The sequence below is a fragment of the Endozoicomonas sp. GU-1 genome (assembly GCF_027366395.1).
Taxonomy (GTDB): Bacteria; Pseudomonadota; Gammaproteobacteria; order Pseudomonadales; family Endozoicomonadaceae; genus Endozoicomonas.
In genome coordinates this window covers 173,015-230,685 of sequence record NZ_CP114771.1, presented here as the reverse complement: position 1 = coordinate 230,685, position 57,671 = coordinate 173,015, and the positions used below count along the sequence as shown (strand labels likewise).

Here is a 57,671-nt window from a genome sequence, read left to right as displayed (position 1 = left end):
GGCTTCAATAAACGCTCCCATCACCAGGGTATCGACCAGCCTGAATGGTTCAAACGTTCTGATGGCAGCACTTAACTGCCCCGCATAACGACCGGCTTCCAGGTAAACATAGGGAATATCCCTGCGAGCCATAATGGCCAGAACCTGCTCATAGTGCCGCAACTCTTCACGGGCCAGTCTGGACATTTTGTTCAGCAGGCTTAACTGATCTTCTATTCTGAGTTGCAGCCCACCTTTCTGCTGTTCACAGCGGCCATTACCCCGGACGAACGTCCCGGTGCGATAACGGCTCATGATCGCCATCGCTGATTGAGCGGCCTTCAGTTCATTATTTGCATGATCTGTAAGAATTAGAGGTAAGTTTTCAGGCTTACAAGCTTCTTCAATCCACTTTTGAGGGGTGGGACAGGGTAAGAAATCTAAGATATGGAAAATGTCTACGATCATATGGCCTCCAGTCTGGAAGTTATGATATGTGGTTAATTCGACTGATAACAGTGGTTCGTGTGGTTGGTTACAGGCTGTATCTGGATTAGGGGGTGATGGCGATACGCTGGAGGATAGCTTTTTAATACTTACAACAGAATCAAAAGACAAACCGCCAACAAGGAAGAAGCTTCAAAGCAGGCGAAAATCGCAAGAGAGCAGTATCTCCAGTCAATCCATTCAGCTGGAAACTCCGGTGGATTAACACTGACTTCTAATTCAGTTGGAACAAACCAGAGTTCCAGTAAAAATTCAGATGGTAAAAATCAGAGGTCAGATCTTTAATCTTTGCCTTGCACAAAGAAAGGTCTGCCACCTGAGGAGCCTGCAAGCATCCGTTATGACTACCTTACATCACGTTGTACGTCGTTAATCGTAAGTTTCTGTCTCTCCTTTAATATAGGAAAAGCGTCAAAATAATCGAGAGGTGCTCTCCCTTCCAGAAGTTTTATCATACCTTTTGTACCTGTTTTAGCATCCACGTAATGGTAAAGGGGCAGGCCCATCTCGTCAGCAATGTCCCGTGCGGCATCAATGAACAATAAATTACGCTTATCCGGATAGCCTTTTTCAAGCAATAACGCAGGGCAATCATCCTGATCCAGCACCATGCGAATCACACTTCTGCTGAGAATATTTCCTTTTTGGTTCTTTATGACAATCATGGCATTGCGTCCATCCATCACATAACTCATCAGTCCACTTCTAAAACTCAGGGCGTCAGGTGATAGACAGCTTTTAACTTCAAGCCCACTGATAAAAAGATCCCACGGGTCCTCTGTCAGCTCCAGGGTTTCCCCGTGGGACAAGAGCTTGTTTCGGGTTTCCTCGCTGAAACCACTGAAGTTAGCTCCCCAACCTGCTTCCAATCGGGGATATTTCTTGTAAATGGCCCGCAGGTGTGGATTGTGCAGCGGTGACTGCCTGCTCTGAATAAAGGTATTGTTAACGCTGGTCTCTATAAACTGATGGATAAGGTTTATAACTGCTGCATTCCCCTCTTCTATCATTGATACCATGTACAAAGGCAGGAGATGGTGATGTCGTTGTTTCATCAGCCATTGTGAGAACTCTTTATTGACGCCCACCAAAGCGTCAGCCCCTTTTTCTGCGATCAACGATGGTAATCCTTCCTTCTGACAGCTGAAACCCGTGCTGTCCAGAAATTGATTTAACCTGTCTCCCATGCTGAATACCATATAAAGCCAGCCCAGTTTTTCATAAGTCAGACTTTGGGTAAGCTTTTTCAGAATCGGCATTACCATGGCCTTATTGATAACCTCGCTGGCCATTGCCTGCTCCATAGTAGCCAGCCACAAGTGGAAAACCTTGCCATCTTTCATCTTTCGCCTGCTGGCGCTGGAGGCTTGCAAAGATTTACAGAGTTCCTCAATGTCATCTTCTGAGAGTACATCGGGTACAAATGCCAGCCATTGCAGCGGTGCCATTCGCAAATGCTCCCCGCCCTTGATTCCGGGCTCACCCAATATTTTCTGTATTTTCGGGGTACTCTGAACCAGACGAGCCAGCCCAGCGATCAAATAAGGAATATTTTTTTTATTGCCATGTTCCATGATGGCCCTGACAAAATGAACCAATACTGAAGTAGCCATTATTTCTTTGGATGATTTGCAGGCGGCAATGATCATTAAAAGTCGATGCACTTTCGCTTTGATATCGGGCTTGCCTTCAGGTAGTGATATACCAGCACATTCTTTTTCCAGGTCGTCAACTGCATCGAGCAATACCTGTGAATATTCCGGGGCTATCTTATCAATGTTTGCTCTCAGTACGATTAGATACTTGTCCAGCGGTTTGCTTTCAAGTAAAGCGAACCCTTTGATATCACTGAATTGTTTGAGCTTTTTAAACTGTAAGGCGACAGGTGCCGGTGCTTTCAAACAATTGGCCAGGATACTAATATAGCGGCAATAATCGATGGAGCCGGGTTGTTTCGACAAATAGGCCAGCTCTTTAGCAATATGCCAGATGGTAGCCGGATGGTCATTATTTGGCTCGATGATATAAAGAACAGACTTAATGTACGACATTAACTCAGCAATATCAGCCTGCTGTGAAAAACCGGAACAGGCTGCATAGAGATACAGCAATCTTCTTGCATAGATCTGGAAATTTATATAATCCTCAGCGTCTAAAAAACGGCCGTCCCATCCAACTTTTGGGATAAATTTTTTTTCAATATTGTCAACTTCACACAACAGCTGTCTGGAAAGTTCGTTTTTTTCCGATTTAAGGGGTTGTCTGGCCTCCAAAATCTGTCCCTGAGCATTTTATCAGCTCTTAATGCTGTCAACTGCTCATTAATGACATTGTCCACCTCTGGCAGAGAAGGCGTATCAGGTAGGCGCTGAAACAGGTTCTTTGCCTTCTCAAAACCGATGGATAACGGAATCCTCGCAAGTATCCAGTAGCTATCATGAAGTGGACATTTATTCTGTTGTTTCTCCTCTTCTTCAGCTGCCAACAAAATCAGGAGCTTTTGAGCCCCATTTAAAGATGTTGTTCTGTTTAGCCTTATCAGCGTATTCTCAACATCAAGTTTCAGGCACTCAAGGAAAACGGCACATTGCACTTCATTGGTTGGTGACTTTTCTATTGCCTCAAATTGAAATTGACCCACCAGATTCCTGGCAGCCATCTGTATAGCTTCAGCTCTTGAATCAAAGGGTTGTATCTCAAGATTAACCTGCCGTTCAGATAGCGGTTTACTCCCGCTAGTAATGAAGGATCCCTCTGACATTAACTGCTCATTTTTGATAGGTAAAACTTCAGTTTCTGGCATTACTTTACGAAGTTTACCGGGCAGTAAAGGGTCGTCTGTTGCAGTTGTCGGTCTTTTTCGAGCAGTTTTCTCTGAGCAATCGGTGTTGCCATCCTGTCGCTTTACCTGCCTGCCCAAGTAATGAACGGAGTCACCTACCGCTTCTTCTGAAAAGTCAATGGGTGGCTGTATGTTCAAATCACACAACTGTTGACCCAAACCATTTGATTGACAAGATTCCAATTTACCTAGCTCTATTGTGGGCTGTCTTTAAAGTACCGGTCTGATTGAATCAAACCGAATAATACTGTTTCTGACTGTTAATCCAGTCTGTACCAAACTGGGACGATCTTTCCGCTGCGACAATGGCCAATGTATCAACCCTGACATCGCTAATCAGTGTGATGGGAAAAACGATTGCCGTGATTACTCGGATGAGCAGGAATGCACACAGGAAAAATGTACCGAGCTGGGACGACCTTTCCGCTGCGACAACGGCCAATGTATCAACCTTGACATCGATAATCAGTGTGATGGAAAAAACGATTGCCGCGATGGCTCTGATGAGAAGCCGGAGTTCTGTACACAGGTCGAATGCGTGTTACTGGACCGCCCTTTTCGCTGCGACAACGGCCAATGTATCGACATTGGCCGCGATAAGCTATGTGATGGGAGTTGGGAGTGTAACGATGGCTCTGATGAGGATTGTACCCAGAACACATGTCGCAGGTTAGGACGCTTTATCTGTGGCGACGACACATGTATTCCCGCTGTTTGGCAATGTGATGGAACAAAAGATTGTAAAGATAACTCAGATGAGCGGGCGCAGTTATGCAACCGAAACTCTACACAAACCACACCCCTTGTACAAACAACAACGACGGGACCCAACACAACGCTTGCACAAGCAACCATGCCTTCACCCACCATGCCTGTGGCTAATACTACCGATATTGAATTGGAATCCTCAGCCGGATGGTCTGCTTATACAACGGCAACACAAACCCCAATGCCTGGACAAACCCCGACACCGGGACCCAACACAACGCTTGCACAAGCAACCATGCCTTCACCCACCATGCCTGTGGCTAATACTACCGATATTGAATTGGAATCCTCAGCCGGATGGTCTGCTTTTACAACGGCAACACAAACCCCAATGCCTGGACAAACCCCGACACCGGGACCCAACACAACGCTTGCACAAGCAACCATGCCTTCACCCACCATGCCTGTGGCTAATACTACCGATATTGAATTGGAATCCTCAGCCGGATGGTCTGCTTTTACAACGGCAACACAAACCCCAATGGCTGGACAAACCCCGACACCGGGACCCAACACAACGCTTGCACAAGCAACCATGCCTTCACCCACCATGCCTGTGGCTAATACTACCAATATTGAATTGGAATCCTCAGCCGACTCCTCAAACGAACTCTCAGCCTATGCCTGGTACGCTATACCCGCTGTTTTGACAGTGGGAGCCGCCACATACGGCCTTTGCGCTTATGCCAGTTACAGGGCCATCAAGCAGACAAATCCGGCACTATCAACAGGACAGGCTTTATCACAATCACTCAGGCATCCGCTGTCTTTCCAGCGGACTCAATATCAACCAGCTGCTTTAGCTGACTTACCAACTGGCTCTGGAAGAACGCCGGAAGTACTTGAAATGCATACACTCGTTTAGATAATTGGCTTTTCAGGGTATTAAACGTTTCCTTTTAATGCATAAGCTTGCAGAGCACCATTGCGCTGAACGACAGAAAACAGTTCTTTAAACGGCGTCTTCAACCCAATGGATGGGGTTCGGATCAATAACTTCTCTCATTCGAGTATCGGAAGGGACTTTACCGTCTTTTACATGATGGAGTTTTTCAAGATTCCCATAAGATCTCTTTTATAAATACAAATACTCATGGAATAACATTCACATACTCCTAACTGCACAGCATTTTATTGACTCAAGTCATAAAAACATCAGTTCCTCTCATGCATGATGGAACTATAACAAACAGAATAATCAGCAAGAGAGGAAAAAACATGCGTGGAATTACCAAGGTTCTGGCCGTTGTTGATACCAGAAAGGAAGAGCAGCTTGCCCTTGAACGGGCCAGCCAGATCTGCCGGGTAACAGGTGCTGCCCTGCATATTCTTGCGCCAAACCCCAGGGCCGATGGTGAATCAATGGTTCGCCTGGAAGCACTGGCTGAGCCACTGATGGCTGAGGGTCAGGAAGTTTATCTGCATGAAACATGGAATGGCTCTGTTATTGAAACCATTATCCATGTGCGTCAGATGGAACGCTGCCACCTGGTAGTTAAAGATGCCAAGTTAATCACCGCCCTCAAGAAAGCCTTTTCTACGCCTGAAGACTGGAGCCTCCTCCGCCGCTGCCGGGTTCCTGTCCTGCTGGTGCAGGATAATAGTGACTGGACCAAAGGCAAAATCCCTCGCGGCCATTAATGCCGACCCGAGAGACCATTATCACAGCATTCTTAACCAGGCGATCCTGCAATACGCGACGGACATCGCCAGTGAGTTTTCATCAGAGCTGCATCTGGCCACCGCCTACCCGACAACGATGCTGGCGATTCAGGATCACGGTGATGGACGGACTGACAAGGACTACTACGAAAAGCATTGTCAGGAATATGCCCGGGAGTTCAATCTCAATGAAGACTATTTCCATATTGAACCCGGTCCAACCGAGACCATGATCCCCGCGCTGCTGCAAGACATTGATGCCAAACTGCTGATTCTTGGCACTCACGCAAGAACCGGCATCAGCGCCCTGGCTATTGGCAATACCGCCGAACAGCTGATCTCCGAGGTCAAAACCGATATTCTGGTACTGCAGCCAAAACATCACATGATCCCACTGGAGCGCGAACTGGGGAAATAAGCCCACACTATAGCTGCCAGCCTCCATCCTGGCAGCCACTTCAAAATAATTCAGTCACGAAACCGGATAAAGCGGCTAAAAACTTCTATATTGTTCTAGGGTCTGCCGGACTTAAGACTGTCCTACTGCGGTTGCGATAAATTGGTCTAAAAATTCCTGCTTTTTCGTCAAATAGCCCCGCTATTCTCCTCAGAAGCAGAAATTTTTATCCTCAATTTCTCGCAATCCTCGCTACGGACGCTTAAGTCCGACAGGCTCCTGGTTTTCTCCCATCATCTGTTTTTCCAGCAAGAGATACACGTCAGGCTGATTGTGTTTCACCACCTGCCCAGGTTTTTCCCTGAGCCAAGCGAAGCCAGAGGCGGATCACCCATCTTCTGGTATTTTCTTTCCACATAACTGGTAATTCCCTGAGACTGGATATGAACAAGAAAGAACTGGTTGAGCAAGTCGCTGAACAAGCTAACCTGTCCCGAAGCAAGGCCGAGCTGGTTATCAATGCCTTTATCAGCAACACACAGGAGACACTGGCAAGCGGCGACATCGTTCAACTTATTGGTTTTGGCACATTTTCGGTAGCAGATCGGGCGGCAAGGAAGGGGCGCAATCCACAAACCGGTGAAGAAATTCATATCCCCGCCTGCAAACTTCCTCAGTTCAAGCCGGGCAATAAGTTCCGGGAAATGATCAAATAGTCTGAAACTGTTCCCCAAAAAGCGAAAAAGCGCCGGTAAGGCGCTTTTGTCTGAGCGTATTTTGTTACTTTATGCCATGGCTCTCATCACATTCAGAATGGCTCTTTTCTTCATCAGGTTCATTCGATGTAATTGACCGATAATCTCCCCATCCACCTCCGAGTCACTGATGACCTCATCAGAGCTGACCAGGTACTGGTTTCCACGCCCGGTGGCCAGCCATTCGAAAGACACCTCAAGAATTTCAGCCATTTTTCGCAGATTCTCGAGACTGGGACTGCTCATACTGGTTTCCCACTGGGCCAGTGCACTTCTGGATACACCAATCAAATCCGCCAGAGCCTGCTGCGAAAATTTCTTGTCTTTACGGGAGCATAAAATCCTTGTTGTCAGGTTCATCCTTGCACACTCACGACAGGTTCAGAAAGATATGCCAGCAATACACACAGATACCCCGACATAATTATTTCACTATGTCATTCGGCCATTTCCTGAAAAGCGTTAGATTCAGCTGATGAAGGGAAAATACAGGAAGGAAAGCAGGCCACGGTCAGACCGTGGCCCGAAAAACATTACAGAGACAGCATCAGACCAGCGATGGTTGCACTCATAAGATTAGACAGAGTACCAGCAGCCACTGCCTTGATACCCATGCGGGCAATATCCTGACGACGGTGTGGTGCCATAACACCCAGACCACCCAGGAGAATAGCAATAGAAGACAGGTTGGCAAAACCACACAGTGCAAAAGTGATGATGATCTGCGTACGCTGTGACAGCACTTCAACACCGGCCGCCGCAGCCGCTTCAGGGTTCAGGTAATTAACAAAATCCATGTAAGCAACGAATTCGTTCACCACCAGCTTCTGGCCAATGAAACTGCCCGCTGTCACGATTTCATTCATTGGCACACCAATCAGGAAGGCCAGCGGACTGAACAGATAGCCGAGAATGATTTCAAGGCTCAGGTCAGGGTAGTCAAAGAAGCCACCAATCCAGCCCATGATACCGTTAACCATGGCGATCAGGGCAATGAACGCGAGCAGCATGGCACCAACGTTAGCGGCCAGCTTCATACCGGAAGAAGCACCAGAAGCGGCGGCGTCTATTACGTTGGCAGGCTTTTCATTGTCACCTTCGTCATCAACCAGCTCAGAATCATCTGGAGTATCGGTTTCCGGCTTGATCATCTTGGCCATCAACAGACCACCAGGTGCCGCCATGAAGCTTGCGGCGATCAGGTACTTAAGCTCAACACCCATGCCTGCATAACCGGCCAGAACAGAGCCAGCAACAGAAGCCAGACCACCCACCATGATGGCAAACAGCTCAGAATTAGTCATACGACCAATATAGGGTCTTACCACAAGAGGAGCTTCTGTCTGGCCAACGAAAATATTTGCCGTTGCCGACAGAGACTCTGTACGACTGGTACCCAGTACTTTCTGTAACGCACCACCCAGGAAGGTAACCACCTTCTGCATAACACCCAGATAGTAAAGAACAGCAACCAGGGAGGAGAAGAAAATGATAATCGGCAGTACGTTGATGGCAAAAATAAAGCCGACCTTGAAGTTACCCAGGTCACCAAACAGGAAGCCGATACCCTGATTGGCGTAGCTGATCACATTACTGACCGCGTTGGAGACACCACCAAGAATTTCCTGACCCAGGGGAACATAAAGAACCAACGCTCCCAGTCCGGCCTGAATGGCAAAGGCACCACCCACAGTTCGCAGGTTGATCGCTTTTCGGTTATCGGACAGTAAAAAGGCAAGTGCCAGAAGGCTGGCAATGCCCACCAGACTCATAAGTATTTGCATGGGAAAAGGTGACCTCAGATGGATGATCGGTGCCGACCGGTGACCCGGCCAGAACTTCAGATAAATCCGGGGGATTGTATAACCTGATTTACAAAAACAGAACCATTATCTGACACAACTGTTCAAAATTAGAACAGCTTCTGAGCGTAACATTGAGTCATATCAACAGAAGAAAAATAAACTGAACGATAATCGGCATCTATCTATTGAAGAATAAAATTGATCATAACCACAGACATCAGGCCCGGCTTGCACCAGGTTCTGAGCCATGGGACCACCCATATTGCCAAGGCCGATAAATGCAATCTTTGTCATTAATATCATCCTTATTCAAAATCGCCGGATCAGTCGTAATGCCACTCAGGTTTGCGCTTCTCAAGAAACGCACTGACGCCTTCCTGCTGATTCCTGCCATTGAACAACGTCAGGAACTGCTCCCTTTCCTCTGGCAAGGCATCTCTGGAAAATCCGGAACGCCCCATCTGGATCAGCTTTTTACAGGCCCTCAAGGCATCCGGACTCTGGTTTCCGGCATTGGCCGCAAGCGCTTTCGCCCGTTCAAGACTCTCACCACTGTCCACCATTTCCTCTACCAGTCCAATGGCCAATGCTTTTTCTGCGGTCACTTTCTCGCCGCAGAGAATCATGCGCTTGGCCCAGGCTTCGCCCACCAGCAGGGTAAGGTTCTGAGTTCCGCCGGCACAGGGTAATAACCCCACCGACGCTTCAGGCAGGGCCATAATGGCACCCTGTTCAGCGATGCGCAGGTCACAGGCCAGCGCCACTTCCAGCCCGCCCCCCATGGCATAACCGTTGATGGCTGCAATGCTGAGCCCCGAAAAGTTACTGAGGGCTTCAAAAGCCCTGCCAAAGCTTTGTGCAAATGGGCGAGCTTCCTCCGGGGTCAGGTTATCAAAGCGCTTTAAATCAGCGCCTGCACTGAAGAACTTCTCTGAAGCTGACGTGATCACCAGGGCAATCACATCAGGCTCACGGTTCAACTGGTGAATAATCTGCTCCAGCTCATCCAGGCTTTCTGGCGTCCAGGTATTGGCCGGTGGATTGTCCAGGGTGAGAATGGCGGTACGTTCTTCACAGGTGAGACGTAACTTTTCAGACATAATCACTGTAACTCCATACCGGTATCAGAAATGCTCTTGGAAAGTAAACGACGGGCGACAATCAAGCGCATAATTTCATTGGTTCCCTCCAGAATCTGGTGGACCCGGGTATCCCGCACATGTCGCTCCAGAGGGTACTCCCTGATATAACCATAACCGCCATGAATCTGCAGGGCCTCGTTACAGACCCTAAACCCGATATCCGTAGCAAAACGTTTAGCCATGGCACAGTATGCGGTTGCTTCCGGATCCTGATGATCCAGTTTGAAGGCTGCCAGTCGAACCATCTGCCGGGCAGCCACCAACTCGGTATTCATATCTGCCAGCTTGAATTGCAAGGCCTGGAAACCGGCCAGTTCACGACCAAACTGCTTGCGCTCTTTCATATAGGCCCGAGCCGTGTTCAGTGCCTGCTGCGCTGTACCTATAGAGCAGGTGGCGATATTGATTCGACCACCATCCAGACCTTTCATCGCAAAAGAGAAGCCCTGACCTTCCTTGCCCAGCAGGTGGTCTGCGGGTATACGAACATTGTCAAATGAAATCAGCCGGGTAGGCTGGGCATTCCAGCCCATCTTTTCCTCCTTCTTGCCGTACTGGATACCTGCCAGATTGGCGGGCACGGCAAAGGCCGAAATGCCTTTCGGACCGTCTTCGCCGGTTCTTGCCATCACCAGCAGCAGATCGGTACTGCCAGCCCCGGAAATAAACATTTTCGAGCCATTGAGCACATACTCATCGCCATCCCGCCCGGCGCTGGTTGTCAACGATGCCGCATCACTGCCCGCTCCGGGCTCGGTAAGGCAATAGGACGACAACTTGCTGCCACTGACCAGCCCTTCCCCCCAATCTGACTTTACCCGATCCGTGGCAAACTCACTGATCATCCAGGTAACCATATTATGAATGGTGATATAGGCGGTGGTAGCCGTACATCCCATGGCCAACTGTTCAAAAATAAGATGGGAATCCAGCCTGGACAGGCCCAGCCCTCCCATGGACTCATGGGTATACAGGGCACAGAACCCGAGATCACCCGCTGCCCTGATCACATCAACCGGGAAATGACAATCAAGATCCCACTGCGCTGCATGGGGGGCCAATTCGGCATCGGCAAATTGTCGGGCCAGATCACGAAAGGCAATCTGCTGTTCAGAAAGGTGATAATCCATATAAAAATGCCGCCTCTTGTTTTTTGTTATTTGTGAGGCCTGGGGCATGCGGCATTTTTATTAGTGGTTAGTGCATGCTCGCCAGGTTGGTGCACATGAAAGGTATCGATAAGTTTTATAACATCTCAACTGCAATAGCGGTAGCTTCTCCTCCACCAATGCAGAGTGAAGCAATACCTTTGGTGCCGCTGGTCTTTTTCAGGGCATGCAACAGTGTTACCAGAATGCGGGCACCGCTGGCACCCAGGGGATGGCCAAGAGCACAGGCACCGCCATGAATATTGACCTTATCATGATCCAGGTGCAGTTCACGAATGGCCATCATGGCCACTACGGCAAACGCCTCATTCACTTCAAACAGGTCCACCTCGCTGGCCTGCCAGTTAATTTTTTCCAGTAGCTTGCGGATGCAGTCTACTGGAGCAATGGTAAATTCTTCAGGCTTCTGAGCATGGCTTTGGTAGCCAATAATTCTTGCCAGAGGTTGTAAGCCCTGTGCTGCTGCATCACTTTCACGCATTAACACGAGCGCCGCTGCACCATCGGAAATAGAGCTGGAGTTTGCCGCTGTCACCGTGCCGTCTTTGCTAAAGGCCGGACGTAACTGACGGATTTTCTCCGGCCTGGCTTTGCCCGGCTGCTCATCAATATCAACCAGCCCTTTACGGGTTTCAACCGGCACAATTTCTTCCGCAAACGCACCAGAACTGATCGCTTTGCTGGCCCGTTCCAGAGATGCAAGGGCATAGTCGTCCATAGCCTCGCGGCCCAGGCCAAAGCGATCAGCGGTTGCCTGGGCAAAGACCCCCATGGCCACGCCCTGGTAAGCATCCTCCAGACCATCGGTGAACAGATGATCCTTGACCTGGCCATGACCCAGTCGCATCCCTCCCCTGGCTTTATCCAGCAGGTAAGGGGCATTGGTCATACTTTCCATACCGCCGGCCACTACCAGATCGGCTTCACCGGTTTTCAGCTGGGTTGCTCCCAGCATCACCGTTTTCATACCGGAACCGCAGATTTTGTTCACTGTTGTGGCTGGGACATGGTCTGGGATACCGGCATGCAGTGCCGACTGACGGGCAGGCCCCTGGCCGGTACCCGCTGGCAATACACAGCCCATCAGTACTTCTGATACATCCTCTGGAGCAACGCCTGCCCGCTCCAATGCTGACTGGATCGCAACAGTACCCAGGTCAACCGCTGTCATAGACGACAGGTTACCCTGAAATCCACCCATTGGGGTACGGGCAGCGGAAACAATAACAATGTTTTCCTGTGACAGGTTAAGTGCAGAAGACATAGTGAAACTCGCTTTTTCTGTCATTTATTCTTTCTGATTTGCAGGACAGCAGTCACTGTTTTTACTGTCTCTTTGCATCATAGCTTTATTGATAGCAGAAAACGACATCAAGGCAAAACCGAAATAGGCAATCCTATACCCGCTATTGATAGTCAGAGACAATGATGACTCCAGCAAACAGATGGCATGAAATAACTGCTTAAACGCACAACTCATTAAAAAAATAAGATAGTCATTTACCCTTACACTCACGTAGAATACCGAAACTTCTGCACTCTAATACAGGGGGCAGACTGTAGAAGTCTTGTTGATATACAGAGTCAATCTCTGACTGACGGAATTACCGGATGAAAAGCAGTATCCGACTGAGAGCACTGGAAAAGAAAGACCTGCGGTTTGTGCACTCTCTGAATAATAACCGCAGTATTATGTCCTACTGGTTTGAAGAGCCCTATGAGTCTTTCGATGAACTGGAAGATCTCTATGGCAAGCATATCCATGACAATACCGAACGCCGTTTTGTTGCTGAGCTTACGGCCACTGAAAATAACGAAGCTGAATCCATCGGCCTGGTAGAGCTGATCGAAATGGACTACGTGCACCGCAAGGCAGAATTCCAGATCATTATCGCGCCAGGGCATCAGGGGAAAGGCCATGCCCGTGTCTTGATCAAATCGGCCCTGGACTACGCCTTTACCATACTCAACCTGAACAAAGTGTATCTGGTAGTGGCCGTCAACAATGAGAAAGCCATTCACCTTTATCAACAAACTGGCTTTATTGAAGAAGGTCGAATGATTCAGGAATACTTCACCAATGGCCAATACTGTGACGTATTAAGAATGTACATTCTGCAGAGGGACTATCTGGACAAAACACGACCCCTGACCCTCTGATAGATGCGGCTGGTTTTTAACAACGCACACGCCGGAACTTTCCGGCGTAGTTTGAAGCAGTGAAACCCTTGACAGGCATCCCCATTTAACTTTGATATCCCGGGTATTCTCAAGCAGCGGCATCCCTGCCTTTCTGATCGACCTGTCAGATATCAATTACCTCAAAAGGCACCTGGGGATTCACATCAGCATCATAATCCACACCCTCAACACCGAAACCAAACAGCTTCAGAAACTCCTCTTTATAGAGGGTGTAATCGGTCAGCTCCGCCAGATTGTCATTGGTCAGCTGTGGCCAGATCTCCTGGCAGTGCTTCTGAATATCTTCTCTCAGCTCCAGGTCATCAAGGCGAAGACGGTTGCTGTCATCCACTGCCGGAGCCGCACCATCACCACGGTAAAGGCGCTCACGGAACATACGGTTGATTTGTTCGATGCACCCTTCGTGTACGCCCTCTTCCCGCATTTTCTTGAAAACCATGGAGATATAGAGCGGCATAACAGGAATCGCCGAACTGGCCTGAGTGACCACACTTTTCAGTACCGCGATATTGGCTGAACCGTGGATTGATTTCATCGAATCGTTGATGGCATGGGCTGTACGGTCCAGGTCTTTCTTGGCTTCACCCAGGGCACCATCCCAATAGATCGGCCAGGTCAGTTCCGTACCAATATAGCTGTAGGCCACTGTCTTGCACCCTTCTGCCAGAACGCCTGCGGCAGACAGCGCGTTCATCCACAGTGCCCAGTCCTGCCCCCCCATGACCGTAACCGTTGCTGCCACCTCTGCGTCAGTGGCCGGTTCCACCGTCGCTTCAAACAATGCATCCTTGTTGGTATCCACTGCGGTAGCGCGATATGGCTCACCCATCGGCTTCAGTACCGAGCGAATCACCTCGCCAGTATCCGGCAGTTTTCGCACGGGTGATGCCAGCGAGTAAACCACCATATCCACCTGGCCAAGATCCTGCCTGATCAACTCAATGGTCTTTTCTTTTGCTGCGTGGCTGAAGGCATCGCCATTCAGACTTTTGGCATAGAGGCCAGCTTCGTGGGCCAGCTGATCGAAGGCCGCAGAATTGTGCCAGCCCGCGGTTCCCGGCTTGCTTTCAGTAGCCGGCTTTTCAAAGAACACACCAATGGTGGCCGCACCGGAACCAAAAGCTGCGGTGATACGGGAAGCCAGTCCATAACCACTGGAAGCACCGATCACCAGCACTTTTTTGGGGCCATTGGCTACGGGACCCAGTGACCGGGTGTAAGCAATCTGCTCCTTCACATTGGCTTCACAACCTACCGGGTGAGTGGTTGTGCAGATAAATCCACGAATCCTTGGTTTAATGATCATCGTTGTCCCCAACAAGTGAAATCCGGTTCGAAAACCAGGGGCCAGTCATGAGCCCGTCTGTATGAATAACCCGGTAGCTTATCCAAAAGCCACACCACGGGAAAGAGATGGCGCGTATAAGTCGGTAGCGTTATGGATCGGTTTGTTAGGATTTGTAAAGAGCAGGCGAGGTGAGCGGTTATTGATAATGCCGATACAGCAGGATCTTCAGTAAAAAGGAATAACGTCCTGTGTGGCGTCTGGAAATAATACTAAAGTACCTTTTACTGCCTTTATGAAATATACAGGTTAACAGCCGATAGGTGGATTGTCAGTCATAGGTTATGGAGACTCCTGTGATACCTCCAGGTTACCCTTCAGAGAATCAGCCCCCGGTCGAGGTTAAAAAAGACTTTGCCAAGGCACCTCCGGTTGCGCCGCAAACACTCAGCTCTATAATCTCCGAACCTGGCACCTGCTTTACCAGCCTTGAACATCGCACTATCGGTCAAGTGGTCACTGATAACTGCCTGACAAAGCCAGCGACAAGGCCCGAACCGTTAACCTCTGCAGGTGTCTCTGACGCACCCGATACAGCGGTAAGCAGGCACATTAATCAAACCGTTGTCACATTAAGACTCAGTAATGCATTTAAGGGTGCCTGCCTCAAGCCCCTGCCACCATGGGTAGAGGTCGATCCTGATACATTGAATGATACCGCCTGGCTCGATCAATTCCTGAGCAAAGAGGATCAACAATGGGTTGATGTCGTATTAATTCAAGAAGGTAAGGCTTGTCCCCGGGTTAAGGGGCAAACGCCCGGGCTTAATCCCCTGCTGCCAATCGTAGCGGTGGTGAAACCCAGCCAGGCTTATAAAACAATCATTGCAGAGCAGACAAGGCACCCGGTTTCGAAACGCTGCCATTACCAATGGCTTGATCGGTCCGAACTGCAATCCCCAGAGCAGCAGGTGCTCAGTGTCTATCAGGGAAAAAGACCTGCTGCAGTTCTTGAATATCCATCGACCCTGGACCCCGGGATTGGTTCGGCAGAGTTATTTCCCGGTCTGGATACCAGGGTACTGGCCAACCCATTTGGTCAGGGTGTAACCATTATTGCACAACGCAGAGACGACCCACAGAGCAAATATTATGCGAACCGCCTGGAGGCCCTGGTCAAAAAAGAGTGGCACCAGGCAGAGGCTGATATAGCCAGAGGGGTTCCCAAAGATCTTGCCCTGCTTCATAGCCACATCAGAAACCTGCACAAGCGTGGCGAACTGGAACTGGTAAAACCTGATTGCATCAGGCGGGAGATCATCCATGCCCGTGAACAACTGTCAGCCTATAACCAGTCAGTCAACCCTGGTCAGTTAACACCAAAGCAGCTGGCCGTAAGGAAACAGGCTATTCAGGAACGGGTCACGGAACGCTTCAATCAACCCGCTGCTACCCAGCAACAACTGCTCTGTTTATCTGACCATAAGCAAGTATCCAGACCATTATCTGAAAAGATGAATACAGGTGCCGGAGAGCTTCTGGCTCACGAGATGATCAGTAACTATGAGCAGCTGTTAACCCGGGAAATACCCACTGAACAGACAGCGGCAGAACAGCAAGCGAAGCAGATTCTAACCAGTAATAGAGCAATCCAGAATGAAATAAGCAAAGTAATCGATCAGCACCATCATCACCCGGACCAGGTAAACCTGATGATTTTAAGGCATAAAATCACCGATCTCAGAAATGATCAACTGCTGCTGTTTCAGGTATTAGACTCACCGGCATTAACATCTATTGCCGGGAAAATCAGCTGGCAGGCAGCAATGGAGTTCAAGCGGGTTGGCTATGATCTGAACGATGAACTCACCCTTCCCGGCCGATGGACTGACCGACTTCTGGATCCTGACAATCCTCCCCGGGAGCTGGGTAGTGGCAGGGAAAATACGGTGTACCTGTTATCCTATAAAACCGGAAATGACACAGTAAAGCGGGTGTTCAAACCTGAACAGGCCGTTGACATCTCAAGCTGGAGAAAAATCATCTCTCCACAGTTGTACCACGACAGGTATCATCCCAATCTTACGGCCAGAAATCTGGCCACCGGCGAGATTGCCCGCCTGCTGGGCATGAACGTGATGCCCGATATGTCATTTTGCGAACATAACCACCAGATTGGACTGGAGATGGAACTGGCTTCAGGAGTATCAGCCAGGACCAGTGTACGTGCCAGTGCTGCTCCTAAACAAAAGAAAAAGCTGGCCCATCAGGAACTGCTGGATAAGCAGGGCAACCGGGAAATCAGGAGCAAAATATTCAGCGGCCTGGCTGACCTTGAGCTGTTGGATGCCATTTGTGCCCAACCAGACCGACATGATGGAAATTACTTCATAGACTACGAAACTGGCCGGGTCATCGGCATTGATAACGATACCTGTCTTTACCCGTTCAGAGACATCATTGCGCCATCCGCTGACAGTAAAAACGCCAGATACCGTAAAGGTTGCCGCGTCGGTTTTCCCCGGCTGATGACCCGCAAGTCTTATGATCGTTTACAGAAGCTTGATGCAGAAGTCTTGTGTGACTCACTACCAGCCTGCTTCGATCTGAACGTTAAAAACGCTCTGAAGCAACGAATATTCCTGATTCAGGAACACAGTCAGGCATTATTCTTTGCAGGGCGGATAGTCGATGACTGGGAATCGTGGCGTGACCCAACCACAAACGAATCCGCTATCGGGTTTCTCACTCTGCCAATGCATGACATTGTCAACAAAGAGCACAAGGCCCTTAAGGAAGAAGTGAGTCGTATCCAGCCTCTTCTCAGTAAATATCAGTCAAATGAACCACTGTCTGATCGGGAAAGGAATCTTGTCAGAGGTTATTTATGGAGAACTAAACTGCTGAGTAATGATGAAGTGAATCAGAGGCATGCTATCAGCCGAAGCTATTTTTACACGGCCATATATTATTGAACTGGCAGCATGATGTGAACAGCGCCATTGAACATGCCCTGGCCATTCTATAGTTGAAAACCAACTGTATTATTTCCCCCGGGTATCCGATAATTCGACGGAATAAATAGCCAGAAGATCAATAAATTTGACAGAATCCCAAGTCAATCTGGCCTATAGTAAATGCCTTAAACCGTTGCCATAGAAATAACAAGTGATATCCCAGAGGTAGTCATCACAGTGCAGTTACCAACTTCCGGAATTGGCTGCTGGCAGGGAGCAGGGCTGCTCACCACGACCCTGCTGGGCACCAGCGTATTTATTCTTCCCCAGTTAACCATTGAACTGGCAGGCTACGGAGCCCTGTGGGCCTGGGCCCTGCTTACCCTGACCATTATTCCGGTGGCATTGGTGTTTGCCAGTCTGGCCAGCCGGTTCCCCCATGCAGCCGGACCGGCCTATTTCGTGGAAAAGGCCTTTGGCTCTGTCGCCGGAAGAACCATCGGCATCATTTTTCTTTGCGCTGTTCCCCTGGGTGCACCTGCTGCCATCATTATGACCTACCAGTTTATTGATGCCCTGTTTATGGTGCCGGGCTCAATAACCATTGCTGTTCAATTAGCGTGCCTGGTCTTGCTTTATGCTCTGAATTTTCGCGGCATACATATTTCTGCCACCCTTCAGCTGATACTGACTTTTTCTATCATGGCGGTACTGATTCTGATGATGGTGGCCCGGGGGTTAGTTGATGTACCCGCCTCCCCGGAGAAAACTGTCGTTAGCAGCAGCATGATTCTTAAAGCCGCCGGGCTTGCTTTCTGGAGTTTTCTGGGCATGGAAGCCATGTCCCATCTGGCAGGTGACTTTCGAAACCCCGAAAAAGACCTGAAACCGGCCATCATGATCGGCGTTACCATGGTTGGCTGTATTTATCTGGCCTGCACATGGTTGATTCTGTCCATACCGGTGACGGCTCCCCTGGCCATGGCGGGTGTTTTTGATCAACTGTTGGGCGGATTGGGTTCCCCAATCATCGGGACTCTCGGGCTGGCAGGTGGTATTGCCACCGTCAATGTCTACATCGCCAGTCTGATTCGTCTGACCCTGAGTTTCAGCCAGGAAGGAGTGTTGCCAGCCTGGTTCAGTAAACAGAATCGTTACGGTGTTTCCGAACGCGCCCTGGCAACCGTACTACTCATCATTGCAGCGATTCTGATCTTTACTCACTGTACCGATCAGGATCTGGAAGATCTGGTTTCCTGGGTCAATGGGGTTTTCGTTATTATTTACCTGGCCTCCATGCTGGCAGCTTTCCGACTGCTGCCTGCTAAATACCACTGGATGAACCTGCTTGGCTGCCTGTTCTGCTTTATGCTTGCCTGGGGCCTCGGGTGGAAAATGGCGTATGCCGCTGGCATGCTGGCGATTGCCTCACCATTGCTATGGTGGCAAAGGCAAAAGCAAAAGTCGGCTTGTATGGATACTGGTATTATCGATCATCACTACAGTGTGGATAAATGCAAATAAGCAGCTAGGCTCTGAGGACGATAATGAGAACTCATTTAGCTCAGGAGTCCATGAAATGAATTTTCCTCCTGCTTTTTCACCCTCAGCACAATACTCACCCACCGCTGCATCCGCAAGCGCACAACCATTAACGGACTCGTCGTACTCCAGGTTTTTTCACTCTCTTGAAGAGATGAGCGATCTGGGGTCGGATGTTAAACGTTTTATGGAGATAGCGAAAAAAAATATTCGTGATCGAAATATTGCGGCTTCACCGTATCTGGTTTCTAAAACAGAAAAGGTAGCCAACGAATTGCTGGGACTACTACAATCCGGTGACATAAGTGATAAACCTGATAACCCGGCAGATCACAGTTCACTGGAGAAATTCCATTTGTTCTCTAAAACCACAACCATTGACATGACGCTGAAGCAGTTGGGCGTCCCCTGTACCAGCAGTCATGAACTGAAACAACAAGGGTACGATAACGCGACTCAAAGGCTCAATGAACAGATCGCCAAAGATACAAACGGAGTGATTACCAACCTGCTCAACCCTGGCACGCTGAAAGACCCAAAAACAGCTTTCTTGTTAGTAAGCTGGTTGTTTCAAAATGTATCGTGGAAACAACCTTTCATGGCAATACCCCAGAGATATCAAACAGAAATGACCTGGAACGGTCAGAAGCAGCCGGAGATCGTCTGGATGAAAAGCGGCAAGGGAACAACCTTAGTTACTTATAAAAATATTTCAGACTTTGAGTTTATTGCCTTGCCCGTTAAGGAATCCGGGTTGAAAGCTGTTTTCATAATGCCGCCCAAAGCGGCGCAACAAGAACACAGTGACGAAGTCAGCCATATCCTGACCACAGGCTTGAACTCATTATTTGACGATGAAATTGATAAAGGGAACGTCTCACTGTGTTTACCCAAATATCAATTCGATTATGTCTATGAGACAGATTACCCTGAGTTGCTCGGTTCAGGAAAACACAGGACAAACCTTAGCATCAATGAGGCAGGTGCCCATGTTGCGGCTTCATTCCAAATTCGTGGCGGTGGAAGACCTAATCTGCTGTACATCAATCGCCCCTTTTATTTTGCCATGATTAAGGATCAGGGTGATCAACGAAGGTTATTGGGTGCCGCCTATATTAAAGAACCATGGGGATAGTGAGTGATGGTTAACCAGTCAATCCCAAAGGGTTATTAATTCATCTAATAACCGTTGTAATCTCGATTTAATCAGGAAAATCAGCCCTCGCTGGATCACAAAATCCGCAGTACTTTGTTGTTTATTCTCAAGTATATCCATAATGGTCGCCCCACGTCCGAGAAATACGGATTTTCCGCCCCACTCCTTCCCCGTGTAGTTTTGCAGATGCAGCACATTCTCTCTGGCTCCAGTCAGGCCGCTGGCGGTCATAAAGTGAGGACTGGCAGCAGCATCACCAGCAGCAGTAATGATCACTTGATGGGAGTCTGATCTTCTCTCCACCACATTTTTCCTGACCCGATGTTGCTGTAAAGAGAATACAGTCGCAAATGAGTCATTAATCTTTTCCTCCGTAACGCCCAGCGATTGATCAATACCATAGCTATGCGCCACTGTTTGAAACCATGCCCTGGAAAGTGCTTTGCGTACCTTGGCTGCACGCTGATCACGCCACGCTTTCCGGTCGGCTTTTGATCGTTTATTGCCGTTTTGATCCAACTCTGGTACCGGTAATACCGCTAACTTTTTCTGAACCTTCTGGCAGAATTGGTTAAATGCTTCAGGTATCTCCATCCCGATGTAGACAAGGTTTTTATTTTCAAAACACCGGGTCTGCAGCGCTCTTCCAAGGGTTGACGCCTTCAAGTGGCGAACACCACTTGACTGCTGACGGGTTTGTCGGCTGAGAAGTTGTCGTTCATCTGCACTCAGCCCCTCAATCCTTTCCATCTGAAATGTCATCTGCTCCTGGAAAAACTGCTGAAACTGTTGATCAAGTACCACCATCCCACGAAAATCTGGAAAGGTATCCAGCCGATCATTTTGCAGGGGCTGGTCTTTCGGTCCTTCCCAGGAACAAACACCATAGCTTCGGGTAGCCGATACGGCTCTGTTCCCCATATACTTTTTACGGATCTGACTATTTTTACCCCCCGCGCAAATCACTAAATCAACGGGACGGGTTAACGTTGCTTCAGGTTTCTGATAACCAGCAGGCGGCTCTTTCTTGCCGTTGGCAAAGGGAGAGGGATCATTCTCAGGGTGGTATGTAGCCTTTACTGTATAGCCTTGTTCATTAGCCTCTACTCTCGTCATTTCATAAGCAGCTAACCGCTCCAACCTGGTTTTTTGTGGGTCATCACGCTGGGAAATATGTTCGTAATTGCGTGACATCAGTTCAGCAAGTCGATGATTCAGAGCCTCTTCCAACCGGTGAGTGGCAATTTCTCCAGCCATTTCGCCAAAACCATCCGTACGAATAACGCCTTTTCCATCCTGACCGAACATGTCGTAGTAATGTTCTCCAAGATAAAACTTCAGCATATCCAACCATTTAGGGTCCAGTCGAACCACTTGCACCCGGTTATATTCAGTGCTCCGTTTCTCAAACACTGAAACATTGGCTCCTTCCTGAAACTGAGTAAAAGCCAGCATCAGTCCTGTTGGCCCAGCCCCTTCAATGGCAACGTTCGGATGACTGTTTGCTTCATTGTTCTGCGCTATTATCCAGTCCAGCTGGGCTAAATCCACTTGCGGTCCTCTTAACTGAGCCAAATCCAGCAGCTTTTTGAACATCTGCTCATTGTGTTCGGAATCAGTGCCCCATACAGCGGTCGTTTCAATACCTTGTAATAACAGATTTAACTCCCAGCGCCGCCCTTGATTCAGCTGAATCTTCAACAATGCCGCACGACCTTGTGCTATCAAGCCCCGATAGACTTTGCAACGAGCGTCAAGTTCTTTAAATTCCTGGCTTTGATTCTGGTTTTCTGCAGACAAAGTACTCCGTAAGGATTCATACTGCTGAAAATCTTTTTCAACCCGGGCCAGATCAAGCGTTCTCAATTCACTGGGTAATCGACTTATTTTGCGTGCTACAGCAGAAACATCTGTTTTCAGATCTTCCTCAATCCTGAATAATCCCGTGGTTCCAGATAATAGCCCTCGGTAACTCTCTTTAAGCAATGTCAGATCGTCAGCGGAAATCAACTCCCGGGGATGACCTTGAATACTCATTTCATTATCAATAATCAGGTTCAGCGCATTCTGCAAAGCGCGATCACGCCGGGAGTAGGGATAAGAAAGTATATGTCCTACACGTGCGGTTAATTGTTGATACCCTGCAGGAGACAGGTTCTTCCGAATGTTATGTAAAACGGACAAAGTGATGGTTTTTGTCAGTTCGGTAAAACCTTCAGATTGTCGGGTATCACGAAAGTGCTTTTCCAGCTTGCAGATGGCTTCGTGAGCTTTATGTCCCTCAGGTAACAATTCCGGTGACAGAATTATAAGTTGATAGTAGGCTATCAGCACTTCCCTGCTATCTTCCAAAGTCACCCCGGGCAAGCGAGACAGGAGCCCGGAGAGTTCTGCTTTAAGAAATCCAGCGGCTTCACGAATAATTTTACGTTCTTTTGTGCTGCTGAGTATTGTGTCCTTACTACTGAGTATCGTTTTACGCTCAGATTTTTTAAGAAAAGGCAAAACGCCATTTCCTACGTCCTTTATAATGCGTTCTTTTAAGCTATGAGGAGCTTGTTCAGTTTGAAGCAATTCCCATAACTGACCACGAAATAAAGCAGCCGCTTCCTGCTCTTGTCTTCGCTGTTTCCGGCCTTCTGTCGTGAACAGGTTTAACAAACGTTGAAGAAAAGAAGTAGTAGACTGAACTACCTCTACCCTTCGATGCCAAACTGCACCCCGATGAAGATCGCCGGGGTGCTTCAATTTCCGGGTAACTTTCAGTTCTGCCCGTTGACGATTCTGATGAATTGTTTCGAGCTCTGTCAGCGTGTTTTTGATATGAGCATAGGGTTCATTATTGGATAACCCGGCAGGTCTGCCTGAATCCATTCCATTTCTCCTTTTATGTCAATTTATTCCCGATTAAATCAGGAAATTCAGTCCCTGCCGGATCACAAAGTCCGCCGTATCCAGTTGTGCATCCTCAAGCCTGTCTTGCCTTTGTTCCAGCCCATATTCGTTATATATTCTTGGTCCGTTCCACACATCCCTTGTGTAGTTTTGCAGATGCAGCACATTCTCCCTGGCTCCAGTCAGGCCGCTGCCGGTCATAAAATGGGGAGTGGCAGCAGCATCACCAGCAGCAGTGATCACCACTTGACGGGAGCCTGATTTTTTCTTGATCACATTTCGCCAAACCCGGCGTTGCTGTAAATAGAATACCGCCACCGATGGGTCATCAATCATTTCCTCCGTAACACCCAGCGACTGGTCAATACCATAGCTGTGTGCCACTGTTTGAAACCAAGCCTTGGAAAGCGCTTTCTGCACCTTGGCTACGCGCTGATTACGCCAAGCTTTCTGGTCGGCTGCTGATCGTTTATCGCCATTTTGATCCAGATCTGGCACCGGTAATGCTGCTAACTTTTGCTTAACCTTATGGCAGAATTGAGTAAATGCTTCAGGCAACTCCATCCCGATATAAACCAGGTTGTTATTGTCAAAACACCGGGTCTTCATCACTCTTCCATGGATGGATGACTGCAGGCTGCGAACACCCCTGGACTGCCCATGGGTTTGCTGGCCAAGCAATCTTCGCTCATCTGAACTCAGCCCCTCAATCCTTTCCACCTGAGATATCATCTGCTCCTGGAAAAACTGCTGAAACTGTTGATCAAGTACCACCATCCCGCGAAAATCCGGAAAAGTATCCAGCCGATCATTTGGCAGGGGCTGGTCCTTTGGTCCTTCCCAGGAACAGACACCATAGCTTCGGGCAGACGTTACGGCCCTGTCCCGCATATATTTATTACGCAGCTGACTATGTTTACCCCCGGCGCAAATCACTAAATCCACAGGACGGGTTACCGTTGCTTCAGGTTTCTGATAACCGACAGGTGGCTTTTTCTTGCCGTTGGCAAAGGGAGAGGGATCATTCCCGGGGTGATATTTAGCCTGTACTGTATAGCCTTGTTCACCGGCCTCTACCTTGGTCATTTCATAGGCAGCTAACCGCTCCAATCGGTTTTTCTTCGAGTCATCACGCTGAGAAGTATGATCGTAATTGCGTGCCATCAGTTCAGCCAGTCTATCATTCAGAGCCTCTTCCAACCGGTGAGTGACAATTTCGCCTGCCTTTTCTCCCAAACCATCCGTACGAACCATACCCTTTCCAGCCTGTCCATTCTCACCGAACAGGTCGTAGTAATGTTCTCCAAGATAAAACTTCAGCATATCCATCCATTTAGGGTCCAGTCGAACCACTTGCAACCGGTTATATGCAGTGCTCCGTTTCTCAAACACTGAGACATTGGCCCCCTCCTGAAACTGGGTGAAAGCCAGCATCAGCCCTGTTGGCCCAGCGCCTTCAATGGCAACATTCGGATGTCTGTTGGCTTTCTTGTTCTGCGCTATGATCCAGTCCAGCTGGGCCAAATCCACTTGTGGCCCTCTTAACTGAGCCAAATCCAGCAGCTTTTTGAACATCTGCTGATTGTGTTCAGCATCAGTACCATAGATATTGGCCTTTCCTATACCTTCTAATAACAGATTTAACTCCCAGCGCCGTCCTTGATTCAGCTGAACATGCAACAATGCCGCCCGACCCTCTGCTATAAGGGCCCGATGTGTTTTGCAACGGGCTTCGAGTGCTTTAAATTCCTGGTCTTGATCCTGATTTGCTGCGGACAAAGTGCGCCTTAAGGACTCATACTGCTGAAAGTCTTGTGTAACCCGGTCCAGATCAAGCGTTCTCAATTCACTGGGTAATCGACTTATTCTGGCCGCTACAGCACAGCCGTCGGCCAACAGATTTTCCTCTAGCCGGTGTACTCGTGAGTAACGAAAAAATAGCCCCTGATAGCTATCTTTAAGCAAGGCCAGATCCCTGGCAGAAACCAACTCCCGGGGATGGCCCTGCACAGACGAACTGCCCAGGCCATTATTAAAAATCAGGTTAAGTGCATTCCGCAAAGCTCGCTGACGCGGGGAGTATGGATAGGTAAATACATTACCGATTCGTTTCGTTAATTGTTGATACTCTTCAAGCGACAGCTTCTCTCGAATGTCATGTAAAACGGACAGGGCGATGGTATCTTTCAGGTCAGTAAAACCAACCGCTTGCCGTGTATTACGAAAGTGCTTTCCCAGCTTGCTGACAGCTTCGTGCGCTTTATGCTCATCCGGTAACAATTCCGGTGACAGAATAATGAGTTGATAATAGGCTTTCAGCACTTCTCTGCTATCTTCCAAAGTCACTTGGGGTAGGCGAGACAGCAATCCGGCGAGTTCTTTTTTCAGAAATCCAGCGGCTTCACGGATAATTTTACGTTCTTTCGGGTTACTTAGAATTGTATCCTTACTACTGATGATCGTTTTACACTCTGATTCTTTAAGAAAAGGCAGAACGTCATTTTCCACGGCCTGTATGACCTGTTTTTTCAGACTGTAAGGCGCTTTTTCAGTTTGCAGTAACGCCCATAACTGACCACGGAATAAAGCAGCCGCTTCACGATGTTGTCTACGCTGCTTACGACCTTCTGTCGTGAAAAGCCTTAAAAAACGTTGAAGCAAAGAGGTATTGGATTGAACCACCTTAACTTTTCGATGCCATACTGCACCCTGATGAGCATCGCCAGCGTGTTTCAATTCAAGGGAAATGTTCAGTTCTGCCAGTTGATGATTCTGATGAATTGCTTCAAGCTCTGCCAGCGTGTTTTTGATATAAACATAGGGTTCATTATTTACTGACCCTGAGGGTCTGCTGGTATCCATTCCATTTCTCCTTGTAGGTTAAAAACTGTCAGACAGGTCCTGTTCAGATCATTGGCTAGTTAACAATGTGCTTTCATATAAATCACTAACCGATTAGTCAGTTACGATAACGGTCTGTCCCTGACAAAAGAGTGAAGCATTCAAAAAGAGGAAAAAAGAGACCTGATATCTTCGTAACTCCTCATAAATTCCTGGAAAACGGTAGTTCCATAAAACTGTAAGCCTTACATATCATGATTTATGTGCGATAGTTCTTCTTTTACCAGTACTTTTTGAGCACATACCAATGATCTTCAGGAGTCAGTACCTCCCAAAGGTCACGTAAAATGGATTGGTTGATAGCAGTTTTCAGGTCAGTAAAATCATCAGCTTGCCGAATATTACGAAAGTGCTTTTCCAGCTTGCGGATAGCTTTGTGAGCTTTATGCCCCTTCGGTAACAACTCCGGTGACAGAATAGTGAGTTGATAATAAGCTTTCAGCACTTCCCTGCTATCATACAGAGACACTTGAGGTAGGCGAGACAACAATCCGGGGAGTTCTTTTTCAAGAAATTCAGCGGCTTCACGAATAATGTCATGTTCTTTCGTGCTTCTGAGTGTTGTATCCTTTTCGCGGATTATCGTTTTAATCTCAGCTTTTTTTAAAAAAGGTAGTGAGCCCGATTCCGCACTATTAATAATCCTTTTCTTCAAATTAACAGAGGTTTTATCATTTTGGAGCAATACACACACTTGACGGCAGAATAAAGCAGCCGCTTCACGATTTTGTTTGCGCTGCTTCCGCCCCTCTGCCGTGAAGTAGCTTAAAATACGTTTAAGAACAGAGGTATTAGACTGGACGACCTCTACCTTGCGATGCCAGACAGCGCCCTGATTAATGTCTTCAGCGGGATTCAATTTCTCGGAAACTGTCAGTTCTGCACGTTGATGATCCTGATGAATATTTTCGAGTTTTGAAAGCGTGTTCTCGATATAAACATAATTGATAAACCCTAACGATATACTAGAATCCATTCCATTTCTCCTACTGTGTTTATGTTCAAAGTTTGTCAGGCAAGGTTTAATCTAATCCTTGATCAGTTAACAATTTACTACCCTGTAAATCACTAACTGGTGAGTAAGTAACGATAACGCCTTGATAATAAGAGAGTTCAAGCCAAGGCCCCTGATATCAGAGGAGAGCGAAAGGAAGCCGACATAACCCCATTCTGTTACACCGGCACGGCTTGAAGCGAAAATCTTTGAATTAGTCCAGGGATAAATCCAAACCTCGCCGGGCAACCCCAGGATAGTCATCTTCGGGTAAAAACGCAGAGAGAGCCACCAGCATTTCACCCAGCGCCTCTTCTGACTCAGCCACCAGATTGATGTGCCCCATTTTACGACCGGGCCGCTGGCTTTTGCCGTACCAGTGGCTGGTGACATTGGCCACTGACAACACTTCAGCGGGAATATCAGGCTGACCCAGAACGTTAATCATGGCACTGGGGCCAATGGCTTCAGTGGTGCCAAGGGGTAAACCGGCAATGGCCCTGAGATGGTTTTCAAATTGACTGCACAGAGTTCCCTGCTGGGTCCAATGGCCGGAGTTATGCACCCGGGGGGCTATTTCATTCACCATCAGCTGGCCATCCACATCAAAAAACTCAATGGCCAGGACCCCGACATAGTCCATTTCAGCAGCCAGCTTGCTAAAGGCGTCCACCGCCTGTTGATGAATCCCGGTAGAGATGGATTTCGCAATAGATAGCGTCAGAACCCCATTGGTATGCTCATTCTCAGTGACCGGATAAATAGCCATATTGCCCTGTTTGTCCCGGGCACCGATGACCGACACCTCGCGCTGAAAGGAAATCATTTTTTCGGCAATAATCGAGTGAGGTGAATGTTCACTGCCAGCAGCCAGGAATTCTGACATTTCCGACCAGATCTGCTCAATATCACTGTCTGACCTGACCCGCCACTGCCCTTTACCGTCATAGCCGGCCTGACAAGTTTTAATGACCAGTGGCAGCCCCAGCTTCTTGATGGCTGCATCAAAGTGAGAACGATCGGTGATCAGCTGGTAAGGCGCACAGGGCACACCGGTTTTATCCAGTAACGCTTTCTCCATGCTGCGGTCACCACCGACTTTAATGGCCTGTTTACCAGGATAAAACTTTCCGGAGGCAGCACACAGAGTCAGTACATCGTCAGGAATATGCTCAAACTCAGCGGTGATGGCGTCACATTCAGCAATAGCCTCTGAAAGGGTTTGATCGCTGACCTGAAGCGTCAGAGGGTGCATCAGCTTTGTGGAGCCGACATCATAGGAGAGGATATTGATATTCAGCGGTGCGCCCGCAAGACTCATCATGCGTGCAAGCTGGCCCGCGCCTAACACTAGAATATTCATACTGCTTTTTATCACTCGGCAGGATCAGGATTCGCTAATACAGTTTCGGTTTGCAGCTTCCTGAAATCATCAATTCTGGCCTGCAACTCTGGCTGCTGACAACCAAGAATCTGTGCTGCCAACAGGCCGGCATTGGCCGCCCCGGCATCGCCAATGGCCAGAGTACCGACTGCAACACCTTTAGGCATTTGACATATAGACAATAAAGAATCAATACCGTTCAATGCCCTGGATTTAACAGGAACCCCCAGCACCGGCAGGCTGGTATAGGCGGCAGCCATTCCCGGCAGGTGTGCAGCCCCCCCGGCACCGGCAATAATCACTTTGATTCCCCGGGCAGCAGCCTGAGAGGCATAATCTGCCAGTAGTTGTGGAGTGCGATGGGCAGAAACAACTTTTGTTTCGTAGTCGATGCCGAAATTTTCCAACATTTCAGCTGCATGCTGCATCGTGGGCCAGTCGGACCTGGACCCCATTATAATAGCAACGGTCATAACCACTCCTTTATTCTGAGCGGCAATAATAGCACATATAACCCGTTTGCCTTCAGGGAAAACAGACCAAGTCGTGGCCAGCAGGCTTGCCTAAGAATGGCTCAGCAATTTACAGACAAGGCATCCTGCCAGCCATCCGTCACTTTGCATGCTGAAAGCAGCCATCCAATTCAATATAATTCTATAAATATCAATAGATTAGCTTATTCACATAGAAAAATAATACTAAAGTATAATTTTACCTTTACTCATTACTCCATATATTGACGAAAAATTGGTCTAGAAAAAAATTGGTCTAGAAAGGAGTACGGACTATGTTTAGTTTTTTTAATGGAACAGGGCAAACATTTCCGACGCGGTCTCAATTAGAAAATCGTGAGACCGGACTCGGGGAAACAAATAAACAATCCAAAAAATTTAAGAGTAGCGCTGCAACATTTGCTCAAACCGCTAGTGAACTTAACAATAAAATCACTGGAAAAACTGAAAAAACTGAAAAAACTGAAAAAACTGAAAAAGCTAGAAAAGCAGGAAAACCTAAAGACACAAAAAAAACCAAAAGCGGTAAAGCATTTTACCGAAAGACTGAACAAGTACACGCTGAAAAAGCACCTATACCAGGCAATGGTGATATTGGTGGAAAAGATCTTTCCATGCGTAAAATTGTCTGTTTAAAGTGTAAACATTACTTCACTATATTTCTTTGCACTACGAGATTAAAGCTTCACTTTTATCATGGTCAGGAGGCACGAGCAGCTCTTAAAAAAACCAAAGATGAATCAAAATCAGAGTTGGCTATCCTTACCAACGAAGAAGCCATGAGGACAAATACCTCAAAGATGAAGGAAGAGCTAGCGGATAGGCAATACTTACAGGCAGCTAAGAGAGCCAAGGCTGCTAGTGAAGCTGCTCTTAAAGCAGGTAAAAGTCGAATTGAATGGTGGTGGGCACAGGTTTAAACTGATGCTTATCAGACTGAAAAAGTTATACTCTTTTCAGGAAAACGCACGACCACTGTCGTAAAGAAGGCATAAAATGCTGCTTCAAACCTGGGGCAGCATTATATCTTCTTTTACTATCCATCGATCAATCCCATGGCCCCCTCAAAAGAGCCATTATTGACATAGAACCCACCTTCACTGATGGACCACCTTGATCAGATGCAGCCGATCGCGTTAACGCAAAGTCTCCCCCAATGTCTGCTGTACTCACTATTGGCGAAGTCAGGCTGACCTGCGGCCGAAGGCAGTTCAGTCCCCTGGTAAAGTCCATTCCTGATAAGCCGATGTAAACTGTTCAGCGCAAACAGGCCGGATAGTCTAAATATGAATAGTTCCCGAGAAATATAATAGCTTGTTTCACGCCAATGAAACCGCTTTGAGAAACCCGATATATTATTTATAGTCTCAGCAGTCAGCCTTACAGGCAATACAGCAACATGCGAAGTCGATTACTAAACCAGGTAAATATCAGAAGTCTGCCATGAAAATGCCTTTTCAGCCTGGAGACCAGGTGACCACTCATTTTTATCCGGTCCAGAAAAACCGCCGCAGAACCGTCATCCGCTGCTATCGTTCTATTGACTGTCCATCTGGCTGGCTGGTTGATACAAAAGACGACAGTGGAAAACTGTTGAAAGCACTGGATGCGAAGTGGTATCAGCTAATCGAAATGGAAGAGGCACCTGAGCCAGAGACCACCCGGTAGCAAAAAGAATTGTTTAGTAGTGAACGAGGAAGCAGGGATACAGCATGAAAAAGAAATGGTAGTCGGTACTGGACTTGAACCAGCGACCCCCACCATGTCAAGGTGGTGCTCTACCAACTGAGCTAACCGACTGAAGTGGTGCGTATATTATCAATGCAGCTAAAAAATGCAACACTTCAATCAGCTTAATTCTAACAGGGTAAATACCTACTCTCAGTGTTTTAAAACCTGCTCTCTGAGCAAGACAATTTCATCCCTGACAGCAGCAGCCTGTTCAAACTCCAGGTTACGGGAGTGCTCCATCATTTTTGCTTCCAGCTTCTTGATAGTCGCGGCCATGACGTCCGGAGTCATGGGAACCTGATACTCAGTTGCCGGCTCTGCCACTGCCTTCTGGGCTTTACTGCCTTTCTTCCGTCCGGGCACAACAGCCCCTTCAAGAATATCAGCTACAGATTTGACCACACCTTTTGGCGTAATATTGTGTTTCTTGTTGTAGGCCATCTGCTTTTTGCGACGCCGCCCGGTCTCGCTGATTGCCCGCTCCATGGAGCCAGTAATCCGGTCACCATAGAGAATGGCCCGGCCATGAATGTTGCGGGCGGCACGGCCAATGGTCTGAATCAATGAACGGTCAGAACGCAGAAAGCCTTCCTTATCGGCGTCCAGAATAGCGACCAGAGAGACCTCGGGCATATCAAGGCCTTCCCGCAGCAGGTTGATCCCCACCAGCACATCAAAGGCACCAATACGCAAGTCACGGATAATCTCCACCCGTTCCACCGTATCAATATCTGAATGCAGATAGCGTACCCGGACACCCTGCTCATGCAAAAACTCGGTTAAGTCCTCAGCCATTCGTTTGGTAAGCACCGTGACCAGCACCCGCTCCTCTTTGGCAACGGTTTTATGAATTTCCATCAGCAGATCATCCACCTGGGAAGAAGCCGGTCGGACCTCAATTTCCGGATCCACCAGACCGGTAGGCCTGACCACCTGATCAACCACCTGCCCCTGGTTCTCTTCCTCATACTTACCCGGTGTCGCAGAGACAAAAATAGTCTGCGGCCGTCGTCCTTCCCACTCTTCAAATTTCATTGGGCGGTTATCCAGGGCAGAAGGCAGGCGGAAACCGTACTCCACCAGTGTCTCTTTTCGAGAGCGATCCCCTTTATACATGGCACCGATCTGCGGCACAGTCACATGGGATTCATCAATCACCAGCAATGCATTGTCCGGAATATAATCAAACAGGGTTGGCGGTGCCTCACCGGGTTTATTACCGGAGAGATAGCGGGAATAGTTCTCAATGCCGGTGCAGTAACCCAGCTCAATCATCATTTCCAGATCAAACTGCGTGCGCTGTTCAAGTCGCTGAGCTTCCACCAGCTTGTTGTTATCGCGCAAGACATTGAGCCTATCCACTAGCTCTACCTTAATGGCTTCCACTGCATCCAGGATGGTCTGTCTGGGGGTCACATAGTGAGTTTTTGGATAAATGGTCGCCCTGGGCAATTTTCTCAGAACCTCGCCAGTCAACGGATCAAACTCGCTGATGGCTTCCAGCTCATCGTCAAACAGCTCCAAACGGACCGCCTCTTTTTCCGATTCAGCGGGAAAAATATCAATAACATCACCACGAACACGGTAAGTGGCCCGGCGAAAATCCGCATCGTTGCGCGTGTACTGCAATTCCGCCAGGCGACGCAGAATGGTTCGCTGATCCACCCTGTCACCACGGTCCAGATGCATCATCATTTTCAGATAGGACTGTGGATCACCCAGACCATAAATGGCGGAGACAGTTGCCACAATAATCGCATCCTGTCGTTCCATCAGGGCCTTGGTGGCAGAGAGACGCATTTGTTCAATATGCTCATTAACCGATGCATCTTTCTCGATATAGGTATCTGACGTGGGTACGTAGGCTTCTGGCTGGTAATAGTCATAGTAGGAGACAAAATACTCCACGGCATTGTCTGGAAAGAACTCCTTGAACTCACCGTAGAGTTGTGCGGCCAGTGTCTTGTTGTGGGCCATGATGATCGTCGGCCGCTGTATTTTTTCGATCACATTGGCCACCGTGAAGGTCTTGCCGGAGCCTGTTACCCCCAGCAATGTCTGGCAGGCAAGGCCAGCATCAATACCCTTGACCAGCTGTTCAATAGCAACCGGTTGATCACCGGCAGGACCGAAGCGGGAAGAAACTTTAAACGATCGACTCATGCTACCCTTCCATCTGGAGCAGAAAAAATTTGCCAACGGTAACCGACAAACGCATACCAACGGTACATCGTATTGTGTATGATGCCTTCTGTTGGTCGCATGACGGATACTTGCTACTCATCACCGTTATAGTACAGCTATTGGTAGATAGTTTCCGCCACAGGAAGTCTAACCAAACCAGCAGAGAGCTTACACAGACTCCGGGCGAACTTCTCCAGCCAATAGCGGAAGGCAAACAGCATTATAATTCTCAGTGTTACAACCATAAATGAGGAAAACTGTGACTGGTCATCCATCCCAACGCGTGCAAATGGTCAAGCCATCTCCAACTCTGGCAGTCACCGCCAAGGCTGCCGAACTGAGAGCTGCCGGACATGACATTATTGGCCTGGGTGCCGGAGAGCCCGATTTCGACACTCCGGAGCATATTAAGGCCGCAGCGGTCAAAGCCATCGCTGAAGGGAAAACAAAATACACTGCCGTGGATGGAACCACCGAGCTGAAACAGGCCATTATTGATAAATTCAAGCGGGATAATGGCTTTGAATACGGGCAAAGCCAGATTCTGGTTTCCTGTGGCGGCAAACAGAGCTTCTTCAACCTGGCCCTGGCACTGCTGAACAAGGGTGATGAGGTCATTATTCCAGCCCCTTACTGGGTATCTTACCCGGATATGGTGGTCATCGCCGAGGGTGTTCCGGTTATCGTGGAAGCCGGTCTGGAAAACCGCTTCAAAATCACACCCGGGCAACTGGAAGCCGCCATCACTGACAAAACCAGACTGGTGGTACTCAACAGCCCCTCAAACCCGACCGGAACCGCTTATAACCGCAAAGAGCTCGAAGCGCTGGGCAATGTGCTGAAAAAGTACCCGGAGGTAATGATCGCCACCGATGATATGTATGAACATATCCTCTGGACTGAAGAGCCCTTCTGCAACATCCTGATGGTCTGCCCTGAACTCTTTGACCGCACGATTGTTCTGAACGGCGTCTCCAAGGCTTACTCCATGACCGGCTGGAGGATCGGTTACGCTGGCGGGCCAGAGTGGCTGATCAAAAATATGAAAAAAATCCAGTCCCAGAGCACCTCCAACCCCTGCTCTATCGCCCAGGCTGCTGCGGTTGAGGCACTGAATGGGTCACAGGATTGCGTGAAAGAGATGGTCAAGGTGTTTAAGAAGCGCCATGACTACGTTGTTGGCCGATTGAATCAGCTGCCGGGCGTCAGCGCTATTGAGGGTGACGGTACTTTCTACGCTTTTGCTGATTTCAGTGAAGCAATGAAAAAGCTGGGCTTTACCAAGGATACAGATCTGGCAGCTCTCTTCCTGGAAAAAGGTGTTGCCTTGGTTCCCGGCTCTGCCTTTGGTTCTGATGGCTGCATGAGGCTCTCATTTGCCACCAGCGATGAAGCGTTAGAGAAGGCCCTGGACAGGCTTCAGGCAGCGCTGGCCTGACCGACTATTTTTACTGAGTGCCAGCTTCTGGTACTCAGTAACTTGACAGGCACACCAGGCAAGGTATCATTCACCTTATCTTTTGATCCCCGATAGCTCAGTTGGTAGAGCAAATGACTGTTAATCATTGGGTCGCTGGTTCGAGTCCAGCTCGGGGAGCCAAGCACTTCAATAAAAATCATTCCCGCAGATTATGATGTTTTATCAAAGCGGAAATTTATATCACTAGAGTCCTCCAGTTTGCTCCCTGCCCTGGTCAACCCGGTCCCCTCCAAAAACACTATATGAGGCATTGACAGTTTCGAGTCTGGTTCAAAGCAATTACTCAACCAGGATGGCACCTGTTTCATGGGGGTATTTTTTAAATCGATATGTGATTTAACTTTCACCTGAATATCATCATCCAGATTCATAATCTCAGTTGCAGTCATCATCAAATCTCTTCCGACACTGAGATCACGGGGCAGTTTCGCGCTCATTTCTGACAGCTTGAAATCCCCATCCAGTTTGAGCACTTCAGGGAAAACCATCACGCCCGGAAGGCCAGTCAGACAAATGGATTTCTGTACTGTCATATCTATGGGCCATTGCGTAAAACTTTTACAGTTTTCAATAATCACACTATCCACAGAAACACCAGAACCAATAGATTTGAAATCATCACAGTCAATCAGATTCAGAGAGCCGTTAAACTTCATATTTTCCGGGATATGGGTCAGGCCTGTTTTGTTCAAAGTAACCGAAAATTGCACTGACAAGATCTCAGGCAGCGAGTTAAAACCGGGGCAACTCCTGACTGATAAACTACCATTTCGTACTTCAAACTGTTTTCCAAGCGACTCAAAGTTTTTACAATCGGAAATTTTACAATCCCCCATAATCAAAGTCTTATTACCAAAACCAAGCCACTTGGAACAATTTGAGGCAACAAACATTCCATCCACAATCAAGTGATCAGACAGATAACCAATATCAGTATCATCAGGCACATCGACTTTAAAATCAGCACTAACCGAACCGGGACTGCATGCCAAGACAAACGTCTGATTTATTTTTGCCTTCTGAACATCATAACCAAGCAGATTTTCAGGCAACACATTAATATGCCTTGGTCCTAGTTTGAGATCCCCCTTAATGTGCAGGAAAGGCGGTAGAATGACGTTTTCAAGCCCTCTTAAATCCAGAGATAAATCAACAACATAATGGGTATCTGCAGCGAATTGATTGTTACGCATCAGTTCTATGAATTTTTCAGAGGTAACAACCCTGCTCGACTGTTGTAACGGATCATCCTTCTGCACAGGAGCCGAAACCTGGGGTATTTGCCCGCAAGTCCCATTGGATTCAGAACGAATTGGGTTTAGCTTTGGCGATGCATTCTGAACAACTCCCAATGGCTCGGATTCGCCTCCTGCATTAAGAGGTTTCATAAAAGAATCCGCCAATGAGCTGGAAGAGACGCCACCCGCATCCCCACTGGTGAGTCTACGACCTTCAACTTGCTTAACTCTGTTATTGGCAGAGTTATTGGCAGGCTCCGCTGTAGTTACAAGCTCACCAGTTCTGATGACATTGGTAGAAGATACTTGGCCAGGTGACATACACTACACCCTCTCAAACAATTAATCTGAGATATTCAATAGAGCTGGAAATTAAAGACTCAGGTTAATAACCATCCACGCTATCCTTACCGTCAATTTCAACGCTTCTTAAAATGTGGTGCTCAATGCAACCATATTTAGCCGCATGTCCCAACCAAAAAGGGAAAAATTTACTTGGTAACACATAAAACTCACCAAGATTGGGATCATAAAAGAGAATATGGCCGCTATGACCAGCAGTCCTCTGGGTACGGTAAAAAGCCGTGGCATGACCATATAATTGCTGGGCACCCGGATATTGCCTATACCAGAATCCATAAAAATAAGCCCCTGCTTCAAATGAAAGTCGATTAAAAAGGGTAATCATGCAATAAGGACTATATCTTACCTGCACTCTTTCTGTGTATTTCAAGCCACGAAGCCGCATTAACATTTGATCAAATACCATCAGCTCCTCCGGTTCATAGCGCGTTTGCAACGCATATTGTAACAACGGATTGGAGCCACCTCTGTTCTTATTAAGTTCTGCCATTCTCTGTCCGGGCATTAGTTGACTACTGACGCTTGTTAAAACCAGTCGAAGCCAATGAAGTGAAAAAGCATGACAAGCCCCACCAGCAGACTTGGAGTTCCCTGCTGCTCGACTGCTAAGAATATTACCTTGGGAAAAAGGATAATAAGCATCATAAAAATTCATAGAATTTCTCGCTACCTTTATCAAAGACAACCCCTAGGAGGCTGACCGAGAAAAACACCAAAAATGAGAGATGATTATTGGCAATTCCAAAGGAGCAAAATCAGGCCAATAAAAAATCAGACTACAAAGACTACGGGACAGCTGAAACCAAAACCGTTAACAACCAGACTATTATTGTAAGTATGGAAAGTTACTGAAAAATCTATTCGAAGCACAAGCCTAGAAAATAGCAGTTTATATCGAGCCTGATATAATTTATTCAAATAGAAAGGTCGGCTCTATTTTCAATCCCGGCTTTAACTTCAATCAAGGTACTTAACCCGGATATTTCATAAACGTGCTCCCGGTCACACTTGTCCTTTGCCACTCTAAGGGAGTTTCGCTCGGTCGACCGTACTCCCCGGTACGGTGCTCCCTCACAAAATCCCTTAGAGCGACAAAACCCGACGCGAGATTCGGGGCAGTTTATGAAATATCCGGGTCAGGCTACTCTCCCTCAAAACCCTGAATCGGTTTCACTGCTCCCCAATGATGACAGCGGGGACATTGCCAGTGCATTTCCTTACCGGAAAATCCACACCGGCCACAGGCGAAAACAGGTTTAAGCTCAAGTAACCGGTCCGTTAGATGATGAATCAGTTCCAGTACATTGTCCGACAAATCACCCTGAAACTGACGACGAAGGTCAATCAGCTCATTCAAGCCCCGCAATGTAGGATGACGCTCAAGCTGAGCTGTTAAAAAGTCAACAGCCTGAGACTCCCCGGACTGCCTGAGCAAAAGATGGGTCATGGCAATGATGATGGCAGTACCGGGACGCTCATTCAGGCAACGGCCAAGGTAAGCCCCGAATCCTCGCAAGCCCCCCGAATGTTCAAAAGACTTTTCCAATAATGGCAACGAGAGCGGCATGAAGCTGATATCCTGAACCGATATCCTCTGCAGCACTTTAATTGCCTCTTTGTAGCCCCCTTCGTCAAATTCCATTTGACCCAGCAAAAGGCTGGCCCTGACACTGTTTTTTATCCCGGGAAAACGCCTGACGTATCAGGCGACGTGCATTCACCCGATCATTCTGCTTAAGGGCTGTTTCGCTCTGCTCACAGTAATAATGTGCCAGAATGACAGCAAAGTGCTCTCCCCGGCCCGGCCTCAACCTTTCTGCAACTTCTGCTGCCTTAACCCACTCCCGTTCCTGTTCATAGACACGCAACAATTGCTGCAAGGCCTGGTCCCGCAGCTCATGATTCTGACGACTGAGATCAATCAGAATGGATTCAGCACGATCCAGCAGACCAGCAGAAGAGTAGTTTTGAGCCAGGGCAAGCTGAACTTGAAAAGACTGGATGGAAGTCAGGCTTGGGCGCGCCAGCAAATCCTGATGAACACGGATGGATTTTTCCACTTCTCCGCGCTTGCTAAACAGGTTTCCCAGCGCCAGATAGGTATCAACGGTGTCATTATTGATATCCAGGGCTTTGATAAAGACATCAATAGCCTCATCCGTCTGCTCATTAATCAGATAATTCAGACCGACAAAATAGTCCTTCGACAACTTGCCAGAGCTATTTACCCGCCTTCTCTTCTGATCACGCCAGCCAAGAAAATAACCAATGACGATTGCAGCTAGAATAAGGCCCAGTAACGCAATATCAGGCATCCGTAAACCCTTTAAGGGCACTGGACCTCAACTTTTGGAGTTCGGCGTCACGCCGGGCGAGCTTTCTTCTCAGGCTGGCATTAGCCAGTCGCAAACGGATAACCAGCATCAGGGAAACCAGTAAACCGGCAAAGCCACCCAGTACAAAGGGCACCATAACCAGCGTGGAACTGCTTACGGCCGGCATCATTAACCCGCCCATTTCAAGGCTGATCTGCTCGGTATTGGAGAGGGTAAAGTTGACGAAAAACACCAGTAGAACAACAAACAACGCCAAAACCAGAAGACGTTTGACCCACACGACTATTGTCGTAAAACTGCTCTTGACAAGAGGCAACTCGTAGTTCGCCATAAACTTAATTCACGATCAATCCATTTCTTCCTGTAAGCCACGATTCACCCTTTCCCGCAGCTCTTTGCCCGGCTTGAAATGGGGAACATATTTACCATCAAGGCTCACAGCTTCACCGGTTTTAGGGTTACGCCCGACTCTTGGGGCACGATAATGAAGGGAGAAGCTACCAAACCCCCTGATCTCAACCCGCTCGCCATTGGCCAGCGAATCGGACATTTGCTCAATGATAGCCTTTACAGCTAACTCAATATCCTTGATAGAGAGCTGCGGTTGCAACTCGGCAATCCGCTCAATCAGTTCAGACCGGGTCATCGTCGTTTTTCCTTTCCCTGCCATTCCCGGAATGCCTAAGAGATCCTGCAGACCTTGTTAGACACCGCTTATTGTTCAAAAGCGCCTTAAATAACCAGACTGTTTCTACACTAGCTAACCCACACCGAGAAATCAAGCAACCCTTTGATTAGCCCACACATTTCATAAGAATACCTGCCACTTCCTGTTCCCGGCAGAGAGCGAAGCAATACAATGGCTAAATCTCACACAACCTTTTGATCAAAAAAAACCGCGAGGCAAAAGCACTCGCGGTTTTTTTGCTCTCAGCGGCAGCTTTTCAAACAAAAGCACCCCATGAGCAATCAGGAACAGGATGGATTACTTGTTTTCCATCTGAGCCTTGATCAGATCACCAATGGTGGTCGGACCGGCAGCTTCTTCGTCCTGCTTGGTACGCAGCTCTTTCATCGCTGCTTTTTCATCGGCCTGGTCTTTCGCTTTGATCGACAGGCTGATGTTGCGGTTCTTGCGGTCGATGCTGATGATACGAGCTTCGACTTCTTCACCTTCTTTCAGGACGTTAGTTGCGTCTTCAACGCGGTCAACACTGATCTCAGAAGCTTTCAGGGTAGCCAGAACGTCTTCCGCCAGCTCGACAACAGCCGCTTTGGCAGTGACTTCCTTAACGATACCCTTAACAACAGAACCTTTTTCATTCAGGCCAGCGTAGGCATTGAATGGGTCTTCGGACAGTTGCTTGATACCCAGGGAGATACGCTCACGCTCAGCGTCAATCGCCAGGATAACCGCTTCTACTTCGTCACCCTTACGGTACTGACGAACAGCTTCTTCACCGGTTTCGTTCCAGGAGATGTCAGACAGGTGAACCAGACCGTCGATACCACCGTCCAGACCGATAAAGATACCAAAGTCAGTGATAGACTTGATCTTGCCAGCCAGCTTGTCGCCCTTGTTGAAGGAGCCGGAGAAGTCTTCCCATGGGTTGGTCTTGCATTGCTTGATACCCAGAGAAATACGACGACGCTCTTCGTCAATGTCCAGAACCTGTACTTCAACTTCGTCACCCAGGTTAACAACCTTGGATGGGTGAATGTTCTTGTTGGTCCAGTCCATTTCAGAAACGTGTACCAGGCCTTCAACACCTTCTTCCAGCTCAACGAAGCAGCCGTAGTCAGTCAGGTTGGTTACGCGGCCAGAAGCACGGGCACCTTCAGGGAAGCGCTTGGTGATTGCAACCCATGGATCTTCACCCAGCTGCTTGAGACCCAGGGATACACGGTTACGGTCACGGTCAAACTTCAGAACCTTAACGTTGATTTCGTCACCAACGTTAACGATTTCGCTAGGATGCTTGATGCGCTTCCAGGCCATGTCAGTGATGTGCAGCAGGCCGTCGACGCCGCCCAGGTCAACGAAGGCACCGTAGTCAGTCAGGTTCTTGACGATACCCTTAACTTCCAGACCTTCCTGCAGAGAGCCCAGCAGCTGCTCACGCTCAGCACTGTTTTCAGCTTCCAGAACGCTGCGACGGGAAACCACCACGTTGTTACGCTTCTGGTCCAGCTTGATAACCTTGAACTCAAGCTCTTTGCCTTCCAGGTGCGCCGTGTCGCGAACCGGACGAACGTCTACCAGAGAGCCTGGCAGGAACGCACGGATAGTCGCCACGTCAACAGTGAAGCCACCCTTGACCTTGCCACTGATAACACCCTTAACAACGTCTTCAGCTTCGAAGGCTTTTTCCAGTTCCTTCCAGGCTTCCATACGCTTGGCTTTTTCACGGGACAGACGAGTCTCACCGAAACCGTCTTCTACCGCGTCCAGAGCTACCTGGACTTCATCACCAATAGCGATGGTCAGTTCACCGTTCTCATCCTGGAACTGAGCCTTGGGAATAACACCTTCAGACTTCAGGCCAGCATGAACAGTTACCCAGTCACTGTCGATATCAACCACAACACCACTGACAATGGCGCCTGGCTTCATTTCGATTTCTTTCAGGCTCTCTTCAAACAGTTCTGCAAAGCTTTCGCTCATGATTTTTCCTGTGACAGTGTACGCATCTGCAAAGTCTCTGCCATATCAGCAAAAAACCAGCCAATGATAACCGGATAACGTACACTGGTTGTCATCCACACCGCCAGCCGGAGTGGGTTACTTTAATCAGGTTCGAATCTGCAATGCTGGCTTTACGCCAGAAACGAACCTCCAGATAACGTTGAGTGCAACTTATGGCGCACTCAGGTTTGCTGAAGTGGCGAACCCACTTCCCTGGCAGGCTGTCAGGAAAATCCTAAACCAGCCCTCTCAGGCGCATCTGTTCCAGCACCTTGTTGAATACCTCCTGGATACTCATGCGGGTACTGTCAAGAATGATGGCATCATCGGCAGGCTTGAGCGGCGCTACAGCTCTTTGGCTATCTCGCTCATCTCTGGCCTGAATATCTGCCAAAAGGCGATCAAAACTAGCATCAATCCCTTTTTGATGCAACTGGTCATAACGTCTTTTGGCCCGCTCTTCGGCGCTGGCGGTCAGGAAGACTTTCAGCGACGCATCGGGAAACACCACCGTCCCCATATCACGGCCATCAGCCACCAGACCCGGCAGCTCGGCAAAGTCGCGCTGGCGTTGCAACAGCGCCGCCCGAACACCCGGCAGTGCCGCAACCCTGGAAGCCATGGCACCCACCTCTTCCGTGCGCAGACTCGCGCCCACCCGCTCACCTTCGAGAATAATGGTCAGACCTGCACCTGATTCTGATGGTAAGAACTGCACATCAAGGTGGCCTGCCAAAACCTCCAGCGATGATTCATCGGCAAAACCAACCCCATGATTCATCGCTGCCAGGGCGGTTAACCGATACAACGCCCCACTGTCCAGCAACCTCCAGCCAAGCTCTCTGGCCAGCAGGGCTGCAATCGTTCCCTTGCCAGACCCGCTGGGACCATCAATGGTGACCACTGTCACTGGTGTCTGAGACTCACTCACTGGTATTTACCTTTACCACAATACGCATACCGGCTCGATTGGCCAGGCCTGCAAAATCCGGGAATGAAGTCGCCACATTGGCACAGTCAAGAATGCGAATATCGTCCTTTGCCCGCAGTGCAGCTACTGCGAATGACATGGCAATCCGGTGATCGCCATGGCTGTCAATAGTGCCACCGTTAAATACAGGCTTCCCCTTCTTTTCAGAAGCAGCATTACCGGAACCATTGATCATCATACCATCAGACAATGGTTGTGCATCAATACCCAGGGCAATCAAGCCATCGGCCATGGCCTGAATCCGGTCACTCTCTTTCACCCGAAGCTCACGGGCACCCGTGAGCAGCGTTCTGCCTTCTGCACAGGCTGCTGCAACAAACAGCACCGGAAATTCATCAATGGCGATGGGCACCAGACGCTCAGGAATATCAATACCCTTCAGCGGCGCAGAACGCACCACCAGGTCGGCCACGGGCTCGCCACCCACAACGGACTCGTTTTCAATGGTAATATCCGCTCCCATCAGCTGCAGAATCTCAACCACACCAGAACGGGTCGGGTTCATGCCAACATGGCAAAGACGAACCTCTGACCCCTCGGCGATTGAGGCCGCCACCATAAAGAACGCCGCTGAAGACACATCGGAGGGCACATCGATTCGGGTAGCTGTCAGCTTGCCCCCTCCTTTAATCGCGACCCTGCTGCCATTCTCACCATCGACAGAGACCGTATAACCAAAGCCATTCAGCATACGGTTGGTGTGGTCACGAACAATACCCGGAGCAACCGTCACCGTTTCACCATCTGCGTACATGCCCGCCAGCAACAGGCAGGACTGCACCTGGGCCGAAGCCATTGGCAGATGATACTCAATACCCTGCAACCGTGTACCGCCTTTGATCTTCAGTGGTGGGCGACCACCTTCTGAGGTCTCGATGGTGGCACCCATCTGGCCAAGCGGGTCCACCACCCGATTCATGGGGCGACCGGACAGGGAGTGATCACCGGTTAACGTAACATCAAAGGACTGGGCTGCCATCAACCCGGCCATCAAGCGCATGGCAGTACCGGCATTACCGAGATAAAGCGGTCCTTCCGGCGGCTTGAGGCCATGCATGCCAACCCCCTGAATGGTGACCTTGCCAAGATAGGGGCCATCAATCTGAACCCCCATATCCCGAAATGCCTTCAGGGTTGCCAGGGCATCCTCGCCTTCGAGAAACCCTTCAATCACTGTTTCCCCTTCCGCCAGGGCACCGAGCATGATGGAACGATGAGAGATAGACTTATCTCCGGGAACACGTAACTCACCGGAGATAGACCCTCCCGGGCTGGCAATAAATGTCTGGGTACTTTCTTTCATAGTGTCCATAACTTCTTTATCTGAATCTTCACCTTCAATCAGCACTGAGCCCGAAAAACCAGTCGTCATGACAGAATCAGGCAATGGCTTCACCCGCTGTTTCCTGCTCTCCAGCAGAGAAGAGAAATGCTGACGCGCTGATTGCGCACGACTGAATATTCCCAGCAGCGACTGACTGTTTTTCTGCACAATCGCTTCCCGGAGTACCTGAAGGCCCTCGGTAAATTCATCCAGCGCTTCCAGCACCGCCTGATGATTACCCAGCGCCACATCATGCCACATAATAGGATCGCTGCCAGCGATCCGGGTAAAATCCCGGAAGCCGCCCGCAGCAAAGCGAAAAATATCCTGATTATCCGGATTTCCGGCCAGCGTATCCACCAGTGAGAATGCCAGGAAATGGGGAAGGTGGCTGGTCTTTGCCAGAACCTCATCATGATGACAGGGATCCATACTGGTGACCACTGCCCCACAGGCCTCCCAAAGCATCCTGACCTTTGCCAGCGCAAGGGAGTCGGTATTTGCCAACGGGGTCAGGATGACGTCATGGGCCTGAAACAGAGTAGCTTTTGCGGCACCAACACCACTTTTTTCCGACCCTGCAATTGGATGGCCGGGTACCAGCCAGGAGGGAACTTTGCCAAAAACCTCATGGGCGGCATCCAGCAGCGCTTTTTTACTGGACCCCGCATCGGTAATCACTTTTTCAGCAGGAATACCTTCGGACAAGCAGGAAGATAGCTGCGCAAGAACGGGCTTCATTGCCAGCATGGGCACGGCCAGCATAATCACATCAGCAGCGGCAACACCGGCGGAGAGGCTTTCGCAGCCAAAATCAATGATCCCGAGCGCCTCAGCCTCTTCCAGTGAGGCTTTATTCTGGTCATAACCATACACCTGCCGACACACACCGGCAGACTTGACCGCCGCTGCAAAAGATCCCCCGGATCAGGCCCAACCCAACCACCAGCAGTGTATCAACTGTTTTCACAAACGCACTCCTTACGACGACTGGCCAAGAACCTGGCTCAGCGCTTCCAGACAACGACGATTTTCTTCCGGCAAACCAATGGAAATGCGAAGGTGCTCAGGCATGCCGTAATTGGCCACTGGCCGAACAATAATGCCTTTGGACAACAACCCTTCATAGACCGACATGGCATTACGCTTGAGATCGACGGTGATGAAATTTCCCGATGAAGGGATCCAGTCCAGCCCAAGGCCGGCAAACCCCTGCTCCAGAAATGCCATCCCCTGTTGATTAATCTCAATGGACTGCTGCAGATAAGCTTCATCCTTCAGCGCGGCAACCGCACCGAACTGAGCAGGAAGATTCAGGTTAAATGGCTGCCTCAATCGGTTCAGCACATCGGCTATTTCAGGATTGGATATCGAGTAACCGACCCGGGCCCCCGCCAGCCCATAAGCCTTGGAAAAGGTTCGGGTCACCACCAGATTGGGATAGCGGTCAAGCAGATCGATACCATCAGGCAGGTCACCACCCACCCCATACTCAAAATAGGCCTCATCAAGGACAACGATCACCTCTTTTGGCACCTTGCCCAGAAAACCCAGCAGATCCTGTTCACTGAAGCTGGTACCGGTGGGATTATTAGGGTTTGCCAGGAAGACAATCCGGGTATTGGCCTGAATCGCTTCCGCCATGGCATCCAGATCATGACCATAGTTCAGCGCTGGAACCACAATACTCTCAGCACCGACGGCCTTCACAGCCAGAGGATAAACAACAAAAGCATACTGAGAAAAAACCGCAGAACTGCTGGTATCCAGAAACGACTCCGCCAGAAGCACCAGCACATCATTGGACCCATTGCCCAGGGTTAACTGCTCCGGTGCTACCTTCAGTTTTTCTGCCAGCGCCTGTTTTAACTGATAACTGCTGCCATCGGGATAACGGGCCAGCTCTGCCAGGGATTCGGCCATTGCTTTCAGCGCGGCAGGTGGTGGCCCCAGAGGGTTTTCATTACTGGCCAGTTTGACAATATCCTCAACCTTCAAGCCCTGCTCCCTGGCAAGCTCCTCAATAGGCTTGCCTGGTTGATAAGGACTCATTTCTCTTACTCCGGGTACCGCCAGTTGCAGAAAATCACAGGACATAATTTGACCTTCAGTTGGGTTATTACACTTGAAAACGGGCTCACTCACCAGGGCCTGTTGACGTTTCGTTGCGTGCTCAGTGGCTCAGAAAGGCGTCATATGCGCGAAAGACTTGCGCAGCGCGTAGTTATTCTACGCCAAGCACGTCTGACAAAGCAGATGGTGCCTTTCTGAGCCACCCTTCGGGCGTATCAGGCGCCCCTATGACTTCGTTGCGGCATTTTGAAAGGCAACCAGCCTTCCTGCAATGCCGCGCCTCGTCATAGGAGCGCCCTGATACGCTGAGCACGCAACGAAACGTCAACAGGCCCTAAAGACAATGAAAAAGCCATTTCCAACTCGTGGCAATTTTTATTGATTATGGAAAATTTCAGCGGTTATACGCTTGCCGGGCAAATACAGCCTGAAAATGTTGTTATCAGCTTCAACTATTGTCAAGAAGATAATCCCGAGGGGAATTTAAGTACTGACGACTAAGACAAATACAGTCCCTGGTTATAGATAAGTTCCCATGAGGGGCTTATAAAGATAGGCTTTCAGCGTAGGACCCAGCGGCAGATCCTGTACCGATTCTGACAACGGTTGTCCGGTATTTTTCCGGTGTTTAACCAGGCGCGAGCGAATAGCGGTACGGGCGCAGGCCTGAAGTGATTGGGGGTGAAAACTAACCGGCTTATTATCCGAATCGATGCTGTCAAACCTGCCGACCGCTGCCATCAGTTCGTCCATTTTGTCGATTCTGCCCATAGCCAAATGCAAAGGTGTTCTCCTATTCCAATCTAGCGCCTTATAGTTGGCACCCTCAGCCACCAATACTTGTACTTTCTTGCCTGAACCACTAAATACTGCTTCATGCAGCGGGGTGTATTGTGTAGTTCTTTCCCTGGCTTCAAGATTGGCTCCCTCGGACAGAAGTACCTCCATATACCGCAAGTCGGAGCACATAGAGATAGCCGCAAGATGCAATGGTGTCCGTTGAAATTCATCAGCAGCCTCAATATTGGCACCTGCGAACAGAAGCGCCTTGGCCGCCTCCAGTCTGTCATGATGTGTAATCGCACACATTAGTGGCGTTGCTTTATCATTATCCTTGGCCTCAATATCGGCTCCCCAAGCCAGCAGCTCGTTGACAATCTCACGGCTACGGGCTTTGTGCAACGGAGTTTGACCATAACAATCGCGGGCATTAAGGCAGGCATCTGCAGCCAGAAGAACATTGAGAACGTCCGGGTTTTCCGACATTACCGCAAGAAATAGCGGGGTTTTGCCAGACCAGTCCCTGGCCTCAATATCAGCCCCCTGTTCCAACAACGCCTGCACCGATCCCAGGTCACCATTCCCAGCTGCCTTGAGCAGATTTTTGTCCTCCGATGACAGTTCGTCTGCTGCGCCAAACAGAGCATTTGTAACGACTCTCAACAGTGTAATCATAACGACTTCCACATCGTCCAGTGTTTGGTTAACGCCGGGACAAGACTACTTTCTGGATCGTCAGCTCCAGCTATTACTGCCAGGAAGACAGTCTCGTGAGGCGTTTAGGTAATGACGACTGAACTTTTTTTCTGCCCGATCGTCTAAATCAGTCGTACGGCTTTTTCAGTGCTAATTCTCTAAGCCAGGCATAACAATTTAATGCAGGAGCAACTGCTGCACAGCACAGATTATTCCCGGACAGCCTCCCGGAGAGTTTGGCATATTCATTATGCAGGGTGACCGAAAACAAGGATTACCAACCCCTGTTAACAGTCATGTGCCGCTGGACATTGAGCAATGAAAATTTTGGAGACAGTTTCATGATTAATTCAACCGGTCATCAACGGATCCCTCCATCTGATCCACCTGCCAGGCTCCCGGGATTGGCAGACCACGGGCCATCAAGCCGTTATTCGTCAATTTCCCCTTTTGCCGGAAAGTGTGTCGCCGTTGCCGGGGGCGGCTCTGAACCCATTGAGCCAGCATCATCAACATCTGCAATTGCCATATCTGCACGGAGTGTTGAATCCGGCGTTGCCTCTGACCCACTGCCTGCAAAACAACCGGGTGACTTTGTCAAATGGGGAGAGTTGGACCAGCAAATCAGAGAAAGCCTAACGTGCTTCAATGTGTATGTGTTCGCCATTTATCTGAATCTTCCGTTAAATCAATTATATAAACTCGAGCAAAAATTTCCGAATCAGCATGATGCAACTACACCTTTTCATCTGCTGGAAGACTTTTTAACTCTGGAAAATCATAAGTTAACCTATGAACAATGGCTCATAGTGCTGGCGAATACCTCAAGACCAGAACTGGTGAAATTGTATTGTGAAAAGTCGGGTGTTGCCATTGACCAGAGTCAGTTCCTGTCTGGCTGGCCTGCCTGTGTAAAGGCTACAGATAATGATGCTGCGCTGAATCACAAGCTGAATATTTTCAAGCTGATCAAGATCTTTCAAATAGAAAAACGCCCTTTTTTTTATAATATTCCGCCGGCAACATTAGCCTATGCTGCCGGATACCCCGACCTGATGGATGATCAGGATATTAAACAATGCTTTGACGTAGCAAACTTTTATGTAAACACACTCCTGTTTAAGAAAATCCTGGATAAACACGGTGGGAGCATTACCACTAATGAGATAGTTAAAATAATGCACAATCCTGAGATTATGCTCATCAACTGTGCATACCGCCTCATTGAATCCCTGAAAGGCAACACCATACCTTTTTCCGCAGCCATAACTTAAGCTGGAATCAGCAGATTGTCGATCTGACATTCCAGCTTTCAGTGCTTGGGATAAACGCTGAACATTTGGGCCGGGCACTGGGGGTACCGTTGCATATCATCCAGAAAATTGTTGATAGAGATTATAACTTGGTAAGCAATCAAGAAATGTTCGATGATTTATTCAATCAAGCAATCCTTTGCTCACCCCGACTCACACCCGGGCACATTATCCATGCACTGCGGGAAGCAGGCAGTGCCAGTGGTTGTCGCGAAGAGTTAGAAAAATGGATAGAAAAGGATAAAAAATCAGACAAAAGGAATACATGTTTACCCTGGCTAAACGAATTCACTCCTGAAGAGTTACCTGAACTCAAACCACTCTATCGGCCAGAAGATGACAACTCTAACGGGATTGTCAGTTCGCAACCGTTGACCCTGGATTTTTTGCGTAACCTGCCATTAAGCCATAACTGGTTTTTGATTGGTTTAACCATGGGGCTGTCAGGGGATGAGCTGGAAAGGATTGGTTCCAGAACGATCTTTGAAAACGGTGCGCCAGACAAAAAAAGGCTGAGCCTTGCAGCTCCGGAATTATCCCGAACACTGGTTCTAAAGAGGTTGGAAACAGGTCATCTTTACCAGGCACTGAAGATTCTGGATGATCAGGCAACACTGGCTTACTTTCCAAAGCATTCGGATGACCAACCTGAAAAAAAATTACCCGGGAAGATCGCTAAAGCCACCAGACAGGGACAATTAATGGCCCGGGTTGTTCCTTATTTCGGTTCGGAAAGCATAAAATTTCTCAACGCTATGATGAGCACAGTTGCAACAAGTCGAATTACTTTCAAATCATTGAAAAGGCCACCCACTGTCAATCCAGCTACTGAACCGCCCCCCCCCCGAAGTCAGTAAAAACAGAGCCTTCCATTGCTAATGCAAACAACGTCGCCCCGATGCTTGAACGGAGTGTCATCTCCGGCACTGAATATTCCCGGTTGCCTGACACACCACTGGACGGCACTGTATACTGGAATAATTTGGGCGATAAATTTACCCGGGGCATATCACCCGAGGACCAGGTACTGTTTGCCATATATCTGGGATTTCCAATAGCCGATATTGCCAACATTTTAGAAACTGCAAGTCATCAGCAATATGCACATGCTAACTATTTATCCCTGCCTGTCGTCAATCGACAAGATAAAGCAATCATGAAAAAACTGCTGATAACCCATAAAAAACTGCATACAATGCTGTTGGGTATTTCAAGATTTGATCTGGTTAATTTGCACTGTAAAATTTTTGGTATTGTATTTGACCAGAGTCGGCTCGGGACTCAATCGCCTCCCTTTGTAGAGACTGTTGATGCCAATGCTGAGCTGGATTATCAGCTGGATTTCTTCAAGTTACATAAGATCGTCAAAAAAGATGACTATCAGGTTTGCACAGTTCCGGAGGCAACAATTGCCTTTGCGGCCGGATATCCGGAACTGATGATGGATCAGGATCTGCAATCTATCCCAAAAAGAGTCAACCGATTTTCAACCATGATTTTGCTGAAGAGGATTCTGGACAAACAAGGGGGGGTCATGACCACAAATGAGCTGGTAAAAATAATGAGCCACCCTGAGATTATGGCCATCCGTTGTGCACATCGTTTCATTGAGGCCTTAAGAGGTCACCCAGTAACTTTTAGCCTTGTAAATGAAGGCAATTTGTCTAGACAAATGCTTTGTTTGGCTGACGGAATTGCAAAGATCAAGATACCTGCTGACGCCATTGGTAATGCCCTTGGGGTGTCATTGCCAATAATCCAGAGCATTCTCAAGGAATCATTTGTTGATGAAGCCGACCATGATCAGATATACGAACTACTGCTTGCAGCAACTCATTGTCAGCCCGGGCTGCTGACTCCGGCACATATCTTATATGCTCTACGCGAAGCTGCAGGACCCAGACTGGAAGGAAAGTTAAATCGCTACATTGCAATTAACAGAAAGAAATTGTCTTTATTTCTGGAGCCCGGTTCTGAGCAGCCCCCTGCCATCAAACCACTCTATCGCCAGAATGATGACAGCTCTGTCACCACGACCAGTTCACTACCGCTAACCCCGGATTTTCTGCGTCGTTTACCATTGAGCCATAACTGGTTTTTGATTGGTTTAGCCATAGGATTACCCGTGGATGAGTTACGGGAAATGGACCAAAAGACCAGAGATAAAAATAATGAGGTTAAGCAAGCGAAGCAGAGCATTGCAGCCTGTTACCTGTCCCATAAACTTGCGGAACTGGGTAAGAGGGGCGTAGAAACAGGTCACCTCTTTCGGGTATTGCATAATTTGGATGATCAGATAGCACTGCATTATTTTCCGGAGCATCTGTCAGCTGCGCCTGAAAAAGAATTACCAGTGGACATTGCTAACGCCATGGAACAGGCACAATCTGCACTCAAGTTGCTCAACACAGTTGATCAAAAAGAGTTGGAAAAAATTCTGTCTGGTTACAATCGTTATAATCAGATGGAACTAGAGTTCTGGATATAGACCGGAAATGCCTCCCGTGGAAATCCCCAGGTAAGGCAGGTAGCAACCTGCCCTGCACTTTGACCGCCAAGCATATTCATTGTGCAGCGTGGTAGAAAAGTCAGCTTATAAGGCTCATCACCGGTCATGAGCCTTTGGATATTTAACCATCATCATCCCTGTCCGCTTAATACAACAACGATCAGAGAACACCCTTGGGGTAAGAACCAAGCACACGGAGGTCATTGGCACGCTCACCCAACTTCTCCAGCACCTTGCCAACGACAGGGTCATCCTGATGACCTTCAAAATCCACAAAAAACACATAGTTCCAGATTCCGGTTCTGGATGGGCGGGTCTCAACCCGTGTCAGGTCGATATTGTGAACATGGAAAGGCTCAAGAATCGCATGGAGCGCTCCCGGCTGGTTGCGCATGCTAATGACCACTGACGTCTTGTCATCACCACTGGGTGGAACCGGCTGATTGCCAATGATCAAAAACCGGGTTGAGTTATCTGGGCGGTCTTCAATTTTCTCGGCAATTTTTTCCAGACCATACATTTCTGCCGCCATATCACCGGCAATGGCCGCAGAATTCCACTCACCCTTGACCCGCTTCGCTGCTTCTGCGTTGGAGCTGACCGCCACCCGCTCGGCCATGGGCCAGTGGGAGTCCAGCCACTTGCGACACTGGGCAAACGACTGGGCATGGGAGTAGATGCGGGTAATATGATCCCGCCGGGTGTTTTCTGAAATCATCATGTGTTGATGGATGCGCAGTACCACTTCACCACAGATCTTCAGTGAAGAGTCCAGAAAGCTGTCCAGGGTATGACTGACCACACCTTCCGTGGAGTTTTCCACCGGCACCACACCATAGTGGACCGCACCGGCAGCCACTTCCCGGAATACCTCATCAATGGCCGCCATAGGCACGCAAACCGCAGAGTGGCCGAAGTGCTTCAGGGAAGCCTGCTGGGTAAATGTGCCTTCCGGCCCCAGAAAAGCCACCTTGACCGGATCTTCCAACGCCAGACAGGCAGACATGATTTCACGGAACAGACGGGCCATCTCTTCGTCATTCAAAGGCCCGTCATTTTTCTTCATGATATTACGAAGTACCTGAGCTTCGCGCTCAGGTCGGTAAAACACAGCAGAGGGGTCAGCTTCTGTTTTTACACGGGCCACTTCCTGGGCACATCGCGCACGTTCGCTGATCAGATCAAGGATTTGCTGATCCAGCGAATCAATTTGAATTCGCAACTGCCCCAACTTCTCTTCTGCCATTATCCATACCGCCGTTCAAATTCTTTCATGAAGTCAATAAGAGCATCCACATGCTGCTCTGGCACTGCATTATAGATACTTGCCCGCATACCGCCTACCGCCTTGTGCCCTTTCAGGTAACGAAAACCTGCCTGTTCGGACTCGGCAAGGAACGTTGCATCCAGTTCCGGGTTGATCAGTGTAAACGGCACATTCATGCGGGAGCGCCACTTTGGGTCCACCGGGTTCTGATAAAAACCGGAGCCATCAATCTGAGCGTACAGCTTGCTGGCCTTGCGCTCATTGAGCGCATTGATCGCTGCAAGCCCACCCTGTTTTTTCAGCCATTTAAAGACCAGACCGGCAAGGTACCAGGCAAAGGTTGGCGGCGTGTTGTACATGGAATCATTGCCCGCTTGCAGCTTATAGTCCAGCACCGCAGGACACATCAATGAACCGCGCTCCAACAGGTCTTCACGAACAATCACTACGGTAAGACCGGCCGGGCCAATATTCTTCTGGGCACCGGCATAAATAACACCAAACTTGCTGACATCCAGCGGGCCGGACAAGATATTGGAAGACATATCCGCCACCAGCGGCACATCACCGGTCTCCGGTATAAATGAAAACTCAAGACCACCGATGGTCTCATTGGGCGTGTAGTGCAAATAAGCGGCATCTTTACTTATCCGCCACTGGTCTTCGGCAGGCATCGCATTAAAGCCTCTGTCCTTGCCATCAGCAACAATATTCACATCCAGGTAGCGCTGGGCTTCTTTAATAGCTGACTGGGCCCAGTAACCACTGTTGACATAGTCAGCAAAAACCTTGTCTCCCTTAAGGTTCAATGGCACCGCCGCAAACTGCCCCCGGGCTCCCCCTTGCAGAAAAAGCACCTTGTAGTTATCAGGGATCATAAACAGATCACGCAGGTCTTTTTCGGCCCCATGGGCAACCGCGAGAAACTCCTTGCCCCGATGACTCACTTCCATTACCGAAGCGCCCACGTCCTGCCAGTTCATCATCTCATCCCGGGCCTGCTGCAGCACCTCATAGGGAATCGGTGCAGGTCCGGCTGAAAAGTTGTAAACCCGATTATCCAGCTGCGCCAGAACATCATTTACACCATCTGTTACACAAGGCTTCACAATGACTCCCTCGCCACTAAACGGCGGTTTACCCCGGGACAAACTCTCTGACTCCGGGTGAGTAACTGTATCATGATGAAAAACGCCAGCACTGGGCTGGCGTTTTTCAAACTATCAGGATTCTACCGTCCCTTCGCTGGCAATGGGATCATCCTGCCCTTCAGTCTCAAGCTCAGGCGCATCCACAGCCTCTGGCTCCTCAACACGGGCAACACCCACCAGTTTTTCACCGTCAGAGACACGGATCAGCGTAACCCCCTGGGTATTACGACTCAGTGAAGAGACGCCATCAACCCCGGTTCTCACCAGTGTTCCCTGGTCAGAAATCAGCATAATCTGCTCGCCGCTCTTCACCTGGATAGCACCCACGATTTCACCGTTGCGCTCCGTGCACTGCATGGAGATAACCCCCTGACCACCACGGCTGGTGAGTCGGAACTCATCAACGGCAGTGCGTTTACCGTAACCTTTGGCGCTGGCCGTCAGAATCTGGGTATCTTCCTCCGGAATAATCAGAGAGATAATCCGCTGACCTTCAGGCAGCTTCATACCACGGACACCACGGGCTGTCCGGCCCATGGCACGAACATCGGTCTCCTCAAAGCGAACCGCCTTACCACCGTTAGACAGCAGCATCACCTGCTTTTCTCCGGTAGTAATTTCAGCCCCCACCAGGGTATCCCCTTCATCCAGACCCAGGGCGATCAGGCCGGAGGAGCGTGGGCGGGCAAACTGCTCCAAAGGTGTCTTCTTCACCGTGCCATTGAGCGTCGCCATAAAGACAAAATGACCTTCGGTAAACTCTTCCACCGGCAGCATGGCGGTGATTTTCTCATTCTGCTCCAGCGGCAGAATATTAACGATCGGTCGACCACGGGAGGTTCTGCCCGCCTGGGGGATCTGATAGACCTTCAACCAGTAGACCTTACCCTTGCTGGAGAAGCAGAGGATCTGGGTATGGGTGTTAGCCACCAGCATATGCTCGACATAGTCCTCTTCCTTAACGGAAGCCGCTGACTTGCCACGACCACCTCGACGCTGTGCCTGATAGGTATCCAGGGGCGTGGTCTTGGCATAGCCACCGTGGGACAGGGTGACCACCATATCCTCTTCATCAATCAGGTCTTCAACCGTCAAGTCACGACGGGAGCTGGTGATCTCGGTACGACGCTCATCACCAAATTCATCCCGAACCTGCTCAAGCTCTTCCCGGATGACGGCACGCAGCTTCATTGGGTCACAGAGGATCAGAATCAGCTCGGCAATTTTCTCCAGCAGCTCACGGTATTCAGACAGCAGCTTCTCATGCTCAAGACCGGTCAGTCGGTGCAGTCGCATTTCCAGAATGGCCTGAGCCTGAACCGGAGACAGGTAATAAAGCCCATCCCTGAGACCATAAGCCTCAGGCAGATCATCTGGACGACAGGCATCGGCACCGGCACGCTCGGCCATCTCCATCATATGGCCGGGATTCCAACCCTTGGCGATCAGCTTTTCTTTCGCTTCCGCCGGTGTTGGCGAGTCCTTGATCAGCTGGATAACCGGATCAATGTTGGACAAAGCAACAGCCAGACCTTCCAGAATATGACCTCGCTCACGGGCCTTTCTCAGCTCATAAACGGTCCGGCGGGTGACCACCTCACGGCGGTGACGGATAAAGGCTTCCAGGAACTCTTTCAGGTTGAGCAGCTTGGGCTGACCGTCCACCAGAGCCACCAGGTTGATGCCAAAAACGGACTCAAGCTGGGTCTGGGCATACAGGTTATTGAGCACCACCTCGGCATTTTCACCACGGCGAAGCTCGATCACCACACGCAGGCCGTCTTTGTCAGACTCATCGCGCAGCTCGGAAATACCCTCAATCTTGCGGTCTTTCACCAGCTCGGCAATCTTCTCAATAAGGCGCGCCTTATTCAGCTGATAAGGGATCTCGGTAACAATAATGGTGCTTTTGTTTTTCTTTTCATCGTGCTCGATATCGGCCCTGGCACGAATGTAGATACGACCACGACCAGAGCGATAGGCCTGAAGGATACCAGCCCGACCATTGATAATCGCTGCGGTAGGGAAGTCAGGACCCGGGATGTACTCCATCAGGTCATCAACCGTCAGCGCTTCATCATCCAGCAGCGCCAGACAGCCATTCACCACCTCGGTCATATTGTGAGGCGGGATATTAGTGGCCATGCCCACCGCGATACCGGCCGAGCCATTCACCAGCAGGTTAGGGACACGGGTGGGTAAAACGGCAGGAATCTGCTCTGTGCCATCGTAGTTAGGCACATAGTCTACGGTTTCCTTGTCGAGATCCGCCAGCAACTGATGGGCGATCTTGTCCATCCGGATTTCCGTGTAACGCATCGCTGCGGCGGAGTCACCGTCAATGGAGCCGAAGTTGCCCTGACCATCAACCAGCATGTAGCGCAGGGAAAATGGCTGCGCCATCCGGACAATGGTGTCATAGACTGCAGAGTCGCCGTGGGGATGGTATTTACCGATCACATCCCCGACCACACGGGCAGATTTTTTGTAAGGTTTGTTCCAGTCGTTGCCCAGTTCGCTCATGGCGAACAGTACGCGCCGGTGCACGGGCTTGAGCCCGTCACGTACATCAGGCAGGGCACGACCAACGATGACACTCATGGCGTAGTCCAGATAGGACTGCTTGAGTTCATCTTCAATATTTACCGGGAGAATCTCTTTGGCAATTTCAGTCATGGAAACCCAGTCGTCCTTTTGCTTACGGCCAACAGATAGCGGTCAGCATCCATCCCAGTTCTGTGGACCAGGACACCGATAATAAAGTCTTATCCAAACAGAAAAAATGCTCTTTCCCAGAGCATCTCAATGGAATGATCGCCTAAGGTAATTGATTTTCAAAACCGCCATGTTACCACAATTCATGCCTTATCCGCGAGATGCATCAACCACTTTGGGAATATGTTTTTTGCCGGTCCATCAATGACACAGGGCAGACAACCGCTTTCAGGAAATCGCCAAAAAAGTACCAACTGGGTAAACCTGTGTTTTTTCCTGAACCGGACTAGATTTGAAGTAAGCACTGACGCTTGATACTTAAACTCAACAAAGGATTGTTACCATGCAGATAGGAGAAGAATTCCTCCGTGGAATGGGTATAGACCCGAATGTATATAACAAAGTTTCTGAGCACGTAGACTTGGCAGCTGCTTGTTCACGCAAAGTAAAGCAGGCATGGTTTGAGAATAAATGGTCTGTCGAAGCCAAAAACGAATTAAAGAACCTTGTCAATTATCTGGCTTCTGCAATCGACCATGGTACAGATGTAAAAGAGGATCTCAAAAAAGCACTTGCCGACCGTGCCCTTCAGAAGGCTGAGGCGGTAAGTAACAAAACAAAAGCAACTAAAACAGCACCTGCTGAAAAAAATGAGCCTGCCGTTGAAGCGACTAAACCGGTTAAACCAGGTAATCCCGGAAAGCTGGACCCCAGTCGTCTCGCCCCCTATGAAAAAAAAGCAGCACTGACTATTGACAGCCTGAACTTTTTTTATAAAACCAGGCCAGTTGAGGGGATTGATGGAGAGATTACAGGCGTACTGAAGTTCAATTTTTCACTCCCGGGCAACTCCAGAACTTAGCACTGTGGTCGGCTGCAGGATTAACGGTATAATCCGCAGATATGGCAGCCCTGACTGCCTCAATTACACTGCTTTGACGGATCAGAACAATGCCCGACATGCGCTCAGCCCAAAATGTGGACCTCGGAGAAATCGCCAAGTTTGAAGAACTGGCCAGCCGCTGGTGGGACCCGGACAGTGAGTTCAGGCCACTTCATGAGATCAATCCCCTGCGTCTGAATTATATTGATGAACGTGTTGGACTGGCCGGAAAACAAGTGATTGATATTGGCTGCGGTGGCGGCATTCTGAGTGAGTCCATGGCGCAACGGGGTGCCCGGGTCACTGGCATTGACATGGGCGAAGCCCCCCTGTCTGTGGCCCGCCTGCACAGTATGGAAAGTGGTGTTGAGGTGAACTATCGCCGAATTACCGCTGAGGAGCTGGCCGAAGAGATGCCCGGCCAATTCGATGTGGTGACCTGCCTGGAAATGCTGGAGCACGTTCCCGACCCGGCTTCCGTCATCAAAGCCTGCAGCAAACTCCTGAAACCCGGTGGACAGATCTTTTTTGCCACGATCAACCGCAACCCCAAATCATTCCTGTTTGCCATTGTCGGTGCGGAATACATACTCAAACTGCTGCCAAAAGGCACTCATGAGCACAAGAAATTTATCAAGCCCAGTGAATTGACCCGGGACATGAGAAAAGCGGGACTGAATATTCATGACATGACCGGGATGACCTACAATCCTTTGACGAAAGTGTACCGGCTTAACCCGAAGGATGTAGACGTCAATTACCTGATTTATGGCTCAAAGTCAGCCACCCCTTAACTGATGGCTCAGTTTCTGGCAACGAGAACCACTGCCATCCGGGAAATAACCAAGAGTAACGATGATGAAAGCCATTGAAGGCGTTTTTTTGATCTGGACGGCACCCTGCTGGACACCGCAGAAGACTTTGTGATTACCGTGAATCAAATGCTGGCAGATCACCAGCACCCGGCAATGGATAGCCATTTGATTCGGCAGAATGTTTCTGCCGGCTCACGGGCGCTGATGAAGCTTGCCTTCAATCTTGCGCCCGGCGATGAGCTGGAACAGAAAAGGGCCCTGTTTCTGCAATACTATGATCGG

General features: G+C 49.1%; 47 protein-coding genes and 2 tRNA genes (2 of these 49 running past the window's edge). 18 read left to right on the top strand and 31 right to left on the bottom strand.

The window, feature by feature from the left end; all coding sequences use genetic code 11:
- From O3276_RS01070 to O3276_RS01060, 3 genes are all read right to left on the bottom strand, one after another.
- Positions 1-447, bottom strand: partial view of a MiaE family protein gene (locus O3276_RS01070; protein ID WP_269673972.1) — the 5' portion only. It extends 234 nt beyond the left edge of the window; only the first 447 of its 681 coding nucleotides appear in the window; its start codon is at positions 445-447; its stop codon lies off the left edge, out of view.
- Between the two features lie 383 nt (positions 448-830).
- Positions 831-2,537 (bottom strand): hypothetical protein, encoded by a 1,707-nt coding sequence (locus tag O3276_RS01065; protein ID WP_269673971.1) that lies wholly within the window; start codon positions 2,535-2,537, stop codon positions 831-833.
- A gap of 101 nt (positions 2,538-2,638) precedes the next feature.
- Positions 2,639-3,511, bottom strand: coding sequence for a hypothetical protein (locus O3276_RS01060; RefSeq protein WP_269673970.1), 873 nt, complete (start codon positions 3,509-3,511; stop codon positions 2,639-2,641).
- 355 nt (positions 3,512-3,866) lie between these two features.
- Here O3276_RS01060 and O3276_RS01055 point away from each other — a divergent pair, with 355 nt between their 5' ends.
- The 4 genes from O3276_RS01055 (at position 3,867) to O3276_RS01040 (ending at position 6,871) form a co-directional block, all read left to right on the top strand.
- Entirely contained in the window at positions 3,867-4,961 is a 1,095-nt protein-coding gene (locus O3276_RS01055) for a hypothetical protein (RefSeq protein ID WP_269673969.1), read from the top strand.
- A gap of 353 nt (positions 4,962-5,314) precedes the next feature.
- A complete protein-coding gene (locus O3276_RS01050; RefSeq protein WP_269673968.1) occupies positions 5,315-5,737 on the top strand; it encodes a universal stress protein in 423 nt (140 codons plus the stop codon).
- Positions 5,700-6,176 carry a universal stress protein gene (locus tag O3276_RS01045; protein ID WP_269673967.1) on the top strand — a complete coding sequence of 159 codons (477 nt, stop codon included), beginning with the start codon at positions 5,700-5,702 and terminating at the stop codon, positions 6,174-6,176. The genes O3276_RS01050 and O3276_RS01045 overlap by 38 nt, the downstream gene beginning before the upstream one ends.
- 422 nt (positions 6,177-6,598) lie before the next feature.
- The gene (locus O3276_RS01040; protein ID WP_269673966.1) at positions 6,599-6,871 is read left to right on the top strand and encodes an HU family DNA-binding protein; all 273 of its coding nucleotides are present in this window, start codon (positions 6,599-6,601) and stop codon (positions 6,869-6,871) included.
- Positions 6,872-6,940: 69 nt separating this feature from the next.
- Here the strand turns inward: O3276_RS01040 and O3276_RS01035 are convergent, their stop codons facing one another.
- From O3276_RS01035 to O3276_RS01010, 6 genes are all read right to left on the bottom strand, one after another.
- The gene (locus tag O3276_RS01035; RefSeq protein ID WP_101746298.1) at positions 6,941-7,270 is read right to left on the bottom strand and encodes a helix-turn-helix domain-containing protein; all 330 of its coding nucleotides are present in this window, start codon (positions 7,268-7,270) and stop codon (positions 6,941-6,943) included.
- Between the two features lie 173 nt (positions 7,271-7,443).
- The gene (locus tag O3276_RS01030) at positions 7,444-8,694 is read right to left on the bottom strand and encodes a NupC/NupG family nucleoside CNT transporter (RefSeq protein WP_269673965.1); all 1,251 of its coding nucleotides are present in this window, start codon (positions 8,692-8,694) and stop codon (positions 7,444-7,446) included.
- Between the two features lie 162 nt (positions 8,695-8,856).
- Positions 8,857-8,976, bottom strand: coding sequence for a hypothetical protein (locus O3276_RS01025; RefSeq protein ID WP_442876583.1), 120 nt, complete (start codon positions 8,974-8,976; stop codon positions 8,857-8,859).
- Positions 8,977-9,038: 62 nt separating this feature from the next.
- Positions 9,039-9,815 carry an enoyl-CoA hydratase gene (locus O3276_RS01020; RefSeq protein ID WP_269673964.1) on the bottom strand — a complete coding sequence of 259 codons (777 nt, stop codon included), beginning with the start codon at positions 9,813-9,815 and terminating at the stop codon, positions 9,039-9,041.
- Between the two features lie 2 nt (positions 9,816-9,817).
- Positions 9,818-10,987: an acyl-CoA dehydrogenase family protein gene (locus O3276_RS01015; RefSeq protein WP_269673963.1), complete on the bottom strand. Its 1,170-nt coding sequence runs from the start codon at positions 10,985-10,987 to the stop codon at positions 9,818-9,820.
- Positions 10,988-11,102: 115 nt separating this feature from the next.
- Entirely contained in the window at positions 11,103-12,290 is a 1,188-nt protein-coding gene (locus O3276_RS01010) for a thiolase family protein (RefSeq protein WP_269673962.1), read from the bottom strand.
- A 347-nt stretch (positions 12,291-12,637) separates the two neighbouring features.
- On the opposite strand from O3276_RS01010, the gene speG reads away from it, so the two are divergent.
- Entirely contained in the window at positions 12,638-13,186 is a 549-nt protein-coding gene (speG, locus tag O3276_RS01005; protein WP_269673961.1) for a spermidine N1-acetyltransferase, read from the top strand.
- Positions 13,187-13,331: 145 nt separating this feature from the next.
- Here speG and fabV read toward each other — a convergent pair whose 3' ends face one another.
- Positions 13,332-14,534 carry an enoyl-ACP reductase FabV gene (gene fabV, locus O3276_RS01000; RefSeq protein WP_269673960.1) on the bottom strand — a complete coding sequence of 401 codons (1,203 nt, stop codon included), beginning with the start codon at positions 14,532-14,534 and terminating at the stop codon, positions 13,332-13,334.
- Between the two features lie 335 nt (positions 14,535-14,869).
- On the opposite strand from fabV, the gene O3276_RS00995 reads away from it, so the two are divergent.
- From O3276_RS00995 to O3276_RS00985, 3 genes are all read left to right on the top strand, one after another.
- Positions 14,870-17,488: a hypothetical protein gene (locus O3276_RS00995; RefSeq protein ID WP_269673959.1), complete on the top strand. Its 2,619-nt coding sequence runs from the start codon at positions 14,870-14,872 to the stop codon at positions 17,486-17,488.
- Positions 17,489-17,707: 219 nt separating this feature from the next.
- The gene (gene yjeH / locus O3276_RS00990) at positions 17,708-18,994 is read left to right on the top strand and encodes an L-methionine/branched-chain amino acid transporter (RefSeq protein WP_269673958.1); all 1,287 of its coding nucleotides are present in this window, start codon (positions 17,708-17,710) and stop codon (positions 18,992-18,994) included.
- A 55-nt stretch (positions 18,995-19,049) separates the two neighbouring features.
- Complete coding sequence (locus O3276_RS00985) at positions 19,050-20,147, top strand: serpin family protein (RefSeq protein WP_269673957.1); 1,098 nt, start codon at positions 19,050-19,052, stop codon at positions 20,145-20,147.
- A gap of 18 nt (positions 20,148-20,165) precedes the next feature.
- On the opposite strand, the gene O3276_RS00980 is transcribed toward O3276_RS00985, so the two are convergent.
- From O3276_RS00980 to purE, 5 genes are all read right to left on the bottom strand, one after another.
- Entirely contained in the window at positions 20,166-23,042 is a 2,877-nt protein-coding gene (locus tag O3276_RS00980; RefSeq protein WP_269673956.1) for an FAD-dependent monooxygenase family protein, read from the bottom strand.
- Between the two features lie 33 nt (positions 23,043-23,075).
- The gene (locus O3276_RS00975; protein ID WP_269673955.1) at positions 23,076-25,925 is read right to left on the bottom strand and encodes a Rossmann-fold NAD(P)-binding domain-containing protein; all 2,850 of its coding nucleotides are present in this window, start codon (positions 25,923-25,925) and stop codon (positions 23,076-23,078) included.
- A 259-nt stretch (positions 25,926-26,184) separates the two neighbouring features.
- Positions 26,185-26,940 carry a hypothetical protein gene (locus O3276_RS00970; RefSeq protein ID WP_269673954.1) on the bottom strand — a complete coding sequence of 252 codons (756 nt, stop codon included), beginning with the start codon at positions 26,938-26,940 and terminating at the stop codon, positions 26,185-26,187.
- Between the two features lie 232 nt (positions 26,941-27,172).
- Positions 27,173-28,321, bottom strand: a complete 1,149-nt coding sequence (locus O3276_RS00965) for a 5-(carboxyamino)imidazole ribonucleotide synthase (RefSeq protein ID WP_269673953.1) — start codon at positions 28,319-28,321, stop codon at positions 27,173-27,175.
- Positions 28,322-28,332: 11 nt separating this feature from the next.
- Positions 28,333-28,815 carry a 5-(carboxyamino)imidazole ribonucleotide mutase gene (purE, locus tag O3276_RS00960; RefSeq protein WP_269673952.1) on the bottom strand — a complete coding sequence of 161 codons (483 nt, stop codon included), beginning with the start codon at positions 28,813-28,815 and terminating at the stop codon, positions 28,333-28,335.
- Positions 28,816-29,129: 314 nt separating this feature from the next.
- Here purE and O3276_RS00955 point away from each other — a divergent pair, with 314 nt between their 5' ends.
- Together O3276_RS00955 and O3276_RS00950 are read left to right on the top strand one after the other, a co-directional pair.
- Entirely contained in the window at positions 29,130-29,774 is a 645-nt protein-coding gene (locus O3276_RS00955) for a hypothetical protein (protein WP_269673951.1), read from the top strand.
- A 523-nt stretch (positions 29,775-30,297) separates the two neighbouring features.
- Positions 30,298-30,522, top strand: coding sequence for a hypothetical protein (locus O3276_RS00950; RefSeq protein ID WP_209199678.1), 225 nt, complete (start codon positions 30,298-30,300; stop codon positions 30,520-30,522).
- A gap of 56 nt (positions 30,523-30,578) precedes the next feature.
- Here the strand turns inward: O3276_RS00950 and O3276_RS00945 are convergent.
- Positions 30,579-30,654: transfer RNA gene (locus O3276_RS00945), tRNA-Val, on the bottom strand.
- Between the two features lie 81 nt (positions 30,655-30,735).
- Positions 30,736-32,748, bottom strand: a complete 2,013-nt coding sequence (uvrB, locus tag O3276_RS00940; protein WP_269673950.1) for an excinuclease ABC subunit UvrB — start codon at positions 32,746-32,748, stop codon at positions 30,736-30,738.
- A gap of 310 nt (positions 32,749-33,058) precedes the next feature.
- Here uvrB and O3276_RS00935 point away from each other — a divergent pair, with 310 nt between their 5' ends.
- Positions 33,059-34,207 (top strand): pyridoxal phosphate-dependent aminotransferase, encoded by a 1,149-nt coding sequence (locus tag O3276_RS00935; RefSeq protein WP_269675916.1) that lies wholly within the window; start codon positions 33,059-33,061, stop codon positions 34,205-34,207.
- Positions 34,208-34,293: 86 nt separating this feature from the next.
- Positions 34,294-34,369 (top strand) — tRNA-Asn (locus tag O3276_RS00930).
- A 29-nt stretch (positions 34,370-34,398) separates the two neighbouring features.
- Here the strand turns inward: O3276_RS00930 and O3276_RS00925 are convergent.
- From O3276_RS00925 to O3276_RS00875, 11 genes are all read right to left on the bottom strand, one after another.
- A complete protein-coding gene (locus tag O3276_RS00925) occupies positions 34,399-35,808 on the bottom strand; it encodes a hypothetical protein (RefSeq protein WP_269673949.1) in 1,410 nt (469 codons plus the stop codon).
- Positions 35,809-35,872: 64 nt separating this feature from the next.
- The gene (locus O3276_RS00920; RefSeq protein ID WP_269673948.1) at positions 35,873-36,505 is read right to left on the bottom strand and encodes a hypothetical protein; all 633 of its coding nucleotides are present in this window, start codon (positions 36,503-36,505) and stop codon (positions 35,873-35,875) included.
- Positions 36,506-36,991: 486 nt separating this feature from the next.
- On the bottom strand, positions 36,992-37,492 hold the full coding sequence (locus O3276_RS00915) for a hypothetical protein (protein WP_269673947.1): 501 nt from the start codon (positions 37,490-37,492) through the stop codon (positions 36,992-36,994).
- The gene (locus O3276_RS00910; RefSeq protein ID WP_269673946.1) at positions 37,482-38,165 is read right to left on the bottom strand and encodes a hypothetical protein; all 684 of its coding nucleotides are present in this window, start codon (positions 38,163-38,165) and stop codon (positions 37,482-37,484) included. Before O3276_RS00910 ends, O3276_RS00915 begins: the two co-directional genes overlap by 11 nt.
- A complete protein-coding gene (locus tag O3276_RS00905; protein WP_101749092.1) occupies positions 38,158-38,517 on the bottom strand; it encodes a LapA family protein in 360 nt (119 codons plus the stop codon). The genes O3276_RS00910 and O3276_RS00905 overlap by 8 nt, the downstream gene beginning before the upstream one ends.
- 15 nt (positions 38,518-38,532) lie before the next feature.
- The gene (gene ihfB, locus O3276_RS00900; RefSeq protein ID WP_101749091.1) at positions 38,533-38,832 is read right to left on the bottom strand and encodes an integration host factor subunit beta; all 300 of its coding nucleotides are present in this window, start codon (positions 38,830-38,832) and stop codon (positions 38,533-38,535) included.
- Between the two features lie 339 nt (positions 38,833-39,171).
- Positions 39,172-40,851, bottom strand: coding sequence for a 30S ribosomal protein S1 (gene rpsA / locus O3276_RS00895; RefSeq protein ID WP_101749090.1), 1,680 nt, complete (start codon positions 40,849-40,851; stop codon positions 39,172-39,174).
- A gap of 256 nt (positions 40,852-41,107) precedes the next feature.
- Positions 41,108-41,803, bottom strand: coding sequence for a (d)CMP kinase (gene cmk, locus O3276_RS00890; protein ID WP_269673945.1), 696 nt, complete (start codon positions 41,801-41,803; stop codon positions 41,108-41,110).
- Complete coding sequence (locus tag O3276_RS00885) at positions 41,796-44,063, bottom strand: bifunctional prephenate dehydrogenase/3-phosphoshikimate 1-carboxyvinyltransferase (RefSeq protein ID WP_332328165.1); 2,268 nt, start codon at positions 44,061-44,063, stop codon at positions 41,796-41,798. The genes cmk and O3276_RS00885 overlap by 8 nt, the downstream gene beginning before the upstream one ends.
- Positions 44,064-44,168: 105 nt before the next feature.
- Positions 44,169-45,284, bottom strand: coding sequence for a histidinol-phosphate transaminase (gene hisC, locus O3276_RS00880; RefSeq protein ID WP_269675915.1), 1,116 nt, complete (start codon positions 45,282-45,284; stop codon positions 44,169-44,171).
- Between the two features lie 495 nt (positions 45,285-45,779).
- Positions 45,780-46,715, bottom strand: coding sequence for an ankyrin repeat and SOCS box protein (locus O3276_RS00875; RefSeq protein ID WP_269673944.1), 936 nt, complete (start codon positions 46,713-46,715; stop codon positions 45,780-45,782).
- Positions 46,716-47,077: 362 nt separating this feature from the next.
- Here O3276_RS00875 and O3276_RS00870 point away from each other — a divergent pair, with 362 nt between their 5' ends.
- From O3276_RS00870 to O3276_RS00860, 3 genes are all read left to right on the top strand, one after another.
- Positions 47,078-48,010, top strand: a complete 933-nt coding sequence (locus O3276_RS00870) for a hypothetical protein (RefSeq protein ID WP_269673943.1) — start codon at positions 47,078-47,080, stop codon at positions 48,008-48,010.
- Between the two features lie 146 nt (positions 48,011-48,156).
- Entirely contained in the window at positions 48,157-48,906 is a 750-nt protein-coding gene (locus O3276_RS00865) for a hypothetical protein (protein WP_269673942.1), read from the top strand.
- A gap of 581 nt (positions 48,907-49,487) precedes the next feature.
- Positions 49,488-50,537: a hypothetical protein gene (locus tag O3276_RS00860; protein WP_269673941.1), complete on the top strand. Its 1,050-nt coding sequence runs from the start codon at positions 49,488-49,490 to the stop codon at positions 50,535-50,537.
- 181 nt (positions 50,538-50,718) lie between these two features.
- Here the strand turns inward: O3276_RS00860 and pheA are convergent, their stop codons facing one another.
- From pheA to gyrA, 3 genes are all read right to left on the bottom strand, one after another.
- Positions 50,719-51,804 carry a prephenate dehydratase gene (gene pheA / locus O3276_RS00855; RefSeq protein ID WP_269673940.1) on the bottom strand — a complete coding sequence of 362 codons (1,086 nt, stop codon included), beginning with the start codon at positions 51,802-51,804 and terminating at the stop codon, positions 50,719-50,721.
- Positions 51,804-52,934 carry a 3-phosphoserine/phosphohydroxythreonine transaminase gene (gene serC / locus O3276_RS00850; RefSeq protein ID WP_269673939.1) on the bottom strand — a complete coding sequence of 377 codons (1,131 nt, stop codon included), beginning with the start codon at positions 52,932-52,934 and terminating at the stop codon, positions 51,804-51,806. Before serC ends, pheA begins: the two co-directional genes overlap by 1 nt.
- Positions 52,935-53,048: 114 nt before the next feature.
- A complete protein-coding gene (gyrA, locus tag O3276_RS00845) occupies positions 53,049-55,652 on the bottom strand; it encodes a DNA gyrase subunit A (RefSeq protein ID WP_269673938.1) in 2,604 nt (867 codons plus the stop codon).
- 382 nt (positions 55,653-56,034) lie between these two features.
- Between gyrA and O3276_RS00840 the strand changes: the two genes are divergently transcribed.
- The 3 genes from O3276_RS00840 to O3276_RS00830 all read left to right on the top strand — a co-directional run.
- Positions 56,035-56,553 carry a hypothetical protein gene (locus tag O3276_RS00840; RefSeq protein WP_269673937.1) on the top strand — a complete coding sequence of 173 codons (519 nt, stop codon included), beginning with the start codon at positions 56,035-56,037 and terminating at the stop codon, positions 56,551-56,553.
- Positions 56,554-56,642: 89 nt separating this feature from the next.
- On the top strand, positions 56,643-57,368 hold the full coding sequence (gene ubiG, locus O3276_RS00835; protein WP_269673936.1) for a bifunctional 2-polyprenyl-6-hydroxyphenol methylase/3-demethylubiquinol 3-O-methyltransferase UbiG: 726 nt from the start codon (positions 56,643-56,645) through the stop codon (positions 57,366-57,368).
- Positions 57,369-57,461: 93 nt separating this feature from the next.
- A protein-coding gene (locus O3276_RS00830; RefSeq protein ID WP_269675914.1) for an HAD family hydrolase crosses the window boundary here: on the top strand, positions 57,462-57,671 show its beginning. The gene runs 468 nt beyond the window's last position; 210 of the gene's 678 nt are visible here — the first part of the coding sequence; the start codon lies at positions 57,462-57,464; its stop codon lies beyond the right edge, outside the window.

Coding starts and splice junctions, on each gene's coding strand:
- O3276_RS00985 (WP_269673957.1), top strand. CDS start 19,050: ATGAATTTTCCTCCTGCTTTTTCACCCTCAGCACAATACTCACCCACC.
- O3276_RS00925 (WP_269673949.1), bottom strand. CDS start 35,808: ATGTCACCTGGCCAAGTATCTTCTACCAATGTCATCAGAACTGGTGAG.
- purE (WP_269673952.1), bottom strand. CDS start 28,815: ATGACCGTTGCTATTATAATGGGGTCCAGGTCCGACTGGCCCACGATG.
- O3276_RS01050 (WP_269673968.1), top strand. CDS start 5,315: ATGCGTGGAATTACCAAGGTTCTGGCCGTTGTTGATACCAGAAAGGAA.
- O3276_RS00865 (WP_269673942.1), top strand. CDS start 48,157: ATGTTCGATGATTTATTCAATCAAGCAATCCTTTGCTCACCCCGACTC.
- O3276_RS00875 (WP_269673944.1), bottom strand. CDS start 46,715: ATGATTACACTGTTGAGAGTCGTTACAAATGCTCTGTTTGGCGCAGCA.
- ubiG (WP_269673936.1), top strand. CDS start 56,643: ATGCCCGACATGCGCTCAGCCCAAAATGTGGACCTCGGAGAAATCGCC.
- O3276_RS01015 (WP_269673963.1), bottom strand. CDS start 10,987: ATGGATTATCACCTTTCTGAACAGCAGATTGCCTTTCGTGATCTGGCC.
- uvrB (WP_269673950.1), bottom strand. CDS start 32,748: ATGAGTCGATCGTTTAAAGTTTCTTCCCGCTTCGGTCCTGCCGGTGAT.
- O3276_RS00950 (WP_209199678.1), top strand. CDS start 30,298: ATGAAAATGCCTTTTCAGCCTGGAGACCAGGTGACCACTCATTTTTAT.
- O3276_RS00860 (WP_269673941.1), top strand. CDS start 49,488: ATGATGGATCAGGATCTGCAATCTATCCCAAAAAGAGTCAACCGATTT.
- O3276_RS00965 (WP_269673953.1), bottom strand. CDS start 28,321: ATGAATATTCTAGTGTTAGGCGCGGGCCAGCTTGCACGCATGATGAGT.
- O3276_RS01025 (WP_442876583.1), bottom strand. CDS start 8,976: ATGGGTGGTCCCATGGCTCAGAACCTGGTGCAAGCCGGGCCTGATGTC.
- O3276_RS01040 (WP_269673966.1), top strand. CDS start 6,599: ATGAACAAGAAAGAACTGGTTGAGCAAGTCGCTGAACAAGCTAACCTG.
- O3276_RS01035 (WP_101746298.1), bottom strand. CDS start 7,270: ATGAACCTGACAACAAGGATTTTATGCTCCCGTAAAGACAAGAAATTT.
- pheA (WP_269673940.1), bottom strand. CDS start 51,804: ATGGCAGAAGAGAAGTTGGGGCAGTTGCGAATTCAAATTGATTCGCTG.
- O3276_RS00870 (WP_269673943.1), top strand. CDS start 47,078: ATGATTAATTCAACCGGTCATCAACGGATCCCTCCATCTGATCCACCT.
- O3276_RS00935 (WP_269675916.1), top strand. CDS start 33,059: ATGGTCAAGCCATCTCCAACTCTGGCAGTCACCGCCAAGGCTGCCGAA.
- O3276_RS00840 (WP_269673937.1), top strand. CDS start 56,035: ATGCAGATAGGAGAAGAATTCCTCCGTGGAATGGGTATAGACCCGAAT.
- rpsA (WP_101749090.1), bottom strand. CDS start 40,851: ATGAGCGAAAGCTTTGCAGAACTGTTTGAAGAGAGCCTGAAAGAAATC.
- O3276_RS01065 (WP_269673971.1), bottom strand. CDS start 2,537: ATGTCGTACATTAAGTCTGTTCTTTATATCATCGAGCCAAATAATGAC.
- hisC (WP_269675915.1), bottom strand. CDS start 45,284: ATGTCCTGTGATTTTCTGCAACTGGCGGTACCCGGAGTAAGAGAAATG.
- O3276_RS00910 (WP_269673946.1), bottom strand. CDS start 38,165: ATGCCTGATATTGCGTTACTGGGCCTTATTCTAGCTGCAATCGTCATT.
- O3276_RS00980 (WP_269673956.1), bottom strand. CDS start 23,042: ATGGATTCAGGCAGACCTGCCGGGTTATCCAATAATGAACCCTATGCT.
- ihfB (WP_101749091.1), bottom strand. CDS start 38,832: ATGACCCGGTCTGAACTGATTGAGCGGATTGCCGAGTTGCAACCGCAG.
- fabV (WP_269673960.1), bottom strand. CDS start 14,534: ATGATCATTAAACCAAGGATTCGTGGATTTATCTGCACAACCACTCAC.
- O3276_RS00955 (WP_269673951.1), top strand. CDS start 29,130: ATGTTTAGTTTTTTTAATGGAACAGGGCAAACATTTCCGACGCGGTCT.
- O3276_RS01030 (WP_269673965.1), bottom strand. CDS start 8,694: ATGCAAATACTTATGAGTCTGGTGGGCATTGCCAGCCTTCTGGCACTT.
- O3276_RS00975 (WP_269673955.1), bottom strand. CDS start 25,925: ATGGATACCAGCAGACCCTCAGGGTCAGTAAATAATGAACCCTATGTT.
- O3276_RS01010 (WP_269673962.1), bottom strand. CDS start 12,290: ATGTCTTCTGCACTTAACCTGTCACAGGAAAACATTGTTATTGTTTCC.
- O3276_RS00970 (WP_269673954.1), bottom strand. CDS start 26,940: ATGGATTCTAGTATATCGTTAGGGTTTATCAATTATGTTTATATCGAG.
- speG (WP_269673961.1), top strand. CDS start 12,638: ATGAAAAGCAGTATCCGACTGAGAGCACTGGAAAAGAAAGACCTGCGG.
- gyrA (WP_269673938.1), bottom strand. CDS start 55,652: ATGACTGAAATTGCCAAAGAGATTCTCCCGGTAAATATTGAAGATGAA.
- O3276_RS00920 (WP_269673948.1), bottom strand. CDS start 36,505: ATGAATTTTTATGATGCTTATTATCCTTTTTCCCAAGGTAATATTCTT.
- O3276_RS01020 (WP_269673964.1), bottom strand. CDS start 9,815: ATGTCTGAAAAGTTACGTCTCACCTGTGAAGAACGTACCGCCATTCTC.
- O3276_RS00905 (WP_101749092.1), bottom strand. CDS start 38,517: ATGGCGAACTACGAGTTGCCTCTTGTCAAGAGCAGTTTTACGACAATA.
- O3276_RS00915 (WP_269673947.1), bottom strand. CDS start 37,492: ATGGAATTTGACGAAGGGGGCTACAAAGAGGCAATTAAAGTGCTGCAG.